The following is a 54,175-nucleotide window of genomic DNA, read 5'->3' as shown; positions in this document are numbered from 1 at the left end:
TAAAGGTAAAAATTATTAAATTATTCGAAGAAAATAAGGAAAGATACGGTTATAGAAGGATTCATTCACTACTGAGAAAAGATAATATCATTGTATCTGAAAAAATAGTAAGACAAATCATGAAAGATAATAATCTAGTAGTAAAAGTCAGAAAACACAAGAAGTATAGCTCCTATCAAGGAGAAATAAGTGAAGCGGCAAGGAATATTATCAATAGAGATTTTCATTCAGAAAAGCCCAATGTAAAGGTGCTGACCGATATCACAGAATTCTCAATACCTGCAGGAAAAGTATATCTTTCACCAATAGTAGACTGTTTTGATGGAATGATACCAAGTTGGACAGTAAGTACCAACCCTAATGCAGATTTAGTTAATAGCATGTTGGATGATTATCATTCTAAGCTAAAAGAAGATGACAAACCAATAGTTCATAGCGATCGGGGGTGCCATTACCGATGGCCTGGATGGATTAATAGAATGAATAAGTATGGATATACCAGAAGCATGTCTAAGAAAGGCTGTTCACCGGATAATTCGGCATGTGAAGGATTCTTTGGCAGAATGAAGAATGAGATGTTTTATGGCAGAAATTTTGTTGGAGTCACAATTGAAACGTTTATAGAAATTATCAATGATTATATCATATGGTATAATACCAAAAGAATAAAGGCATCGTTGGGCTATTTGAGCCCTATGGAGTACAGGCAAAGTCTGGGACTGATTTGAAATAACAAGGTCCAAGAATTTGTCCGCACCCCCCTATGAAATTGAGCTATTATGGAATTTATTGAAACTATTATTGTATTGGCAATAGGTAAGAGTTTTTATTATTTATTAGGTGCGTTGCACAAAGAATTTATTAATCATCCTTATCAATGGCAAATGACATTTCTAGGTAAACCGATAAGAATTATTGTCATATTACTATTGATATTTCTCCTCATCTTTATTACAAAGAAACTCATTGATTATTCATCAAAGAATCAAAGAATTAATAAAGCTTTTGCCATGCCTATGTTAGTAGGTATGACAAATCTTTATTTACTAAGTGTGTTATCTGATCAATCTATTGATATAAAATCATGGCCAGTTCATAAGATGATATCGAGATTAATGCCAACCTTCTTTCTTCTTCTTGCCATTTCCATAACATGTATCATCATCGATTATCATGTAATGAAGATAACAAGGGACAGTAGAAAGCAAGAAGAACAGAGCAATCAAACACAAAATAGAAATATCATTAAAATATTACCGCTAGTTCATATATTCATTGGGTTGTGGCCACTCTATTATTTGAGTTACATGCTTTACTTAGAATTAACTAATAGAGATTTCGGCTTAAGAATAATATATCTATCACAATCTTCTAGAATAGCGCTTCTTGTAGTATTGATGGTATTCTATGCATGGATATTTATTCGCTATTTGATGAGCTTGAAACAAAATAAAAATACTCTCTTCAACAAATCACTCTTAGCTTTCGCAGCTTATTGTTTAGCTCTTGTTGCCTTTAGAGATTCAATATTTAATACGGATATTTCATGGAATGCGATAAAAGTCATTAATTATATTGTGATTGCTTTAGTACAATTGATATCATGCTTGGTTTTTTCCTACCATCTTTGTGATATTATTCCATATGTGAAAAGTAAGTGGAAAGCTTGATGATAGAAATGATATTTAGAATAAAAAACTGTGGATCAGTATGTATATGATTCCACAGTTTTATTCGTTTTCTCTATTTTTTTAGAGATATCTTTTAACTAAGCTGTTCAATAATTTCATCAAGAGAGAATCCAAAAAGGAAGCCTAAGTGAAAATAATCATTTAAAGCATTTTCTAGATCAATAGGCTTAAAGGAATTCTTTAAGACAACGATGTCTTCATCAATCTTTAGGAGTAAGTCCACTAAGTCATCACGATCAGGTATTTCCTCATACTTCTTGATTTCATCAATACGCATATCATATGCGACACTCATCAGCATTGTCATCCCGCTTGTATAGGCATCAAGGAGCTCATTGCGATGAATTGTAGTATTTTCATCCCAGAATGTGTAGATATGGGCAATTTCACCAAGCTCACTTACACTCTGTAAAAAAGCTAATAGCTTCTTCTTAATTCTTACAACATCCAAGACTTTATTCTTGCTTTTTGCAAGTTCACGATTGACAACTAACTGATATAACTTTGCGACCTCATTCATACTTTCACCTTCTTTATATATAATCTTCGCCAATTTCCTGGCAATAGAATTGGTTGCTTGTAAGCTCTTTAAGTTGTTCTAGAAAGGCAGGATCTTTGATATAAAGTGTGTAATGAGCTTTGTCATCATAGGTTGTGTCGATAAGCTTAACATCCATCATCCTCATCAAGTATTCTGCTTTCTTGGTAAAGTGGTAATCTAAGGCAATCTGGTATTTCTTGACAAGCGTCTTCTCCACAATTTCAGCTTCATCAAGAGCTTGTGCAACAGCATTGCTGTAGGCTCTTGTCAGCCCACCAGCACCTAATTTAATGCCCCCAAAGTATCTTGTCACAATGACAATGATATTGCTCAATTCCTGACGCTCCAGGACATTAAGCATTGGTAGGCCTGCTGTCCCGCTCGGCTCACCGTCATCATCGGCCTTGATACTACTACCAACAATATAGGCAATGCAGTTATGCGTTGCATCATCAGTACGATATTTTTCAATGAGCTTGTTGATTTGAGAGGGGTCATTACAAGGAATTAATGTTGTGATAAATTGTGATTTCTTGATGACTAATGTTGATTGGGTTATGTTTTTTACTGATTTCATACCTTTTCTCCTAATATTTATTATAAAACATGTCTTGGATTTGTCAAAATATAGCAAATGCTTTATAATAAAGCGGTGTAATAGGAGTGAAAAATTATGAGTAAAATAGCCATTTTCACAGATAGCGGATGTCAGATTGAAATAAAGGGTGATCACCCAGGTATTTATGTAGCACCATTATGCATCACAATGCATGATCGTGCCTATTTAGACCAGTATGAAATTAATAGTATAGACGTTTTTAAGGAAATGGATCGTGTTGACCAGATTGTCAAGACTTCCCAACCACCTCTTGGTTCAATGATTGAAGTATTAACCCAAATCAAGAAAGATGGTTACGATGAAGTTGTTGGCGTATCGATTGCGACAGGTCTATCGTCAACAATGACAAGCATGCAGATTGCGGCTGATAATGTGGATATCCCCATTACCCTTGTCGATTCCCATGCCACAGCAAGAATCCAGAAAGAACTTGTACTTACAGCCCGTAAGTTAGCTGATTTAGGCAAGACAAGTAGTGAAATCAAAGCTATTCTTGATGATATGGTCAAAGATTCAAGAACAATCATCATGGTTCCAAATCTTGATCATTTAAAAAAAGGTGGCCGTATCACACCTGCTGTAGCTTTGTTGGCGGGTTTATTAAAAGTTGTCCCAGTCATGGAATTAAATCATGATTTAGGGGGCAAGATTGATACTCTTGGTAAAGTACGTACAGTTAAGAAAGCTATCAAGACATTGGCTGATCGCATGATTGAGCTAGGTGTTAATAGTAAAGATTATGTTTTTGCGATTGAACATGTCCTAGCCGAAGAATCAGCTAACAGCCTTAAAGCCTATCTTGAAGAAAAGATTGGACCTGCTGATATCCTGGTAAGAGAACTTCCTGCTGTGGTTGGTGCTCATATGGGTATTGGTGGTGTTGGTGTACAGTTTATAAAGAAATATCCATTCGCATAAGATCTAGCACATTGTGCTAGATTTTTTGTTGAAAAGACTGAAAAAATTCATAAATTGCGATATAATCCCTATATAGGGATTATATCGATGCTTTTGTCAGCAGACTTTCCTTAAATCTATTAGAATAGAGATAGAAAAGGAGAGATGAAATATGTTGGACAATTACTTAGATTTAATGAATATTACAGTGGAGGATATGCAATCTTATTTTATTGAGATTGATCCTGCCAATCAGGTGAAACTGGTCTCTTGTTTTAATATCAAGAAGTTTAAGAATATGATTTATGAACAATATGATTATTATTTACAGCTTGGTATTCATCATTTATATGAAGTGCATGATTATGAGTTAATGGAAAAAGAACTTGTGATGATGAATTATTTTTTCCATGATGCTCCAGCCTTTGTTTCAGTTAAGAAAGCTATGAAGAAACTTGTTTTGGTATTAAAGAATCCTATTTCTATGTATCGTCTTTTAAGACATATCATGAATCTCGACAAGCGTAGTCTTATTAGCCTGCTTTATGTTAAAGGTTATATTAGTTTGGAAAATGCGGCTTATTTTAGTATTGTAGAGAATGAAATCGAAGATGCTTATGCTTATTTAAGTCGCTTGGATCATGAACCAAGTGAAGCATTACTTGCCCTTTATGCTTCTTATGACTTACTTGGTGCGATGCGCTTAACATATCATAGAACAAACAAGAAACCTCTTTCTTATGCTTATGCTTAGGAGGTAAAGATATGGGTGAAAAGATGGCTTTGATTTTACAATTACTTTTGACAAGTCGAAAAATTGGTATTAAGAACGAAGAAATTGTGAATTACTTGAAAGAACATGGGTTAAAAAGCCATCGTAAGGAAGTAGGGGAGCTTGTTCATGATATGAATGACTTCTTTACTCTCTTTCTTGGTTATCCATTAATACATGGTAAACCCAAAAGGGGTTATGTTATTGAGAATGAATATTACGAAGATGGTGAATTACAGCTTCTTGTCGATGCCATTCTTTTCAACAAAGATGCTTCAGCCAAAGAAAAAGAAGCTTTGCTTAAAAAGCTTCTTAGCTTCTCATCCATCTATCAGAAAGAACGTCTTTCCATGATGCCCTTACTAAAAACAGAACAGCCCTTTTCACTCATCCTTAACCTCACCACCATCCTCCATGCCATTGATGAACATAAGAATATTACCTTTAATTACATTGATTATGCCATCTCAAATTACCATCCTGTAGAAATCACATCAAAGAATGGTAATGGTAAGACTAAGGAAGACTATAATGTCTCTCCTTATCGTATTTATCTCGATAATAACCATTATTATCTTATAGGTTACTTCTCTAAACGTAAAACTAACCTATCCATGTATCGTATTGACCGTATGCGTTATGTAAGAAGAATAGGAGGGGTATATGTCGATATTCAAGATCAATATGACCTTGCTGGCTTTATTACAAAGAGATTCCATATGTTTGCGAGTGGGGAAGAAGTGCAGCTGACTTTCAGTTTTAAAGGGGTGCTTTTAAGAGAGGTTGTATCGCGTTTTGGCCATACAATCGCTGTCAAGAAACTCAAAGAAGACTGGTATCAGGCATCAGTTGATCATGTCTTAATGAATGATGGACTTAAAATGTGGTTCTTGATGCAGGGAGCTAATGTTCATGTCGATGAGCCAATAACGCTTAAAGAAGAAATTGAACAGGACTTAAAGAAAGCTTTATCACTTTATCAGAAGTAGGACTCATCTACTTCTTTTTTTATAAGAAAAAAGATAGCGCATATGATATGACCCCTGTCAAGTAGACAGAGAAAATATCCAAAATAACTACCAAGCAAGGTCAATTAGATTTGGCCTTGTTTTTTATTGTTGTGCTTGCGCCTGGTGTTTTGCTTTGCTCTTCTCAATCCTTTCCCAGAATCGTTCTATTCTTCTGTTTGGTGCAATTGGATACTGTTCCGGTGTATTTGCAGTCAGTGCTTCCTGTCTTACCTGGTACGCAGTCTTCCCATGAAAACGTTTCTGTGGATATCTGTAGATATAATATTCATATGTCCGGTAAATGATCTCTGCAGCTTCCTCATACGTATGTGCCTTGCCAAACAGAACCTTGGCCATATCCTTGATGAACCCCTGAAAGGATTCTACTGGCCCGTTATCGATACAGTGGCCAACCCGTGACATGGATTGTGTCAGTCCGTCATTCTCAAGCATCCTGGAAAATATCTTGCGTGTGTACTGAAATCCTCTGTCGCTGTGCAGGAGCGGAGTGGCGCCTTGATTCAAGGTGATGGCCATGAAGTATGTATCATGGACCAGCTTGGTATCGTTTCTTCTGCTGACGACAACGCCAACCGGATATCGATCATACAGGTCAAGGATCGTGCTGACATATAATTTATCACCAGCGTATTTCAGTTCGGTTATGTCGGTACCCCATTTCAGATTCGGTGCTTCGGCATTGAAATCCCGGTCCAGTAAGTTATCCTTCGTTTCCTGTGGAGTTGATTTCCTGTACGTAGAATGACGCTGGTCAATACGGAAATGAGATTCTATGCCATTGATGGCCATGATGCGATAGATACGCTTGCGATTATACTTCACATCGCTGTTATTATTGAGCGCATAGGTCATGTTCTGATAGCCAAACAGGCTGTTGTTTTCATCGGCAATGGCCTGTATGAGGGGAAGTATCCTTGCATCTTCTATGTCCACTCTGGATGGCTTGCGATGGATCCATTTATAATAGGATGCCCTGGATATGCCAGCCAGCTGACACAGATACTGTATGGAACATTGTTCGTCACTGCTCGTTTCCTGAACGGATTGATAGATCTGTATCTTCACCCTATGCCGCAATGCTGGCTGGGCAATCTTCGGTACATTCTCTATCGCCCCCTCCCTAATTCGCTGAGTTTTTTTAAGAACTTGACCTCTATTTCTTTTCGTCTCAGTTCTTCCTTCAGTCGTTTGTTTTCTCTCTCCAGCTTTTCATTATCAGTAAGGTCTTCCTCTGCCTTGCGATGTCCGCGATTGTCATTCAGGCCATCTGTTCCCTGCCTGTCATATTTGCGTACCCATGAATAGACCTGGGAATAGCTGCAGCCATATTTTGCGGCTGTTTCTTTATAATTGCGACCATGATTGATGCAGTACTGAACGATCTCCATTCGTTCTTTTTTCGTTGTTTTCTTTCTTTCTGCCATATAGACCTCCTGATGGGGACAATAATCCCTCTGCTCTATATGGTTATTATACCGCTTGATCCATTGATCGATGACTGTTTTACTGGAAATATTGTATTTTGTTGCCAGTTCGTACGGTGACAGCCCATTCTGTACATAATCCTGAACGACCATATCTTTGAATTCCTTTGAGTAAGATGAATTTCTTTCTTTAGGCTTGAGAGCTTCTTGCCCATTGGCTTTATAGAGACTCGCCCATTGACGTATTCTGTTGTCACCATATTTCCCCATACCTAATTCAAAGGCAATATCAGCTGCTGATTTCTTTCCTGATAGATAATCCTGTGCAGCCTTCAGTTTCAGTTCAAATGTATATTTTGCTTTTCTTCCCATAATAACCCCCCCTGAAAGCAGGGCAGTACATTTTGTGTATTTGTACTGTCTACCTTTAGGGGATCGTATCAATAGCGCTATCTTAAAAGCTTATTTCTTTGTAATGAAGCCTTTGGCTTTAAGAAGTTCGGCACAAAGCACGCCTCCGCCTGCAGCACCACGGATTGTGTTATGTGAAAGGCCGACAAACTTCCAGTCATAAACCTTATCTTCTCTCAAACGACCAACAGATACACCGAAGCCATTTTCATAGTTGACATCCAATGTGACTTGAGGACGATTATCTTCTTCAAGATACTGGATGAACTGTTTTGGAGCGTTTGGTAACTGTAGTCTCTGTGGTTCACCAGAGAATGAAGTCATGGCATCAATTAACTGTTGTTTTGTAGGATTTTTTTTGAATTTCACAAAGACAGCAGCTGTATGACCATAAAGGACAGGTACACGGATACACTGTGATGTGATTGTGATTGTATCTTCGCCTAAAGGAACAATAGCTTTCTTTTCATCATCAACATGACCCCATACACGTAATGGTTCTCTTTCACTCTTTTCTTCTTCGCCACCAATGTAAGGAATAATATTACCAACCATTTCTGGCCATTCTTTAAAGTTCTTACCAGCACCAGAAATAGCCTGATAAGTTGTTACAACTACTTCATAAGGTTCAAATTCCTTCCAAGCTGTTAAGACTGGTGTATAAGACTGAATCGAACAGTTTGGCTTTACGGCAATGAAACCACGCTTAGTGCCAAGTCTTTCTTTCTGATATTTGATGACATCTGTTGCTTCTGGATTGATTTCAGGGATAATCATTGGTACATCAGGTGTCCAGCGATGCGCTGAGTTATTGGAAACAACAGGTGTTTCTGTCTTAGCATAGGCTTCTTCAATAGCCTTAATCTCATCTTTGCTCATATCAACAGCGGAGAAGACAAAATCCACATGACTTGCGACTTCTTCCACTTCATTAACATTATGCACAACAAGATTCTTAACGCTTTCAGGAATAGGAGTATCCATCTTCCAACGACTGCCAACAGCTTCTTCATATGTCTTACCAGCAGAACGTGGTGAAGCAGCAACTGTTGTTACTTCAAACCATGGATGATTCTCCAATAAAGCTATAAAACGCTGGCCAACCATACCAGTTGCACCAAGAATACCAACTCTTAATTTATCACTCATAATATTAATCCTCCTCATTATTCTCTATGAATGCTTCATGTAATAATACTTGTGCATCATTGACATCATTACGATCAATATAGCAGCTAATATTAATTTCTGAGCAGCTTGCCATTTCTACATGAATGTTATTGTTTTCTAATGTATTATAGACTTTTTCAAACATACCTTGACGATTGCGAATACCAAGACCAACAACAGCCACTTTCCCTATATTACCACGGACAATGGTACGTTTAGGCTGTAATTCTTGTTTCATATTATTGATGACAGCAAGAACAGTATCAATATCTTCTTGTTGGGTAATGATGGAGATATCCATATGTCCTCCACCGGTTAGTGCTTGATTATAGACATTGACATTAACGCCTGCTTCACTAATTTTCTTAAACAAATTTCCGGCAACATTATTCTTAATTTCCACACCCACTAAAGTAAAACGTGCTTCATTCTGAGTGCCTGTAATGCCGCTAATTGCGAATTTATTGATATCTTTCATATCTTCTTCTCCTACCACATAAGTCCCTTTGCCATGACGAAATGATGAACAACAATGAATCTTAATGCCTGTCTTTGCCGCAAGCACGACACAACGGTGATTAAGTACTTTTGCTCCATTGTTGGAAAGCTCCAGCATTTCTTCATAGCTCACCATATCTAAGCGCATAGCTCTTGGTACAATACGTGGATCAGCTGTATAGATACCATCGACATCACTGTAGATTTCGACTTCACTTGCGCCAATGGCTGCTCCAATAGCTACCGCTGATAAATCAGAACCACCACGACCAAGCGTCGTAATGACATGTTCTTTGTTGTGGCCTTGGAAGCCAGGAGCAATGACAATATCAGCCTCTTCAAGTTTCTTCAAGATGGCTTCACCCTCAGCTGCTTCAATGGAAGCACATGTGAAAGAGTCATCAGTCATAATACCTAATTCTTCATTTGAAACAGAAGCAACACGGTATCCTAGTGAAGCAAGTTCACTCTTAATAACGAGTGTTGCTAGTGTTTCACCGATACTTGAAAGACGATCAATTTCTTCGTCATTCAAATATTTCTTTCTAACAACTGATAAAAGGGTATCAGTTGCATAAGGGTCATCATAGCGACCCATGGCACTTACAACAACAACTGCCTTGTTTTTAGCATTAACCACATCAATGATGTTATCATACATCATTGAACGTGTTTCTCTGTTACGTGTTGAAGTACCACCATATTTTTGAACAATAATACGCATATTCTATCTCACTTTAAACAAATGATATTCCTGATTACCTAGTTTGTTTAATAGTTCATCTTTTTCATAGGCTCTTGTGATATAGATATGATCATTACCAAGAGTAAGATACTGATCATAATCAACATCAATAGGTTTATTTGTGCGGATATAATAGCTGCTATAAGTAATAGGATAGATTTCATCGGTATGTTCATAATGATATGTCCATTTCTTATCATCATGACATTTGATAATATCACTTACAACCGCACTTGCTGTAACATAGCGACCTGCACCCTTGCCATAGAATAAGACATTTTCTAGGTAATCTGAGGTAATTTCCACTACATTATAGGCCTCCATGACATTTCCGACAATATCATTTATAGGAACAAGGGTAGGAGCAACATCTAGACCATAGCCCTTTTCTAGTTTTTTTGCCTGAGCAATAAGCTTGATACGATAGCCAAGCTTCTTGGCATAGTCCATATCTTTCTTTGTGACATTACGAATACCTTCAAGCTGAATCTTGTCGAAGTCAAAGAAGATATGGAAGGCATTCATAGCTAGTAACTTAATCTTATGGGCGGCATCATAGCCATCTAAGTCAAGAGATGCATCGGCTTCCACAAAGCCCTGATCATCAGCAATTGTGAGTGCTTCATTAAAATCAAGATTTTCTTTTTCCATTAATGTCAGAATGAAGTTTGTTGTCCCATTCAGGATACCTTCAATCTTATAGATGTTATTTGCGATTAAAGATTCTTTAGCTGGCACAACAACAGGAATACCACCACCAACAGCTGCTTCATAATACAAATTCACATTGTTTTCTGTAGCACATTTGAAGAGTTCTTCACCATCATGAGCTAATAAAGCTTTATTGGCTGTAACGACATGTTTGCCTTTCTTTAAGGCTTCAAGAATAATCTTCTTAGCTATCGTGACCCCACCAATCAATTCCACAACAACATCAACTTCTTCATCATTAATGATATCATTGAAATCTCTGGTATAAATAATGCCCTCAGGCAAATCAACATCTTCAAGAGAACAGCCATATTTCACTTTAACTTCTTCACCAATCTCTTTTTCAAGACGTGCTTTTTCTTTGACAAGAATATCAACAGTACCAAAACCCACAGTACCAAGGCCCACAACGCCAATAATCATAAGTTATCCTCCTCTAATACAAAAAGAAGCCAGTTTTACCATTGTCTTTTTCAATCAATTGCATAAACTTGCTTCTCCCTTCTTTCAATATTTTTATCACCTTAACAAACATACTCTTAAAAGTCAATTTTTAACACACATATTTATGAATAAATAAAATGTTAATATATTAATTTAGAGATTCACTACTTTTCTAAGAGATACTTTAGAGATTCTCCGACACTATCAACAATATAGTCAGCTTCCTTCTTTAAATCACTAGGCCCATAATCAAAAGTAAAGCTAATCCCACCTGCTTTAAGTAAGGGAATGTCATTGAAGCTATCCCCAATGGCTCCAACTTCATGGTGAGGTGTTTGAAAGTAATTTTCTATAAATTTCAATCCCTTGCCCTTAGAACATCCATTCGCACAAATATCGACATGTTCATTATTCTGGAAAGCACTCATATGATCACAATATTGTTCATTGATCGTATCAGCACATGCTTTCGCTTCAGCTAGCTGTCCTTTTGGAAAGTGAAAACTCATTCCCATAATAAAGTCATCATCAATACTATCAAGTGACTTAAGAACTCTTTGGTGTGGGTGAAAGATTTTTGGAATCTTCTTATAATAATAGAACAGCATCTTTTCATTATGAATAATCGATACATCCACATGGACCTTGCTTATCACTTCACGGGCTAATGCAAGAGGGATCTTCTTCATCATCAGCACTTCTTTGTTTTGATCATAAATCGCTCCACCACTATTACAAATATAGAAATCATATTTGATTTTACCTAATGTTGGTGCCACAATCCCAAGTAATGGTCTCCCTGTACAGACACCAAATTTACCACCTGCTTCTTGGAAGGCTTTAATAGCTTTGAGGTCATCTTTTTTAAAATGCCCTTTAAAATATAATGTATTGTCAAAATCACTTGCAAGAATCACAACATTACCTCCATCACTATTATAGAATATCATAAATTCTCTATTATGAAAGTGGACGAACAAGAGAAAAAACAATAAAATATAAGACAAAGGGAGGATAACGAGATGCTGAGTCAGGCTATTTTAGAGAAGTTGCTGGCATATAGTGATGAAGAGATTGATGCCCTAAATGGTAAAGTGAATATTGATCGCAGTATTTATCTTGATGAAGAAACGATTGATGCAAGAAAGATTCTTGATGAGGGGGCACTGATTGGGGTGAGGAAGCATACCCGTTTTATGTCCTATCCAGCCCATAAACATAATTATATTGAGTTGATGTATGTTTATAGTGGGACGATGACAACAACGATAGATGATCATGATATTCATTTAAAGACTGGTCAGCTTCTTCTTGTCAATCAAGCGATTGAACATTCCATTGCTCCAAGTGGGGAAAATGATATTATCTTTAACTTTATTATTAAACAGGAAATGCTTTCTTTTTTATCAAGTGTCATGGGGAGTGAATATAAGCTGAATGATTTTATCTTTCATTCACTCTATTCGACAGAGAATATTGGGGAATATCTGATTTTTGATTTAGAGAAGAATGACTTGGTGACTTCCTATGTAGAAGCTATTATTACCCATCTCTATGAACCTACCCTCAACAACAAGATTGAACTGAAGTTATTAATGGGGCTATTGATGAGTGAACTGATGAATCATCCTGAAGCCATTCAGTCCTATACAAAAAGTACTTATGATAAAGTTTTACTGAGTACAATCTATAAATATATCACGCTGAATTACAATAATGCCTCACTTAGTGAACTGAGTGAAATGGTGCATATGAAAGACTATCAGCTCTCTAAATTCATTAAGAAAATGACAGGTACAACATTTATTCAGCTATTAAAAGATATGCGTTTCAAAAAAGCTATTGAACTTCTTGAATATTCATCGTATTCCATTGAGAGAATTATTAACGAAGTGGGTTATGAAAATGAATCTTATTTCTATAAGACATTTAAGAAGCAATATCATATGACACCAATGGCCTATAAGAAAAAGCAGGAGGTTAAACATGAATCGTTATAAAGTCGCTGTATTTGATTTAGATGGCACACTTTTCAACAACCAAAGTCAAGTTTCTCCAAAAAATCTTCATGCCTTAAAATGTCTTAAAGAGACGGGTATGCTTTTGGGGATTGCGAGTGGGCGAGATTATGCTCATATTGCATCAAACTACCAAAAGCTTGCCTCATTGATGGATTTTGTCGTTGAAGAGAATGGCACCCATTTTATTGATCTCCATACTAATAAGGAAACACTAACGAGTGAGCCAGTTGACAGCAATCAGTTTGTTCATTTCTATCAGAAACTCAGCACTATACCTACGGCAGCCTTCTTCAATGAAGCAGGCAAGCCTTATGGAATTGGTGATCAGGCTGTTCTTGATTTCTTTATGGCAGAGGCTCATGCCACAGAAGTAAATAAAATCTCTTTAAGTCAATTGACTCAACATGTTTTTCATAAGATTGTTGTAGCACACTATTTAAAAGATAGCACACAACTCAATCAGCTTGTTTCTCGCTATCTACCTCACAATCTTTCGGCCACCAAGTCTGTCAATTTTCTGTTTGAAATACAGGATGCAAAGACGACAAAAAGCAGTGGTATTCAAGCTTATATTAAGACGCAAGGAATAAATATGCGTGAAGTTGTTGCTTTTGGTGATGGTGATAATGATTTATCGATGATCAAGGATGCGGGGTTAGGCGTTGCTATGAAGAATGCGATGAAAGATGTGAAGAATGTTGCGGATATGATGACTGAAGAGGAAGCTAATGATGATGGTGTCGCAAAGTTTATCGAAAAGTACTTTTTTCATGCATGATTTTCATGCATTTTTTTCTTTTTTGAAAAAATAGTGATGAAATCGTGATAAAATAGCGATAGAAGGGTGTTATATGATGAACTATATTTAGGATTAATGCAAACTATACTTTTTTGGTATAATCTAAAAAATGGCGTTATATAAGGCTTTTTTAGCTCTTCAAGAACTTGAATTTTGATTATGTGAAGAGTAACATATATTCGATATTGATAGGAGTGATAACATGGATAAACTGATACAAGATATCATTAATTTTGACCATGAATGTGCAGCATCAGTAGAAGATGCCAAACATCAGCGTGCTCTTAGTTCTACAAATATGAACGCACGTAAGAAAGAAGTCTATGATCAATTCATAAATGAATATCAGAAGACACTTGATGAAAAGAAGAAAGAACTGAAAGCTTCTATTGAAGCAACAAAGAAAGAAAATGATGAACACTATAGACAGCAGTTAAGTTCACTTTCTTCCTATTTTGAAGCCCATAAAGATGAATGGATTGCCAAAATGGTTGCCGCTTGTAAGGAGTAAGAATGACATTTGCTTCTAATGCGATTCTTGCGAAAGCAAGATCGATGTATGGAGGACATCTTACTTCATCGGATTATGAGGCTTTATTGTCTTTAAAGTCTGTTAGTGAAGTTGTGAATTATCTCAAAAACAATACTGACTATAGTAGTATTCTTGGAGATATTCGCGAAAATGATGTCCATCGTGGACAGCTTGAAGCACTCTTGAGTGAAGAGTCATTCATGCGTATTTCAAGACTGGCACGCTATGGTGTAGGTAAAGAAAGAGATTTCTATATGTTGAATATTATGGGGCGAGAAGTGAATATTCTTCTCCATGTCCTTAGATTAATCAACGCTAATCGTTTAGAAGATCTCAAAGTCATCCTACCATCCTACTTGAAAGGTTATACGACATTTGATATCAATGGGCTATTAAATGTACATAACATTGATGACCTGATGAAATTAATCGCAAAGACAGATTATGCCAAGGTCATTGCATCTTGCTTGCCTGAAAGAGGTAAGAGAATCAACGTAAACAAGATCGAACTCGAATTAAAGCGAGCATACTATGATCATTATGAAGAAACTGTAAAGTCATTGTATAAAGGGAAAACACAACAAGAATTATTAAAGATGCTTGAAACAAGTGTTGAATTAGACAATATCACAAAGATCTATCGTTTAAAGAAATACTTTAATGCATCACCTGTCGAAATTACAGAACTCTTGCTTCTTGATCATACAAGAATCTCTAAGCGCATGATGAAAGAACTCATTAATGCCAAGGATGCAGATGATATGCTTGCGAAGTTATCAACATCAGCCTATAGGATTGATGTTGGTGATCATGATTATGTCTATATTGAATACTATACACAGCGTATTGAATATAACCTTGCTAAGAAATATATGATGTTTTCAACAAGTGCACCACTTGTCTTCATGACTTATGTCATTGTACATAATATTGAAATTGAAAACCTCAAACATATTGTGGAAGGGGTAAGATATAATCAAGATGCAGATAGTATTCGAAAACTAATCATTCAATAAAAGGGAGGGAATATTGAAGCATGGCTATTGCGAAACTGAAATTACTTGAAATCGAATTCCCTGTCGAAAATGTTGATGTTATATTGGATAAGCTTGTTGATTCAACAACATTTCATCCAGAACTTGCCAGCAAGTTTGCGGATGGCGTAAGAGACATCACGGTAATGAATGTCGATAACCCTTATGGAGATATCGCACATCGTATCGAAGATGCCTGTAAGAACCATCATCTTGAACTTGATGAAGGGCATGTTGGTGAAATTGATGTTGAAAAAGAAGTACAATTTCTTAATGATTTTGTGAAGAAGTTTGATGACTTCGATGAAACAAAACGTCAACTCTTAGAAATGATGGATGAAAATGCGGCCGTTAAGAAAGAAATCAGCCACATGGTGAATTCCGGCATTAACTTCGACTATTTGTTCGATTCACACTATCTACAAATTAGAATTGGCCATATGCCAAGTTCATCACTGACAAAACTTGAATATTATGAAAATCAGGAATTCCTGTATAAGGTCTTTGAAGAAGATACTCAGGAATGTTATATCATGTATATTACAACCCGTAATAAGGCTCCTGAAATTGATAATATTTTCTCAACATTGTTCTTCAAACGTGTGCGTATTCCAGAATTCGTCCATGGCTCAGTTGAAGATGCGATTGTGAAACTGGATGAAGAAACCAATACTGCCACAGCCTATCTTGAAGATCTGAAAGCAAGAAGGGCAAACTTTATTGAAGAAAACAAAGCTCATCTTTCTGAACTCTATAGTTCAGCACGTGAACTTAACCGCATTACGGAAGCTAAGAAATATGTTGTTGTCTTTGGCAAGAGTGCTGCTATTTATGGCTTTGCGACTGTTAAAGATGCCAATGTGATTAAAGAAGAATATGAAAAGATGGACCGTGTGCGTGTTGATTTAACACCACCAATGAGTGACTATCGACTCAAACCACCAACTAAACTTGTCAACCACTGGTTTGCGAAACCATTTGGTATGTTTGTGGAGATGTATGGTGTTCCTAATTATACGGATATGGATCCGACAAACTTTGTGGCCCTGACTTACTGTATTCTTTTTGGCATCATGTTTGGTGATGTTGGCCAGGGGGCAATGTTGATACTCTTTGGCTATTTGATGAGTAAATTCAAAGGCTTCAGACTTGGTGAAGTGGGGGTAAGAATTGGGATATTCTCCATTATTATGGGTATTATCTTTGGTTCAGTCTTTGGGAATGAAACGATGATTAAACCATTCTTCGTTCCTCTTAAAGCTTCCAATACCATGACTTTGCTGGCAACAGCTGTTGCGATTGGGGCTGTCCTCATCATTATTACTATTAGCTTTAATACTTATATGAATGGTAAGAAGAAGAACTGGGGAGAATTCCTTTTCTCACAAAATGGTCTTGCCGGCCTGGTATTCTATTTGGCTGTCATTGCCTTGATTATTAATATGTTTGCTAACTTACATTTACCATTAGGTCGTCCATTTGTGGTCTTCTTCGTTGTTGTACCAATATTATTGATGTTCTTAAAGGAACCACTGACAAGAAAGCTTGGTGGTTATCCTATGTTCCCAGATGGATTTGGGGCATTCTTTACAGAAGGATTCTTTGAACTCTTTGATGTCCTTCTTACATTTATTACCAATACAGTATCTTATCTTCGTGTGGGTGGCTTCGTATTGTCCCATGCAGGCATGATGCTCGTTGTTTATACATTAGCTGGTATGGTTGGTGGCTTTGGCTACTGGATTGTTCTTGTGCTAGGCAATATCTTTGTCATGGTGCTTGAAGGTATGATCGTTGGTATTCAGGTTCTACGATTAGAATTCTATGAAATGTTCTCACGTTACTATGAAGGTGGCGGAAGACCATTTGAAAGTATGAAAGAGGCTTTAGATAAAGCCAAATAAAAAGGAAAAAGAGGAGAAAAAAACATGTTAACATTTATTTTACCTGCAATCGTTGTTATTGCATTATCATTACCATTAATCAAGGTGTTCAAAGGAGAAGCAAGTGTCAATAGTGCGAAGAAGAGACTTGGCTTACATATCTCAGGTGTTGTTGGTGCTGCTGCTTTAGTCTTATTTTTAGGTGTTGCGAATGCACCTGTATTCGCTGCTGGTTCAGCAATCACTGGTACAATCGCTCAAGGTCTTGGTTTCTTAGCTGCTGCTTTAGCAACTGGTATGTCAGCTCTTGGTGCTGGTATTGCCGTTGCTGCTGCTGCTCCTGCTGCTATTGGTGCATTCTCTGAAAATGCTGAAAACTTCGGTCGTTCATTGATCTTCGTTGCCTTAGGTGAAGGTGTTGCCATCTATGGTCTATTAATCTCTATCTTGATTATCAACCAGTTATAAGAGGGGATCAAATTGAAGTTCTATTTAATCAGTGATAACATCGATACCTTAACAGGTATGCGATTAGTTGGTATAGAAGGACAAGTTGTCCATACAAGACATGATTTCCTGAATTTGTTGAAAGAGAAAATGCAGGAAAAAGATATTGCCATCATTCTTGTGACAACCAAACTGATTGAATTGGCACCCGATGTTATCTCTGAAATCAAATTGAAACAGCCTAAACCGCTTATTACAGAAATTCCTGACCGTCATGGCGAAAGCAAGATTGGTGAAGCTATTGATGGTTATGTATCTGAAGCGATTGGTGTAAAACTATAGGAGATGTGAAATGCAGGATATAGAAAGAATCTTCGCTGACATGAAGAAAGAAATTGCTGAAGAATCTAAAGAAGAAGTCAATGAAATCTTAGCAGATGTCAAGAAGTCTGAAGATGATGCTTTAGTCACAATGCAGCAAGAAGCAAAGAAGAATGCTGATTTACGTTTAAAACAAGAACTTGAAGAAATGCATTCCGAAGCTGCCACAGAAATTTCTCAGGTGAATAGCGAAAGAATGAAAAAGCTGATTGAAAAGCGTGATGAATATGTCAATACAATCTTTACAGCTGTAGAAGATCAACTTCATGCTTTTGTAGGATCAGATGAATATGTGACTTATTTAGAAAAGAAAGCTAAGCAGGCAAGTGAAGCACAGTTTGAACAAGCTGTGATGTATGTACGCGAGGCTGATCTTAAGTTAGCTGATCAATTAGTCAAAGCTTATGGCAAACAGATTGAAGTCAAAGCATCAGAGCGTATTCAATTAGGTGGTTTGATTGTTGAAGACCAGCTTTCTGCTTTAGTTGTTAATGAAACATTGGATGAAGCTTTAAAAGCTCAGCGTGAATGGTTTAATAAAAATTCTGGACTTGTCATTAAGTAGAAGGGGGTATTAAATGAATAATCAAGATGTTATCTATTCAATTAACGGACCCGTTGTCAAGGTCAGAAATACAAAATCATTTTCAATGATGGAAATGGTTTATGTAGGTAAGAAGAAGCTGATGGGGGAAGTTATTTCTGTCAGCCGTGATGAAACAACAATCCAGGTTTATGAAGAGACAAGTATGCTTCAGCCTGGAGAACCTGTTGAAGGAACGGGTGAACCTATTTCCTTAACATTAGGTCCTGGTATCTTAAAGAATATCTATGACGGTATTGAGAGACCATTACAGGCTATTAGAGAAAGCAGTGGGGCTTTTATTCCTACTGGTAGTGCTGTTGATCCTTTGGATGTTAAGAAGTTATGGGATGTGACTTTAACAGTAAAGCCTGGTGATCATCTTGTTGGTGGGGATGTCTATGCGACTGTTCCTGAAACAGGATTGATTACCCATAAGTTAATGGTACCTCCTTATATGAAAGGTACTGTTAAATCAGTTAAAGAAAATGGTATGTATCATGTTCATGATACTGTTGTTGTTCTTGAAACTGAAGATGGTGACAAAGAATTAACACTTTGTCAGAAATGGCCAATTAAGACAAGCCGTCCTGTCAACAAGAGATTGCCTATCTCCATGCCACTTGTCACTGGTCAGCGTGTTCTTGATACCCTTTTCCCGATTGCTAAAGGTGGTGCGGCAGCCATCCCTGGTGGATTTGGTACTGGTAAGACAATGACTCAGCACCAGATTGCTAAATGGTGTGATGCCGATATCATTGTTTATATTGGTTGTGGTGAACGTGGTAATGAAATGACGCAGGTTCTTGAAGAATTCCAGGAACTGATTGACCCTAAGAGTGGTCATCCATTAGTTGACCGTACTGTGCTTATTGCCAATACATCTAATATGCCAGTTGCGGCCCGTGAAGCATCTATTTATACAGGTGTAACACTTGCTGAATATTATCGTGATATGGGCTATCATGTCGCTATCATGGCTGACTCAACTTCACGTTGGGCAGAAGCATTACGTGAAATCTCTGGTCGTCTAGAAGAAATGCCTGCTGAAGAAGGTTTCCCAGCTTACCTACCATCACGTCTAGCGCAGTTCTATGAACGTGCTGGTTATGTTGAAAACCTCAATGGTACAAATGGTTCCGTAACGATTATCGGTGCCGTTTCACCACAGGGTGGCGATTTCTCTGAACCAGTTACACAGAATACAAAACGTTTCGTACGTACATTCTGGGCTCTTGATAAAGCTCTTGCTTATGCGCGTCACTATTTTGCCATCAACTGGACTCAGAGTTATTCAGAATATATTCCTGATGTCGAAAGATGGTATGCGAAGAATGTCGATCCTGAATTCATGCGTGATCGTCAGGAATTACAAAAAATTCTTGCTGAAGAAGCAAGATTAATGGAAATTGTCCAGTTAATGGGTTCTGATGTCTTACCAGATGATCAGAAGTTGATGATTGAAATTGCGAGAGTTGTCCGTGTTGGCTATCTTCAGCAGAATGCCTTCCATAAGGATGATACCTTCGTTCCTCTTGAAAAACAGTTCAAGATGATGGAAGTTATTCTTTACCTTTATAAGAAAGCCAAGGAAGTTGTTGATGAAGGTAAGCCAATTCGTGAAGTTGTTGAAACAGGTATCTTTGATGAAGTTACTAAGATGAAATATGATGTGCCAAATGATAATTTAGCACTCTTTGATAACTACTATACAAAGATCGACAAGATCTGTGCATCAATTGAATAGGAGGAATAATATGGCTTTACAGTATATCGGATTAGATGATATTAATGGCTCATTAGTCGTATTGGATCATGTCAAAGATGCACATTACGATGAAATGGTCGAACTACAGTTAGAAAATGGCTCTACAAGATCTGGACGTATTGTTCAAGTTGAAGGGGAAAGAGTTGTTATTCAGGTATTTGAAGGTACAAATGCCCTTTCACTTAAGAATACAAGAACAAGACTTCTAGGCCATCCAATGGAATTACCAGTGTCAATGGAAATGCTTGGAAGAGTATTTTCTGGTGCCGGTAAGCCAATTGACGGCATGGGCGAAATCTATGCCGAAGAAAGCAAGGATATCAATGGTCAGCCATTGAATCCGGTTGCCCGTGTTTATCCAAGAAACTACATTAATACAGGGATCTCTTCAATTGATGCCTTAATGACATTAATTCGTGGTCAGAAATTACCAATCTTCTCAGGCTCAGGTTTACCACATAACCAGTTAGCAGTACAGATTGTCAAACAGGCACAGATTGCCGATAAGAATCAGGGATTTGCGGTTGTCTTTGCGGCTATGGGTGTCACTAACGATGTGGCTAACTATTTTAGAAAATCATTTGAAGAAGCTGGTATTATGGATCATGTTGTTATGTTCTTAAATCTCGCAAATGATCCAATTATCGAACGTATCTTAACACCACGTTGTGCCTTAACAGCAGCAGAATATCTTGCTTTTGAAAAGAATTATCATGTTCTTGTTATTTATACGGATGTGACTTCTTATTGTGAAGCTATTCGTGAATTCTCATCTTCTAAGGGTGAAATTCCTTCACGTAAAGGTTACCCAGGTTACCTTTATTCTGATTTAGCTTCACTTTATGAAAGAGCTGGTATTTCAGCTGATGCCAAGGGTTCAGTAACTCAGATTCCAATTCTGACAATGCCTAATAATGATATTACTCACCCAGTACCTGACTTAACAGGCTATATTACTGAGGGTCAGATTTCATTATCACCAGAACTCAATCAGAAAGGTATTTTCCCACCTGTTGATGTTCTTCCATCTCTTTCCCGTTTGATGAAGGATGGTATTGGTGAAGGCTATACAAGAAAAGACCATCAGGATGTTGCCAACCAGTTATTTGCGGCTTATGCCCATGTTCAGGAAGTGCGTTCACTTACTTCCGTCATTGGTGAAGATGAATTAAGTGCAACAGATAAGAAGTTCATGGAATTTGGTCGTTTATTCGAAGAATATTTCCTTAATCAGGGATTTGAAGCCAACCGTAGTATTGAAGAAACATTGGATCTAGGCTGGAATCTCCTTTCAGTATTACCAAGAAATGCCTTAGACCGTGTTGATGACAAAGTTCTTGATCAGTTCTATGATCATGATAAGGCTGTTCGTAGCTTTAATTTACAAGAAGACGGTGTCATCAAAGAACTACAGGAAGCAGTTAAATAATGGCACAAAATGTAACACCTACAAAATCCAATTTAATGGCAACCCAGAAATCTCTAGCGCTTGCCAAGATGGGTTATAATCTTCTTGATAAGAAGAGAAATGTATTGATTAAGGAAATGATGGGATTACTAGATGATGTTAAACTGATCCGTGATCAGATTACGGATAAATATAATCTTGCCTATCATGCTCTTCAGGAAGCGAATATTTCACTTGGTATTATTTCTGATATTGTTGAAGATGTACCAGTGGATTATGGTATTCATGTCAAATATCGTTCGGTTATGGGTGTGGAATTGCCTCGTATTGAATATGAGGAAAGTAAATTGAATTTAGGCTATGGATTTGAGCAGGCCAACTCTAAAGTAGACTATGCATATAAATGTTTTCGTGATGTCAAAGAATTGACAGTAAAGCTAGCAGAAATTGAAAACTCAGTTTATCGTCTCGCAAATGCCATTCGTCAGACGTCTACAAGATCCAATGCCTTAAAGAATATTTCTATTCCTCAATTTGAAAAGACCGTTAAGATGATTTCTGAATCGCTTGAAGAAAAGGAAAGAGAAAGTTTCTCAGTACAAAAAGTCATCAAATCACAGAAGGAAAGAGCACAATAGCTCTTTCTTTTTTATCTAGAGCTTTGATATTCAAATAGAACATGTTAGGGTGCTTAGGGAAGACATTATGAATATCAAAGAATATCTTTATCGCTGGATTGTCGTATTACTAGGACTTATTGGCTTAGAGGCCTTATTTCCAAGTGACTTCTATCATTTTCGCTTTTATATTTATTTATCGAATTTTGTAGTCATGTACTTTTATGGCTATCTTGTCATAAATAATAAGCCTTTATGGAACTTCGAACTTCGCATCATGACAGGTGTGACCGTTGCCATCACATTGAACTTTGTGATCGATAATCTTTTATTGTTGCCACAACAGACAACACATCAAATCTTTCAAATAAGAAATCTTGTTATGCATGAAATTGTGCCTTTAATGGTCATTCTTGACTAGATAATCTTTGATGGCAAGACATATTATCGTCATCGTGATCCATTGATCTGGGCAATTTTTCCAATGGTTTATTGTATCGCAAGTGTCTTTGCCGGACTTATGAATTGTTCCATTCCTCATGAAAAGCCTCACCATTTCCTTATTTCTTCTTGAATGTCAGTCAAAATGGTTGGATGAGTCTGATTACATATGTTGGTATCATCACTATATATTATGCGTTTTGTTAAGATGAAATAAGAATCAGCCTTAGTGCTGATTTTTTTGGTTGAGGAAAGAAGAGAGCTTGTCTATAAGCGTAAAGAAATGTACAATAAACCATAAGGTGATAGAATGGATATTTATTATGAAGACCATGGCCAAGGCTTTCCAATATTGCTTTTACATGGCAATCAAGAAAATCGAAAAATCTATAATCGATTGATTAGTGATCTTGAAGATCACTATCGTCTCATTGCGATTGATACAAGATATCATGGCAAATCGATCAAGAGTGGAGAAGTGAGCTTGCATCAATTTGCCTTAGATGTCAAAAGTGTAGCTGATGAACTTCATTTAGAAGCTTATGATGTCATTGGCTTTAGTGATGGAGCTAATATTGCTTTAACACTCGCAAGCATGGATAAACGCATGAAGAGTATGATCTTGCTTTCACCCAATAGCACACCAAAAGGAATCAAAGCGATTTATCGTATTGGGATGATTTTACAACTTATCCTTTTACCTATTTTCATGATCTATAATCAAAAGGCAAGACGCATGTTTAAGCTGACAAAGTTTATGTTGAATGAACCACATTTTGACTATGACTATCTTCATAGCTTAAAGATACCTGCGTTACTTATGTCAGGAGAAAATGACATGATTAAAGCAAGTGATATCACATTCATTGGGGAAAGTCTGCCTTATTGTGTTAGTCATGTGATGGAGAATTCTTCACATTTTCTACTTGAAGATGCTTATCAAAATGTATTAAAAGAAATCAGGGGGTTCCTATATGCAAGTCATCAAAACTAATCATCCAGTTGTTCAAGTCAAAGATGTTATTTTAGGCGAAGGCATGCCAAAAATCTGTTTACCGGTAGTGGGGAAAACAGAAGAAGAAATCCTAAAAACAGTTGAATATTATGAAAGTCTTTCTCACTGGGACATACTTGAAGTACGTTTTGATTATTATGAAGGACTTGTTTTCGGGGATTCCGTTGAACTATTAGGGAAAATAAGACATGAGACAACACGGCCAATTCTTGCAACTATTCGCACTAAGCAAGAAGGTGGGGAAGTTGATCTTGATGATGATCATTATTCATTAGCCCTAACATCCATTATTACTAGCCATGCAGCCGACCTAGTCGATATTGAAGCTAGTCATAGTCATGGTGTCGTCTTAAGTCTTTGTGATTTATGTGAGGAACATGATGTCATTTCTGTCGTTTCATCCCATAACTTCGAAGAAACACCAAGCAATGATGATATGCGTGAAATGCTTTCGACAATGCATGTCTTAGGTGGAGATATCTTAAAGCTTGCCGTGATGCCACGTGACCGTATTGATGTGATGCGTTTGATGAAAGTAACGACAGAAATGAGCCAGCGAATCAACCGTCCCCTCATCACGATGAGCATGGGTGACTTAGGTAAAATATCCCGTATTTCCGGGGAAATAACAGGATCCGTGATGACATTTGGAACAGCTGGCAAAGCGAGTGCACCAGGACAAATTGCGCTAGAAGAACTTTATCAGTTCTTAAAGGAGCTCCATTGTGATTGATATGCAGAAGGCGAGAATCGCCTTTAAAGACTATGTCGGACATTATGATGTTCATGTTGATGAAATTAGGCTCAAGATTGTTCATACTTATGAAGTTATGAAATTAACAGATTATATTTGTGAAAAGCGAAATGTCACTGGTGAGGATAAAGCTCTTGGTGAACTGATTGCCTTATTGCATGATATTGGACGTTTTGAACAATTTGTTCGCTATGGCAGTTATATCGACTATAAGACCATCGACCACGCTCAGCTAGGTAGTGATATTCTTTTTAAAGATGGGCTTATTCGCACATTTGTGGAAGATGTTCAATATGATGATATTATTCGTCATGCCATCGAACAGCACAATAAATTTAAAGTCAGTACATCCTATGATAATCGAACAATGTTTTATATTCAGTTAATACGTGATACGGATAAACTCGATAACTTCAGAGTCAAAGAGACAGAGAAAGTGGAAACATTATTACATGCTCCTCTTGATACCATTCTACAGGAAGATATTACAGATAAAGTTTATGATGACTTTATGCATCATCATCTCATCTATGGTCCTGATCGTCAGAGTCATATTGATATGTGGGTTTCCCTTGTTGCCTTTATTTATGATTTTAACTTTCCTGAAAGCAAGCAATATATCTTAGAGAATGATTATATCAATCGTTCATTCAACAGACTTACTCCTGCAAGAGAAGAAGTGCGCCGGAAATATGAAACATTAAGACAGGAAGCATTACGTTATATTCATGAGTAAAACACGAACAATGAGTTTTCTTGCCATGCTTTCAGCCATGGCGATTGTTTTCAATATGATAGAAAATATGCTTGCATTGCCATTAGGTATACGTATTGGCATGGCAAATATTATCGCTCTGATTGTCGTACATATTTATGGTGTGAAAGAAATGCTTTTTGTGAATATGTTGAGAGTGGTAGCTTCAGGATTGCTTTCTGGCATAATTCTCAGTTATCCCTGGTGGATGAGTGTTGGAGGCGTGACTTTATCAAGTCTTATGTTGATGATGCTTTATAAACATAGTTCCTTCATTTTTACAGGGGTCATGTGTGCCATCGCTCATAGTACAGGGCAAATTCTTGTCCTTTCATTCTTCTTAACATCATCAGCCTTTATGCCTTATCTAGGCATTATGATCATCATGTCCATCATTACTGGTGTCCTAACTGGTAAGGTCAGTGAAATTGCGACAAAAAGACTGAAGCGAGGTATTCATCATGCATCCTGATCTATCTAAGCTTACAAATAAAGAATTAGAAGCTTATCAATTTCTCAATACCCATCAGCAACAAGTCAGCTATATGTCCTTAAGAGATATCGCCAATCAAACACATATCTCTACAGCCACTATCCTAAGATTAATCACTAAATTAGGCTATAATAGCTTTCAGGAATATAAATTCTCTTTAAAACAAGAATCTACAGTTGATCTTTCTTATGATTTAAGTGAAATCATCAATGCTCTTAGGCATCTAGAAGATGATTATTATGAAGAGAAGCTCTATGAGATAGCAGGATTATTGAAAGAGTCGAAAGCAGTCATCTTTCATGGGATTGGTGGATCGGCATCCATAGCAGCCTATGGAGCAAGAAAACTAGCTGAAGCTGGTCTCTTTGCCTTTTCATCTAGTGATCCTTTCTTTCTCAATTCTTCCATGCTCAAACAAAGAGCTGATATCTTTCTATCAATAAGTGGCAATACAAAGGAAATTCTAGATCTCGCAACACTTGTTTCCAAGGATAAAGATAATGGACAATTCTCTATTGCCATTACGGCAAATTTATCGAGTGAAATTGCCAAGCTATGTGACTGGACAATTGCCTATCCACTCACAATCAAACGAGATCAACAATTTATCAGTACTTCCCAGCTTGTCACTGTTGCGATTATCGAAAAGCTTACATATATCATTAAAACACTATTCTAAGTCTTCAAAGATATCTTTGAAGGCTTTTTCAAATTGTCTTTCATAAATCCTTTTGATATAGTGGATTTAGGATGATTTTCAATAACAATTTATCTTGATAACAGGAGGAATTTCGTTATGTTTATTCGTGTATTCTGGCTGGTCAATACTGCTATCTGGAATGTTGTGACTGTGGCGAGAATCTATACGCAGACATTTACTTATGATGCTGTGAATATCTTCTTTGCCATACTAGGACCATTTGCCTTGATCTATCAAATAAAAGTATTTTATCAGAAGATTAAGGAATAATGCATTGTTCATTCAACATGTTACAAACTGTTACAAAAATGTCATCTTTTTAAAGAAAATGATAGCGTTTAAGGAAGGACTGATGCTCTTCCTTTTTCTTCGTATAAGAATACAATGGAATTGTCGATAAAAAGAAAACGTTTTCAAAGAAAGAAGAAGGAAATTATTTATGGAAAAGATGCAGAACTTTATGGAAAAGTATTTTGTTCCGCTTGCCGGAGCAATTAACTCACAGCGCCATGTAGCAGCTGTACGTGATGCCTTCACATTGTCATTTCCATTGACAATGGCAGGTTCAATGGTTTTATTAATCAATTATGTCTTTCTTGATCCAACAGGATTTATTGCTTCGCTCTTACATTTGGACAAACTTATTCCTAATCTAGCAAGTTATCAGAAAGTATTAGCTTCAGTTATTAATGGTACGACAAATATCCTTGCCTTGATTATAGCATTCTTAGTTGCTTATGAACTTGGTAAGAATATGAAGGGTGATGCAGTATTATGTGGTATTACTTCATTATCTGTTTATTTCATTCTCTATCCTGCTGCTAAGAACTTTGTAGGTAAAGCGGGTACAGGTCTTACAACGACATATTTTGGTGCTCAGGGTTTATTCGTTGCGATTATCTTTGGCTTGATTACTGCTGAACTCCTAACACGTTTAGGCCGTAATGACAAGTTAAGAATCAAGATGCCAGAAATGGTCCCACCTGCAGTTTCCCAGTCATTTAACTTATTAATCCCAATCATGATTGTCTTAGCTGTAATGGCTATCTTAAACTTTATTTTCTCAAAGCTTACAACTGATGGTATTCAGGTTATCATCTACTCTACAATTCAAGCTCCACTTACTTCTCTTGGCTCATCAATGGGGACAATTATTGTCTTTGTCATTGTTCAGCAGCTCTTATGGGTACTTGGTATTCATGGACCTAATACACTTTCAGCTTTACGTTCAGTCATCTGGACAGAACAGGGCAATGCGAACTTAGCTTATGTTGCTCAGCATGGATCTGCCTGGGGTGCACCTTTCCCAATTAACTGGGGTTCAATCAATGATGCTTTTGGTAATGGTGGTGGATCTGGTGCAACACTTGGTCTTATTATTGCTATCTTCATTGTTGGTAGAAAGAATAAATCACAATATGAAATTGCCAAGATGTCGTTCATGCCTGGACTATTTAATATCAATGAACCAATTATATTTGGTTTACCAATTGTTATGAACCCAATGTATGTTATTCCATTTATTCTTGCCCCACTTGTATGTGATTTAATTGGCTATTTCTTTGTCGTAACGAAGATTATTCCACCGGTTGCTTATTCCGTTGCATGGACAACACCAGAAATCTTGACACCTTTCTTAGGCTCAGGAGCCACTAATCTTATGTCATTAATTGTTGGGGTGATTTGTTTAGTTGTTTCAACACTCATCTATTTACCATTCGTTGTGGCTAGTACAAGAGCAGCTATCAAGCAGGAGCAGGAAAATGCGTAGTGACTTTCTATGGGGTGGCGCTGTTGCAGCCCATCAGGTCGAAGGGGCTTGGAATGTTGGAGGAAAGGGGCCAAATGTCTCTGACATGATGACAGCTGGTAATGTGAATACCAAGCGTATCATTACGGAAACACTTTTACCTGATGCCTATTATCCCAACCATGAAGCCATCGACTTCTATCATCACTATAAAGAGGACATTGCTTTATTTAAAGAAATGGGATTCAAATGCTTTCGCACTTCTATCTCATGGGCAAGAATCTTCCCCCATGGTGATGAAGAAGTGCCTAATGAAGAAGGTTTGAAGTTCTATGATGATTTATTTGATGAACTGCTTGCCAACAATATTCAGCCTGTCATTACCCTATCCCACTTTGAAATGCCTTATGGCATTGTCAAAGACTATGGCGGATGGCGTAGTCGCCAATTCATCACATTCTTTACACGCTTTGCGAAAGTATGCTTTGAAAGATATCATAAAAAAGTTAAGTATTGGATGACCTTCAACGAGATTAATAATCAGGCAAATTATAAATCAGAGGGTTCTGTCTTTACTAATTCAGGTATTATCTTTCAAGAAGGTGAAGACAAGGAAGAAGTAGTCTATCAGGCATCACATTATGAACTTGTTGCTTCTGCAATGGCGGTTAAGATGGCTCATGAAATTGATCCAAGCTTACAGGTTGGCTGTATGATGGCAATGACACCTATTTATCCTTATTCATGTAATCCTGATGATATGTTGAAGGCAGTTGGTGCGAATCATAAACGCTTCTGGTATCTTGACGTCCAGGTTAGAGGTTATTATCCTGGGTATATGAAGACATTCTTTAAGCGCAAAAACTTCCATCTTGATATCACTGAGGATGATATTGTGGCATTAAGAGAAGGTTGTGTTGATTATATTGGCTTTAGTTATTATATGTCTTTTGTGACTAAGGGAGATGGTGATGTCTATCTTGATTATGATGAATCACGTGATTTATGTAAGAACCCTTATTTGCAGGAGACAAAATGGGGCTGGCCAATTGATCCAAAGGGACTAAGATATACATTGAACTATTTATATGATCGTTATCAGTTACCAATGTTTATTGTGGAAAATGGCTTTGGGGCAAATGATATATTAGAAAATCATACTGTTCATGATCAAAATCGTATTGATTACTTAAGTGCACATATTCAAGAAATGAAGAAAGCTTGCGATATCGATGGTGTGGACCTTCTTGGCTATACTGTCTGGGGCTGTATTGACTGCGTCAGTTTCTCAACGGGAGAAATGAAGAAAAGATATGGCATGATTTATGTGGATAAAAATAATGATGGTAGTGGTAGCTTGAAGCGTTACAAGAAGGACTCATTCTACTGGTATCAGAAAGTCATTAAGACGAATGGTGAAGAAATTTAAATAAGGAGTTATACAATGAAGAAGATTTTCAATAAGAAAGCTAATCCTACATCACTTATCAAGCGTGTTATAGCCTATGGTATTGACTGGTATTTAGGAGCAGCACTGGCATCCCTTCCTTTAATGGTGATTTATTATACGATGCATGATCATATCAAAGTCATCCCTAATCAAATAGCACTCTTTGAATATCCAGTGAATATCATTGTGGCGTTACTTTGTTTTATTGTGATCTTCTTCTATTATGTCTTCATTCCTTATAAGTATGATGGACAGACATTGGGAAAAAAGCTTATGAAACTTAAAATAGTCAATGAGGACTATAGTGCATTATCAAAGAAGACACTAGTGATAAGACAAGTGGTCATGATGATGCTTGTTGAAGGAAGCATCTATGCCTCAACAGCGACTTTCCACCAGCTCTTACGTCTTTTATCAGGAGCAACTTTCACTAAGATCTATACGATTGTAGGTCTTATACTTACAATTCTTTCCGTTGTTCTTTTGGTCTTGACGAAGTCCCATCAGTCTTTGCATGATCTTGTCTGTCATACTCTTGTTGTTGATATTTCATCAAGAGAATATAAAAATCAGCTCATTCAATTACAAAAAGAGAAAAAACGTATGAAAAACTGTATTTCTTGTTAAAATGGACCTAGTAGGTCCATTTTAATAAAGAGGAGTAAAGTGAATGGATAATATTAAATACTTAAGTCATTTAGAGCTTGAAATCTATCATTATGTCATATCTCATAAAGAGACAATCACATCAATGAAGATGAAAGATTTATCAGCCATTCTCCATGTCTCTCCAGCGATGATTTCAAGAGTCGCTAAGAAACTAGGGTATGCCGGGTTTGCAGAGTGGAAGATTGCCTTAAAGATTGACAACAATGAATATGTCAAACCCAATGAATCCAATCTCAACTACATCATGGACTTCTTTCAACATGTCAATGATGGCGAGTTTGATGAAAATGTGAGAGAAGCAGGGAAAATGGTTGCTAAGGCGGATACGGTCTTGTTTTATGGACTGGGTATTTCTGATGGTATTGCCAAGGCCGGGGCTATGCTTTTTAATCGTCATGGCAAGAATGCAATTCATGTTGAAGATTTTTCGAGTCGTATTGATGTCTTTCATCAAGATGATGTCGCTATTGTGCTGACTGTTTCTGGTGAGACACCGGAAATGATTCAAGTGATTACATTGTTGAAAGAGAGACATATCCCGACAATCACTATTACTAATCTAGCCACTTCCTTAGCGGCAAGAAGTAGTGATAAGGCATTATGCTATTATATGCCAAGTGTTCGTGATCAATATTTCTTTTCCAATGCGACACAGGTGCCTGTGATTTATTATCTAGAAGCTATTGCGAATGAGCTTAAACAATATGGAATTGATTAAAGTGGAGGAAAGTTATGAAGAAGTATGTAGTATGTGATATTGGTGGAAGTAGTATCAAGTATGGTTTAATGGATGCAGAGCGGCATTTTATTGATAAAGGGAAAATTGCTACACCAAAAAGCTTAGGTGAGCTTTATCAGACGTTGACATCCATCTATCAACATTATGATGATGTTGCTGGAGTGGCTATTTCGATGCCTGGTGCCATTGATCCAGAAAGAGGTTATACTTATACATCTGGTGCCTTAGGCTATTACAACAACACTGAATTCGTGAAAGAATTAAGTGCCTATATTCCTGTTCCTATTACAATTGGTAATGATGCAAAATGTGCTGCCAATGCTGAAGTAGGTTATGGAGCTTTGAAGGATGTTGATGATGCCTATGTGATTGTTCTTGGTACAGGTATTGGTGGTTGTCTTGTCATGAATCATAAAGTCGTACCTGGTAAGCATTTTGCTTCTGGTGAAGTCAGCGGTCTCTTGACCGATTATCATCATCCAAAAAATGTGAAAGATGTATGGGCAACACGTTGTGGAATTCAAGGATTGCTGGAACATGTACAAGAAGCACTTGGTGAAGAGATTCAGCTTTCTGGTATTGAAATCTTTGAACGTGCAAATCATGGTGATGAAAAAGTCATTGCTGGAATTGATGCTTTTGCTAGGGAAGTCGCTATTCAGATTATCAACATCAATACGATTGTGGATTTAGAGCGTGTGGCAATTGGTGGTGGCATTTCTGTTCAGCCTTTATTACTTCAACTCATTCAAAAGAATTATGATGATATTTATCATTATTATCAACAATATGCTTTCCCTTGGGCGAAGGTAGAAATTGTGAATTGTCAATTTAATAATGATGCGAATCTTATTGGTGCTTTATATCAGCATCTCATCTCCGAATAATCTTGAAAGTGCAGGATAAGTGTTTTGAGACCTTTTTGAGACAACTTTGAGACTCTCAGGAGGTCTTTTTACGTTATCATGTACTTGGGTGGTAGAAATGAAATGTCCTCGTTGTGGGAATCAGGACCCACGCTACTTTGCACAAATGCATGGACGTATCTATTGTCGTAAATGCATTCAGTTTAACCGGGTATTCATTGATGAACAACAAAGGGAGGATGTCCATATTTCAGGAATGCAAGCTTCCTATTCACTCAAGTTTACCTTATCGAAAAGACAGCAGGAAATCTCTGATGCGCTTGTGGCAAATTATGAACGCAAGGTTAATACGCTTGTTATGGCGGTTTGTGGTTCGGGCAAAACAGAAATGACTTATCAAGTCATATGCCATGTTATTAACTCTGGTCAACGCGTATGTTTTGCCTTACCACGCAAAGCCCTTGTGGAAGAACTTTATGAACGTATGTTGAAAGCTATTCATGGTATTACAATTGGTTGTCTTTATGGCGGAAAGAAAATAAATGAAGAAGCCCCTCTTATTATATGTACAGCCCACCAGCTCTATCGCTATGTTGACAAACCTTTTGGCTTACTGCTTATGGATGAAGCAGATGCTTTTCCTTTTTATGGTGATGAAGTACTCAATGCCATCTTTGACAGATGTTATTGTCGCTGTTTTATCAAGATGAGTGCAACACTGATCTCAAGTGATATTCATGACGAAGATGTCTTGGTTATGAATCGCCGTTATCATCAACATGATCTCCCTTTACCGGTGATTAAACGATGCCCCAAACAATGTGATTGGCTGCTAATGAAACAAATTGTACAGCGATTTATTCATCAAGGTAAAGTGGTCTTGATCTATGTGCCACGCATTGAAGATCTTCCCTATTATCAGCATAAACTAAAGCATGTCAGAAGTGCGACCGTTTCATCTTCTACCCCACATATAAATCAATATATCGATCAGCTGAGAAATCATCAGCTTGATGTCATCATTACTACAACAATTCTTGAAAGAGGGATCACTGTTGATGATGTGCAGGTGATTGTTATGAAAGCCTCCCATCCAATCTTTGATGAACGTACGCTTATGCAGATCGAAGGAAGGGTGGGGCGTTCAATGGAACATTATCAGGGGGAAGTGATCTTTATTGCAGAAACAATCAGTCAGGAGATGAAAAAATGCATATCCACAATCCATTATCTCAACAACCTCTCTGTCTCATCTGTCACCAACCAGTAAGAAAAGAGCCTAGTCTCTTCACTCTAGTTTATGATACCCCCCTATGTACATCCTGTTTATCACAGTTTGAGACGATCCATTATGTCGGTCTTTTCCATGACGTAAAAATAACGATTCTTTATCGTTATAATGCCTTCTTTCAAACACTGTTATTTCGCTATAAGGGGCAATATGATTACGAGCTAAGAAACGCTTTTACTGTCAATTTTCATCATTTTCTCTCCCAATATTTTCATAACCATGTCGTTGTCGTTGCACCAAGTGATGATATTGCCAACCAAAAGAGAGGCTTTATACCTACTGCGGGTATAGCCTCTTCTTTTTCTTCTGATATCTTTACCGGTCTCTATAAAAAAGCCCCCTTTAAACAAGCTGAACAAAGCTTTGAAGGACGTCAGAAGATTAAAGATATCATTGATATTAAGAATGGTGATGTTTTAAGAAAGAAGAAGGTATTGCTTTTTGATGATGTCATTACATCAGGATCAACACTTGAAAAATGTCTTGAGCTGATTTGTCTTTATCATCCTACTTCAATAGAAATTCTTGTTCTTGCGACACGTTCCTTTCATTTAGAAAAAAACTTTTGATTTACGTAAAAAAATAAAGAAAAGCTTGAATATTGGCGAATATTTGATATTCTTTCGTAGTATATAAGTTTGTTCTTTAAGATAGCTTATGTTATAATGATTGTGTTTTTGCAAATGGGAGGTTAACTATGCCTAAAAAGAAAGCTGAAATAAAGAAACAGTATAAAAAGAAAATCGCAAAAGAAGGTGCTGAACATCAAGAATTGAACCAGCAGGCAGATATCGTCGATCTTGGCGATAACCGTGGTGATGATATTGTTGTTGAGACATTTGATGATATTAAGACAAAGGCTAAACCATTGCCTTTTTCTACAAAACCACAGGATGAACATCCTGGATTCTTTGGAAAAGTCAAATATGCTTTTTCACAGGATCGTTTAATTGTCAGAAAATTAGCTAAGCAGGCTGATGAAATTCTTGCTATGGAAGATCAGGTCGCTGCATTATCGGATGAAGAACTTGCTGCTCAGACAACATTCTTCAAGGAACGTTTAGCAAAAGGTGAAACATTGGATGATATTCTTGTAGAAGCTTTTGCCGTTGTTCGTGAAGCAACATACCGTGTGCTTGGCTTAAAAGCATTTAAAGTTCAGTTAATGGGTGGTATTGCTTTACACAATGGTGATATCGCAGAAATGAAGACTGGTGAAGGTAAAACATTAACAGGTATCTTCCCTGTTTACTTAAATGCCCTTGAAGGCAAAGGGGTTCATGTCATTACTGTCAATGAATACTTAAGTGAACGTGACTGTACACAGAATGGTAAGGTATTCCGTTTCTTAGGACTAACAACAGGTCTTAATAAGCGTGAACTTGATGCTGATGATAAGCGTAAACAGCATGCCTGTGATGTCACTTATACAACAAATGCTGAACTTGGCTTCGATTACTTACGTGATAACATGGTGACAAGCTATGAAGAAAAAGTCTTAAGACCATTACATTATGCTTTAGTCGACGAAGTTGACTCAATCTTGATTGATGAATCAAGAACACCATTGATTATTTCTGGTGGAAAGATGCATACAGCTAGTATGTATGTTTCTGCAGATCATTTCGCAAAGAGCTTAAAGAATGAAGAAGACTATGAAGTAGATGTCGAAAGCAAGACTGTTACCCTTACAAATGAAGGTATCAATAAAGCTGAAAAAGCGTTTAAGGTTGAAAACCTTTATGATCCAAAGAATACAGCTTTAGTACATTATATTAATCAGGCATTAAAAGCGAACTATACAATGACAAAGGATGTCGAATACATGGTAGCAACTGATGATGGTACGCATGATATTCGTAATGCTCAGATCATGATCATTGATCAGTTCACTGGTCGTGTAATGCCAGGTCGTGCTTATTCTGATGGTTTACATCAGGCTATTGAGGCAAAGGAAGGTGTTCCAATCAAGGAGGAAACTGTAACCCTTGCCACAATTACTTATCAGAACTTCTTCCGTTTATTCGATAAGCTTGCAGGTATGACTGGTACAGCTAAGACTGAGGAAGAAGAATTCCGCTTAATCTACAACATGCGTGTTGTTGAAATTCCAACAAACAAGCCAGTTATCAGAGAAGATATGCCTGACCGTGTATATGCTTCAAAGAGTGCTAAATATAAAGCTATTGTTGAAGAAGTAAAGAAACGTCATGCTTATGGTCAGCCAATCTTGCTTGGTACAGTTGCCGTAGAAACTTCTGAAGTCTTAAGTAATTTATTAAGAAAAGAAGGCATTAAACATAATGTCCTGAATGCGAAAAACCATGCCAAAGAAGCTCAGATTATCGCTAATGCCGGGGTTATGGGTGCAGTAACAATCGCAACAAACATGGCTGGTCGTGGTACCGATATTAAACTAGGTGCGGGCGTACCTGAAATTGGTGGTTTAATGGTTATTGGTAGTGAAAGACATGAATCACGCCGTATTGATAACCAGTTGCGTGGACGTTCTGGCCGTCAGGGTGATCCAGGCTGCTCAGTTTTCTATGTTTCATTTGAAGATGAATTGATGCAGCGTTTTGCGAATGAACGTGTTAAGGCCTTCACTGATTCCTTCCTTGGTGATGATGTCATTGAATCTAAGATGGTGTCTCGTTCGATTGAATCAGCACAGAAGCGTGTAGAAGGACAGAACTTTGATATTCGTAAACAGCTTCTTGAATATGATGATATTATGCGTCAGCAGCGTGAAATCATGTACAAGGAACGTGATGATATTATGTTATCTAAGGATTTAACAGAAATCATCAAAGGTATGTTTAAGACAGCTATTGAAGAAGATATTAAGAATTACACAGATGATTCTGGCAAGAAACCAGTTGTTGATGTAAAGAATTTAGTGAATCATGTGGCTAAGAATTATATGCTTTTATCAACAATTGAACCTTCAAATATCGAAGCTGTTGAACATGAACCAGAAAAGGTTGTCAATGCCTTAAGTGAAATCTGTTCTATTCAGTATGAAAACAGATTCAATAAAGACTTACCTGATGAAATCAAGCTTGATTATGAACGCCGTGTTCTTCTTGGTGTTATTGATCATACTTGGATTAACCACATCGATGCAATGAGTAAGTTAAGAAATGGTATTTACTTAAGAGCCTATGCCCAGCGTGATCCACTTCAGGAATATACTGAAGAAGGGTTCTATATGTTTGAAGAGATGACTAAATCTATTTCTCAAGATATCTCTAAGACGATTGTACATATGGGTATCCGTCCAGGTACAGAAGCAGAAATGAACATTCCACAGATCAAGGTAGAGCTTGAATTTAAATAATGGAATTATATGAAATTAGAAGCGGGCTTGAAAAAGCTCGCTCTTTATTGAATGAATTGTTTGTTTCTGCAAATATAGAAATATTAAAAAGAGAAATAGAAGGCTTAACAGTTAAAAGTGAAGCACCTGATTTCTGGGATGACCAGAAACGTGCAACCAAAATCTACAGCAAGATGAATGATATGAAAGCTATCGTAGATGGTTATGAAGCGTTGAAGAATAGCTTTGATGAATTAGAAGAAGTCTATGATTATGTCAAGGATACGGATGATGCTGATTTTAGAGAATCACTGGAAAGTGATTATATGGCTTTTGAGAAGCATCTTGATGAGTATGAAAAAACACTTCTTTTTGATGAAGAATATGATCATAACAATGCCCTCTTGGATATCCATCCTGGAGCTGGAGGAACGGAGTCGCAGGACTGGGCGCAAATGCTGATGCGTATGTATATGCGTTATGGTGAAAAGAAGGGCTGGAAGATTGAAGTTGTTGACTATCTTGCAGGTGAAGAAGCGGGAATTAAGAGCGTAACGCTGCGCTTTAGTGGCAAGAATGCCTATGGCCTCTTGAAGAGTGAGAAAGGTGTTCACCGTCTTGTTCGTATTTCACCATTTGATTCTTCAAAAAGACGTCATACATCCTTTGCTTCAGTCGATGTTATGCCAGAGATTGATGATGATATTGAAGTCAATATCAATCCTAATGATTTACGCATTGATACTTATCGTGCAAGTGGGGCTGGCGGACAGCATATCAATAAGACGGATTCTGCTGTTCGTATTACCCATATTCCTACCAATACTGTAGTTACTTGTCAGTCACAACGCAGTCAGCTGCAAAACAAGGAAGAAGCAATGCGCATGTTGAAAAGCCGTTTGTATCTCTTGATGCAAGAGGCACATGCCAAGGAACTATCAGAAATTCAGGGTGAAAAGAAAGCTATTGAATGGGGTTCACAGATTCGTTCCTATGTTCTTCATCCCTATTCCCTTGTCAAAGATAATCGCTCGGGTTATGAATCCCATGATCCCCAAGCGATTCTTGATGGCAATCTTGATGATATGATTTATGCTTATTTAAAGGCTTATGTGAAAAAAAGAGGCGAAGAGAATGTATAATCAGTTCAGCCAGAATCGTATACTGCGATTAATCATGCATGCCATCATTGTGTTAACTGGTAATTTTCTTCTTGCGATTGGTGTACAAAGTTTTGCAGTACCAGCTAAGATCATTGTTGGTGGAGCATCAGGTATGTCCATTGTCATCGGACATTTTATTCCAGTATCACTTTCTTACAGCGTTCTGGTTATTAATATTGTGGCATTAGTTCTTGGCTTGATTTTTCTAGGCAAACGCTTTATTGTGGGCACGATTGTGTCCACCTTTGCCTTCCCATTGTTTTTGGAATTTGTCGCAAAGACACCTGGCTTAAACAATCTGACCAATGATCGTCTTTTGGCTGCAATATTTGCGGGAGGATTACAGGGTATCGGTGTTGGAATCGTCTTTCGTATTGGTTATTCAACAGGTGGCTTGGATATACCTCCTCTTATTATTAATAAGTTTACAAGTATTCCAGTCGGAACGGTTGTTTATTTAGTGGATATTGTGATTTTGTTGGCGCAAATTCCTTTTGTGAATATGGAAGGTATTCTATATGGTATTATCAATGCGATTATTTCTGGGTACTGTATAGATAAAACTATGATGATTGGTGAAAGTAATATTCAGGTAACCATTATTTCTACTAAGCCAGAAGAGCTTGTTGATATGATTTTTAAAGAGATTGATCGTGGGGCAACCTATCTGAATATTACAACAGGCTATTTTAAAAAGGAAACAAAAGCTGTAATGGTTGTCTGCTCAAGAAGACAGGTGACAAAATTACAAGAACGCATCCAGCAGATTGATCCTAATGCCTTTGTCATTACGAATGAAGTCCATTCTGTAAAGGGAAGAGGCTTTACATTACCAAGTATAGATTTATAAAAAAATGAGACAGGCTTACTTGTCTGTCTCATTTAAATGGTATTTAATAGAATTATAGAAAAGTTCAATATGCCCACAATGAGGACAAACAGCAGCTTCAACAGGTGCTTCATGTTTGACAAAGTTCTCATCACGTCTAACGATATATAAATCATTAAGGAAATTAGCCTTATTGATGAGATAGGCATCTTCATGCATTTCTTTGTGACATATTGGACATATTCGCATGGTAAAACACTCCTTTGTTTTTTATCATAACATAAATGATAAATGGAAAGAAGTTGAAATATGAATTTTGGTGAACTATGTGAAATTGAAAAAAAGTGATACATATTATTGTATTGTGATATAATGCTTGAGGGAGTGTGAAAGAAATGATTAAACTTGAAAATGTAACGAAAGTTTACAAAACTGGCGTTCGAGCATTAAATGACGTCAGCCTAGATATAGCTCCTGGAGAATTTGTTTACGTCATTGGACCTACTGGTGCTGGTAAGTCCACTTTCATTAAATTGCTTTATCGTGAAGAAGTTGCCACAAGTGGTAAAGTCTTTGTAGATGGACAGGATGTGAAAAAGATAAAGAACTGGAAAGTTCCTTATTTTAGAAGAAAGATTGGTGTCGTTTTCCAGAACTATCGTCTATTACCTAAAAAGACAGTATTTGAAAATATTGCCTTTGCCTTGGAAGTCACGGATACACCAAAGGTAGAAATCCGTAAGAAAGTGAGAAGAGTCTTGGAACTTGTTGGGCTAGAAGACAAAGCCAATGCTTTCCCACATGAATTGTCAGGTGGGCAGCAGCAGCGTGTTGCGATCGCAAGAGCTATTGTCAATAATCCAAAAGTGCTTATTGCCGATGAACCAACAGGTAACCTCGATCCTGATACTTCAAAAGAAATTATTGAATTACTAGAAAAAATTAATGAGGTTAATCAAACAACTGTTCTTGTTGTAACCCATGACCGTGATATCGTTCAAAAGTATAAGAAACGTACGATTAGAATTGAAGATGGTTGTATTAAAACTGATACAAGTTTAGGAGGTTATAACATATGATGATATTACGTGGGATTAAAAACTTCCCTAAACATTGTAAAACAGCGCTTGTTTCCATATGGCGTAATGGTGTGATGTCTTTTTCATCCATCTTTGCCGTAACAATTACGTTGTTATTGATTGCTGTTGTTATGACAATTGCCTTAAATGTCAATAAGATTACTGTGAATATTGAAAATAGCTTAACTATCTATGTCAAAGTAGACAGAGCAGCGACCGAGGAACAATCTAAAGCGATTGAGCCTCAGCTTAAAGCTTTGAAGGGTGTTAAGAGTGTTAAATTCTCTTCAAAAGATCAGGAATTAAATAAATTAATTGCATCACAGGATAAAAACAACAAGAAATTATTCGAAAACTACCGTAATGATAACCCATTAGGTGATGCTTACACTGTTGAAGTCAAGAATGTAAAAAATCTTGATTCAGTGGCTAAGAAGATTGAACATATTCAATATGTCAATGAAGTAACATATGGTGGTTCTTCTACTAATAAACTTGTTAAAATTCTTGAAAATATTCGTAATGGTGGTGCTATCTTCGTTGTAGCATTGATTGTTGTTGTACTCTTTATGATTGCGAATACAATCAAGATGGCAATTACAGCAAGGTCAACAGAAATTGCCATTATGAGAATGGTTGGTGCATCTAACTGGTATATCCGTATTCCATTCATGCTTGAAGGGGCCTTCATTGGACTCTTTGGGGCGATCATTCCAATTATTGCCTTACGTTATGGCTATACATTTGCCTATGAGCAGTTGACGCAGATGATGGGGGCAGGGCTTGTTGCCTTTGTATCGCCATTCCCATTTGTCTATAAGCTTAGTGGTATTCTCTTGTTGCTAGGAGCTGGGGTCGGTCTTATTGGGGCCTTCTTCTCAGTAAGAAAGTTCTTAAAATTATAAAAAGAGGTGAGAATGATGCGTTATTCAAAAAAAGAAATCTTCAGTATTCCTAATATTCTCAGCTATATTAGACTCGCATTGATTCCAATCTTCGTACATGTCTATCTCAATGTTGAGAGTGCATTATTCCACCTTGTTTCTACTTGTATTCTTGCCTTTGCTTCAATTAGTGATTTTCTTGATGGGAAGATTGCCCGTACATTCAATATGGTTACGGATTTAGGCAAGATTCTTGATCCTATTGCGGATAAAATCTATCAATTCACATTAGCAGCAGTCCTGATGTATCATTATCCTTTAATGGGAATCGTGATTGCTATCATGGCTATTGAAGATGCGATGCTCTTGTTTTTTGGCTACTATGTCTATGCAAGATATCAGCGTCATATTCCTCAAGCTAAAATGCCAGGTAAGATTGCGAGTGCTGTCTACTTTGTCTTCACCATCTTCTTAGCGGCCTTTGATTTAAGCCATTCGCTTATTTCTACGATGATGATTGCTGTTATGACACTTCTTATGGCTTATGCTTGTATGAGCTATAGCTTAGAACTCTTTCATTATTATAGAGAAGGAAGGGCACTGAGAAATGGCGAGTCGTGATGTCAAAGAGCATGTCTATTTAGAAGCACTTGAAGATGCGATAACGAATGTGGAGATGATTGAAAATCATCTTGAACGACTGTCCGATGAGAATAAGGTTGTCGCTATGCATATTTTAAGAAAAGATCGTATTAAAACGATTCTTTCTCTTGAATTAGCTTTATCAACATATTGTATTCTACTTAGAAAGATGCAGGAAAATCATTTTATTACTTATCCTGATGCGATTAGAGTGGATATTAATTCGATTATTCATTCCAATCGTTTTGAATACTATGATGATGAAATTATTGTTTATTCGGCAAGAGGAAGAGAAGATGTGGATTTGGATCATCTCTTGGATTTTGGACGATCTATTCTTCAATCTATGAATCAACAAGATTAAGGTATGAACTCTAGTAACAAAATATGTACTAGAGGCATACCTTTTTTGTTAGGTTTATTTCTTTTTTAGCGTGTGTGTTGTTTTTAAAAGGTAATAATGTTAAAATTTCAATGTTTAGAAAGGGAGAAAAATAACTATGAAAAAAAGACCTATCGTTTTATGTATCTTAGACGGTTATGGATTAACTGATCGTGTTGACGGCAATGCTGTAAAGCTTGCGAACACTCCAAATTTAGATGACTTAATGTCAATGTATCCAACAACAACAATCCAGGCATCTGGTAATGCTGTTGGGTTACCAGAAGGACAGATGGGTAACTCAGAAGTTGGCCATATGAATATCGGTGCTGGTAGAGTTGTTTATCAGTCTTTGACATTAATTAATAAGGCTGTAAGTGATGGTGAATTCAATAAGAATGAAGAATTCTTAGCTGCAATTGACCATGCTAAGAAGCATAATAGTAAATTACATATCTTGGGCTTACTTTCATCAGGTGGTGTTCATTCATCAAATGAACATATCTATGCTTTATTGAAACTTGCTAAAGCTCAGGGTGTGGAAAATGTTTATGTACATGCCTTCCTTGATGGTCGTGATGTTGCTCCTGATTCAGGTAAAGATTTCATTGCAGAATTAGAAGAACAGATCAAGAAGATTGGTGTAGGTTCAATTGCTACTATCTCTGGTAGATATTATGCAATGGACCGTGATAAGAGATTTGATCGTGTTGATCTTGCTTATACAGCAATGGTTGATCATGCTGGTAAATCATTCACTGATCCAGTACAGTTTGTAAGAGATTCTTACAAGGAAGATGTATTTGATGAATTCGTAGTACCAGGCTATAACAGCACTGTTGATGGAACAATTGCTAATGATGATGCAGTCATCTTCGCTAACTTCCGTCCAGACAGAGCTATCCAGATGGCTACATTAATTACTAATCCAGAATTCTATGCTGATAAGGGTTATACACCTGCTACAAAGCTATCTAATGTATACTTTGTATCAATGATGAAATATGCTGATAGCGTTAAGGGTCATATAGCCTTCAAGCCACAGATTTTAAGCAATACATTAGGTGATTACTTAGCAGAAAGAGGCTTAAAGCAGTTAAGAATTGCAGAAACTGAAAAATATGCCCATGTAACATTCTTCTTCGATGGTGGTGTTGATAAGGAAATCGAAGGAGCTAAGCGTGACTTAATCGCTTCACCAAAGGTTGCTACATATGACTTACAGCCAGAAATGTCTGCATATCTTGTTAAAGATAAATTAATCGAAGAATTAGATTCTGGTGAATTTGATGTTGTTGTTGTAAACTTCGCTAACTGTGACATGGTTGGTCATACAGGCATCATTCCTGCTGCTATTAGCGCTGTTGAAACTGTTGATGAAGTTGTTGGTGAAGTTTATGAAAAGGTATTAGAAATGGGCGGTACAATGTTAATTACTGCTGACCATGGTAATGCTGAAAGAGAACTTGATGAAGAAGGTAACCCATTCACAGCTCATACAACTAATCCAGTTCCATTAATTGTCACAAATTCACATATCGCATTAAAAGAAGGCGGCAAGTTAGGTGACTTAGCACCAACAATCTTGACATTATTAGGACAGCCAATCCCTGAAGAAATGACAGGTAATGTCTTAATTGAAAATGATCCAGAAAGTCTTCAGTAAGATTTCAAGCTTAGGGAAACCTAGGCTTTTTTTGTACAAGATTTTAAATATGTTGTAAAAAAATTAGACTTTGGTAACATTGAAATAGAGAGGTGATTTAGATGGGAAGGAATCTTGACTTAGTTTCATGAATGTTTTTAGTAACGTATGAAATTATTAAGAAGAAATGGAAAGAATCACATGAAGCTATCATAGCTCATTGATGAATAGAGAAAGATAGGAACATTGTATGAAAAGACTATTTGTATGCATATTAACGATATTGCTCTTTACTGGATGTACAACGTCAAACAAGAAAGCTGAGAATAAAGCAAAACCAACCTTTAGTGAGACATATGATAAAAATAAAGTTTACCTTCATCAAGATACACTCTATACATTCACACGTTCAGAAGTGACAGACTATCTGTATTTCAAACTAAGAATCAATATACCTGCTTTTTCAAAGGAACATGGCATCGATATCTATAATCAACCTGATCTAAAGAATATGAAATATGATTTCTATTATGATGATCAACTCATTAAGAGTGGTACCTATCAACAAAAATTTCAACCAACCGATAAAAAGGCTGCTATAGAAGTATTTGGGACATATCTACAAGTCAAAAAGACAGATCAAAATCATATTAAACAATATAAAACAGTACTTCATTTTAAGGAAAAAGATGTGACTCTTATTGATGCGAATAAGTCCATGGATAGGAAAAAATAGTTTTTTTTTAGCTTAGGGAAACCTAGGCTTTTTTCTTTGTCTTTCAAGAGACATATGTTAGAATAGGAGGCATAAAAGGAGGGGTTATATGAAAAAGATTTTTCTTATGATTCTATCAGCATTGCTTCTAGCAGGCTGTGCGTCAAACACAAAGACAACACGTGTGCAAGTAAAAGGAATCGAAGAAGTCAATTATGATAAACTCATGAGCTTGATGAAAGAAGATAAACAATTTATTCTTTATATCGGTCGACCAGACTGTGGTGATTGCCAGCAGTTCGAACCATTGCTCAAAGATTACTTAAACAAGCATAAAAATGAAGGTGTTTATTATATTAACACCAAGACATACCGGGCAAAGGCCAAGGCAGAAAATGCACAAAAGAAGGATATCGCCTTTTATGAAAATCTTCAGAAGAAACTAAAGTTTAACTGGACACCAACATTAGAAGTCATTACGAATGGCAAGGTTGGTAAGCAGTATATGTATCTTAATGAAGACTATTATGAAATCAAGGATCGTGCAAAACAAATAGAAAAGAGAAAAGCCTTTGAACAAGAATTTAGAGACTTTATGAAAGATTATTACAAGGAGGGATAGTATGAAATGTCCACGTTGTCATCATGACGTGCGTCAAGAAGACCATTTTTGCCCCTATTGTGGCTATGATCTAAAAAATCGTGCCAAGGTTACACCGTTTCAATATCCACTCCTTCCACTTTTACTCATTGTTTTCTTAGTAGTTGTATTGCCAATAGCATCATCAATTTATTCAACAGTCAATATTTTACATGATGACCTTCAAGATGCAGCCACATTCACAATTAAGCCTGTTGAAGAAAATGAGACAAGAGGGAAGCTCTATAGCTTTGATTCTATTGCCTCTTTTCAAAAGAATGTCGGTAATGCGGATGATTTTCTTGAACCCATCAACAACTACACCACAACACTTAATAAACAATATGCAACAAAGTTTACTGCCCAGGCTAGCTTTGTCATTTATTCCGATTATGATGTGCGCATTAATCTTGTTGAAAAAGCACACTTATCTGATACCGAACTTCTTACTATCAATCGTATCTATGATCGAAAGCAAGAAGATGAACAGACAATTTCTTATACAAAAAGTCATCTCTCTCATTTTGATGAATTGACATTAGGCAATGAACGTGAAAGGATCAGCACATTTATGCCGGTTCAAACATATGATGCCTTAGTGACAAAAATGTTGAAACAGAAAGATGTCTTTGAAGAAAAGAAAGATAGGATTGGTCATTATGGTATTGGTGCTTATCTGAAAAATGCTTCCCTGGTCATCTATCAAGATGGTGACTATTATAAAAGCACTTTGCGCATAACAACCAATGGTGATCACTCTCTTAAAAGATAGGAAAACCTATCTTTTTTTCTTACATGAACATTATTTTTATGTTATAGTCCTATCAATGCGGTAAAATTGGCAACTTACATTTTGGTATGAACAACACGTAAATAATAGAAGAGGAGTATTGAAATGCCAAAAACGAAATTCCAAAATATTGTCTTTGCTTTAATGATGACTTTTATTATGGTTTATGCCATAATTTGTTACAACATTGCATTGAACATTGGTGGGATGACAAATGAAGTCTTTGTGATGGCTTTAGGTGAATTGAAGCTGATGTGGCCGATTGCCTTTGTTTTAGAAGTCTTTGTCTTAGAAAGAGCTGTCATTTATTTATTTGAAAGAATTATTGATGATCATATGCCTTTATTATGGGTGATCCTTATTCGTTCAAGTTTAACTGTATGTCTGATGTGTCCAACAATGAGCTTTGTTGCCACATTATTGTTTAAAGATTATGGGCAGACTGGATTACTAGGTACTTGGTTACAGGTTTCAGCCCTTAATTTCCCAATGGCCCTTGCCTGGCAGATTTTCTTTGGGGGACCTTTAGTAAGATGGATTTTCCGTTTAATTTTTGAAAGAAAATCGAATGTTGTATTAGAATGTGAATAGGCATGATGAAGAAGTCTTTGTGGCTTCTTTTTTTGTAAAAGTTGTTTGGCATAAGTGTATACAATGTATATAATAAGGGAAAAGAGATAGGGAGGTGCTGATGTGATTCTCTTTACCGATTTAGATGGTACTTTACTTGAAAATGGTAAAGTCAAGACACAAAAAGATATTGATGCCTTACATAAATTTCAAGATGCTGGAGGCATTGTGGCAATCTGCACGGGAAGAAGCAAATTTGAAGTCGTTCCGGCAATTGAACAAGGACTGCCATATAATTATATGATTCTTAATAATGGTGGGGAAATCTATGATGGGGAAAAAGCTATTATTGAACATCGTATAAGTCAAAAAGCAGGTGTAGAAATTCTGGATATGCTTGTGCAAGAGAAGCATTTATATAGCTATTTTGCGAATGATGATGAGCAGCTGTCCTATTATCAAGGCAAGTGTGCCTACTTCCCTTCCCACAAACCAACAGATCTAGATTTCATCGATGAATATCATCGTTCTCATGGTTTTACCATTCTTTGTACACATCAGGATACTGATGATTTCTCTATTACACAGAAATATATGGATATCATTAATGAAAACTATCGGGATGAAGCTATTGCCCATCGTAATGAAATCTTCCTCGATATCGTACCAGCCCATTGTTCTAAAGGAACAGGCATTAAAGATCTTGTGCATTATTTAGGTGATAAGCATCGGACTTTTGGCATTGGTGATTCTTACAACGATCTATCAATGATTGAGATGTGTGATGTTGGTGCAACATTTCATTTTAGTGATCTAAGTATTAAAGAAAAAGCGCAAAAAAGCTATAGCTACGTTTATGAATTTATTGATGATATCTTAGGAGGGTATTATGAGCTGGAGAGATAATTTAAGACAGGTTGAACCCTATGTAGCTGGGGAACAGCCTAAGATGAAGAATTTAATTAAACTGAATACAAATGAAAATCCCTATGATCCAGGAGAAAAGGTAAGAGAGGCTATTCAAATGTTTGATGCCAATCGCTTAAGACTTTATCCTAATGCCGATGCAGAGAATTTAAGACATGCATTAGCTCGTTATCATCATTTAGACGATGAACAGGTCTTTATTGGTAATGGCAGTGATGAAGTACTGGCATTGACATTCTTGACATGTTTTAATGGCGAAAAGCCAATTCTCTTCCCTGATATTACTTATTCTTTCTATCCTGTTTATTGTGAGTTGTATCAAATTCATTATCATAAAGTTCCTTTATGTGATGATTTCACAATCAATAAAGAAGACTATTATGGCGATAATGGGGGAGTGATCTTCCCTAATCCTAATGCGCCTACTGGCTTGTTGTTGAGTGTTGATGATATTAAAGATATCTTGGATCATAATAGAGATGTTGTGGTTGTTGTTGATGAAGCTTATATTGATTTTGGGGGACAGAGCTGTCTTGGTTTATTGAAGGATTATGAGAATTTACTGATTGTGAAGACATTCTCTAAATTCAGAAGTTTAGCTGGCAGTCGTCTTGGTGCGGCATATGGCAACAAGGAACTGATTTCTCATCTCTATGATGTCAAGAATTCCTTCAACTCTTATCCTATTGATGCCCTCAATCAGGCTATTGGTGAAGCGAGTGTAGCCGATAGTGCCTATATCGAAGAGAATGCGAAGAAAGTCATGGCCACACGTACACGCATTATGGCCGAACTTAGAGAGCTAGGCTTTATTATTCCTGAAAGCTATGCCAACTTTATTTTTATTTCTCATCCTAGAGTGAAAGCGGCATATATTTTTAAAGAACTGCGTAAGAAAGGGATTATTGTACGTTATTTCAATGCGGATCGTATTCAAAACTATTTACGTGTATCAATTGGTACGGATGAACAGATGGATGCTTTTATGACAGGTGTCAAAGAAATTCTTTCAAGATAGGGCAACCTATCTTTTTTCTTTGTAATATGTACACTTATAATTGGAAAATGATGAAAGAGATGGTATAATGTGTTGACTAAAAGGAGGCTTCGCTATGGAAAAGAGTACAAATATTCATAAAACTGATGTTGTCCTTGTCACTGGTATGTCAGGCGCTGGGAAAACACAGGCCATGGCTGTATTTGAAAATATGCAATATTATTGCATTGATAATTATCCTGTTGATTTATTGGAAGCTTTTGGTGACTATCTGAGACATTCACCTTATCAGAGAATTGCAATGGCAGTTTCGCTCAATGATGCTATGCAGGCAATCCGTGTGCTTGATAACTTAGACTGGATTAATCTCTATATTGTCTTCTTAGATTGTGCTGATGGTAAGCTTATTCATCGCTATAAGCAGACAAGACGCTCACATCCTCTTATTATCCGTAATAAGGCAAGTTCTCTGACGGAAGCGATTGAGCTTGAACGCAAGATTTTTGAACAGATTTCATCAAGTGCCAATAGAATCATTGATACCACACTTTTAAAGCCAACAACGCTCCAACAAGTACTTGAATCCTCATTCAATGATTCTGCCCAGGAAGTCTTTAGAGTAAGCTTTGTATCCTTCGGATACAAATATGGTATTCCTAAGGATGCTGATATTGTTCTTGATGTACGTTTCTTGCCTAATCCCTTCTATGTTGAAGAATTAAGACATAAGACAGGCAATGACAAAGAAGTCTATGACTATGTCATGGAAAAGCCAGAAACACAGGAATTCATTAAAAAAACAACCACTTATTATAATTACTTATTAAAAGAATATGAAAAAGAAGGTAAAATGCAGGTTATTGTAGGGATTGGATGTACAGGAGGACAGCATCGTTCTGTCACTTTGACCAATTATCTCTATGATTACTATTCACAATTCTACCAGGTTTATAAATGGCACCGTGATGCCGATCATTAGAAAGGAGTTTTTTCATGCTCTCTTTTTCAAGAAAAGTCAAAGAAGAAATTGTCTTTAATGACTTTGATATTCCTTGTTCAAAAGCTTTGTTGACAGCATTGATCAAGGTTACTGGAACATTGCATTTAGGCAATGGCATGAGCTTAACGATACGTACAGAAAATGCCAAGGTCGCAAGTTTTGTCCATAAGCTCCTCAAAGAGCTTTATCATCCAAGTATTGAATTCATGGTTTCACGCAAGATGAAACTCGCCAAAAACAATATTTATGTCTTACGTGTCTCAAAAGCGAAAGTCATACTAGATGATCTCCATCTCATGGATGGTCTTGGTTTTCCGGAAGTGCCAAGCGATGCGATTATCAATACGCCCGATACAAAGCGTGCCTATCTTGCTGGTATGTTTCTTGCTTCAGGCTCTGTCAACAACCCTGATACATCAAACTATCATCTTGAAATGAGTGCTGATAGCGAACAACAGGCCTACTATATTCAGCAGCTAATGAATGAGTATGAACTGAATGCAAAAGTTATTAAAAGACGTAGTAAATATGTCATTTATCTCAAGTCAGCGGAGAAGATTGGTGACTTCTTAAGAGCTATTGGAGCAAGTAATTCTGTCATGGAATTTGAAACAACCCGCATTGATCGTTCCATGGCTAATACTGTCAATCGATGGAACAATTGTGATATTGCCAATGAGATGAAAGCGATGAGTGCAAGTCAGAAACAAATTGATGATATTGCTTATGTCATTGATAAGGCAGGTATTGAGATTCTGGATTCAAAAACACAGATTGTCGCTAAAATCCGTCTTGCCAATCCTGAACTGACACTAAGTGAATTAACGGATGTCTATTTTGATGAAACAGGGCAGACAATTAGTAAATCCGGTCTTCATCATCGTTTTAAGAAAATAAGTGATGAAGCCGAACGATTAAGACAATTGGAGTCATGATTATGGAAAAAAGTATTACGATTGAAGAAAGATTTGGGATGCGCATAAGAGAATTGCGTAATCTCCAGCATATGTCTCAAGAAGAGCTCGCCTTTCGCTGCCAGCTTTCTAAGAACTATGTATCAGATGTAGAAAGAGGCCGACGCAATGTCAGTCTTAAAGCGATTGAGAAGTTTGCCCATGGGCTTAATGTCAATCTTGTTGAACTTTTTAGATACTAGGAGGATATTATGGATATTTTGGTATTGTTTGCGGTTGTGATTATTATACTTGCTATTTTAGGATTGTTCTTTCGCATATTTATTGTCATTTGGCCAGTTGTTCTTGTGGCTGCTATTATTTATGCGATTGTCAATGCGTTGAGAAAAGACAAGAAGGATGATGAGACAATGAATACATCACAAGATGATCCTGATGTGATTGATGTGGATTATAAGGTGGTTGATGAGAAGAAAGAAGGTGACAAGTAATGCAATGTCCTAGATGTCATTATGAGCTAGACGAGAATGCCAACTTCTGTCCTCATTGTGGAATGAAGATTATTCGCTGTCCTGAATGCCATGCACCGAATCTAGAAGAAGCGAACTTTTGTCAGCATTGTGGCCACAAGCTTAAAGAAGAAGTTCCTCAGTATCAGTCACCTTATCATTACCAGCCAGTTAAAGATCTCTATGAAGGGGAAGTTGTTGGCCAGGAAGAGGTCAACAATGAAATCATTGATGATCCCCATATTGATCATACAATTCACTGGAAGAAGGTCATCATTGCCTTTCTTGTCATGATTCTTGCCTGGGGCGCTAGTTATTACTATCTCGCTACTTCACCTAAAATTGCCCTAGCCAATGAAGATGGTGTGACCATTGCGGCGACATTTAAAGCAAACAAGATGAGTGAAGCAGAGAGACTGTCCAATCTTGCAGGTAGTGGCTTGATGGCAAAAAGCGGGAAATATGTCTATATGACAGATGATGCAGGTTATTTGATTCGGGTTGATGAGAATTTCAAGCATCCTAAAGAAATAACAACAGAAGCTGTGAATTATATTAATGTTGTGGGGAATTATCTGTATTATACGAATGCTTCACATATGATCTGTTCATATAACTTGAAGACACAAGAAAAAAGAATCATTGTCAAAGATAATAGTTACTATGTTGTAGCTACCAAAGATGTCATCTACTATCAAAATGATAGTGACCAGGAATCTTTATATGCCTATGATATTGCTTCAGGTGTATCAAAGAAACTTGTCAATGATCATGTCTATTGTATTAATCCTGTGGGTGATCTCATCTACTTTACAACAAAGACAGCTATATGTGCTTATGATACAAAATCAGGACAGATTGCCTTGATAAAACAGACCCGTGCTCATACGCTTGTCTACAATAAAGAATGTCTTTATTATGTGGATGATAATGGCAGTTTGATTGTCCTTGACTTAAAGAAGAAGACAAGCGATACGATTGCTTCAGGACTTATGGGCAGTGCCCTTATTAATGATCAATATGCTTATAGCTATGTTGGTGGTAAGGGGATTGTGAGAATATCTTTAAAAGATAAGAAACAGGAATATGTCTATAAAGGTATGATTGCAGGATACTATGACTATAGTCTTATTGACAATAATTTGATTGTGAAAGAAAATGGCCATTGGGTCTCTGTTAATACGACAAATCATAAAAAAGGACGTTTATTTAAATAGGGGAAAATTATGAAAATTGAGGAAATTGTCAAGGCGACAAAGGGACAGTTATTGTCTGGAAATGAAAATGATGAAGTGACTGGATTGACGCAAGATACACGTCATGTCGAACCAGGTTATCTTTATATTCCATTAGTGGGCAAGCGTGATGGCCATGACTTTATTGGACAGGCTTTTGAAAAAGGAGCAATCGCTTCACTGACTGATCATCCCATTGATGATTTAAAGCATAATCTCATCTTAGTTAAAGATACCCATCAAGCTATGGGTGATATTGCCCGTTATATCAGAAAAAAATCACAGGCATTGGTTGTTGGGGTAACTGGATCTGTTGGTAAAACAAGTACGAAAGATATGATTGCTTCCGTCGTAGCACAAAGTTATACAACTCTCAAGACTCAGGGTAACTTTAATAATGATATTGGTGTTCCGCTCACAATCTTCAACTATCGCCAAGAAGAAGCAATGGTGATTGAAATGGGCATGAATCATTTAGGTGAGATTGATTATCTGACCCATATTGCCTTGCCTGATGTGGCTGTTATTACCAATGTCGGAACAGCTCATATTGGGGAAGTGGGTTCAAGAGAAAACATTCTTAAGGCTAAAATGGAAATTACGCATGGGCTCAAGAAAGGTGGCCGTTTAATCGTCAATGGCGATAATGACATGTTGGCGACTGTTCATAGCACTGATGACTATGAAGTCTATAAAGTAGGCATTGATAGTGAAGTTGATTTAAAGGCCTACGATCTTGTTTTGAATGAAAGTAGTTCAAAATTTAAAGTGGATATTGATGGCCGAAGTGAAACATTTATTGTCAATGAACCAGGTAAGCATTTTATTTACAATGCCCTAAGTGCGATAGCGGTCGGCTTAAGTCTCCATATTCCTGTGGAAAAAATTAAGACGGGTATTGCGACTTTTGAACTGACAAAAAATCGTGCTGATATGTTTGTTTTAAAAGGTGGTATTAAAGTCTTTGATGGGACCTATAATGCCAACTTAGATTCGATGAAAGCCAGTATCGATGTACTTGCCCAATATCATGGCAGAAAGATTGCTGTTTTAGCTGATATGCTTGAACTAGGGGACTATGAAGAAAAGCTTCATCGCGAAGTTGGGCAGTATTGCTGTGACAAGCATGTGGATGTTGTTTTGACTGTCGGCAGGGCAGCAGCCTATATCAGTGATGTCTGTAAGACAAATGGTATTGACACAAAGCACTTTGAGGATAATAATGCTCTCGTACAATATTTATTGCCAAACTTGCAGAAGGGTGATGTCATTCTTGTCAAGGGCAGCAATGGTATGAAGCTTAAAGAAGTTATTGGTGCACTTAAGGAGAAAGAAGCATGAAATTATTATTAATATGTGGTGGTCAGTCGACAGAACATAGTATCTCAAGAATGTCTTGTACTAATATTCGTAAATCTATTAAAGATGAAATAAGCGTTGAAGTTATGGGAATTACGAAGGAAGGTTCTTGGTACAAGCTAGCTGATGAAGTACGTGATTATGCCAGTGAGAATTGGTTGGAAGGGGCAACAGAGATCAAAGATAATTTTGCCTATTTGAAATCATTTGATGTTGTCTTCCCAGCTTTACATGGTCTTTATGGCGAAGATGGGACAATTCAGGGTATTCTAGAAATGTGCAACGTGCCTTATGTTGGTTGTCGCGTTATTGATTCAGCTGCCGCAATGGATAAGGTTGTTGCGAAAAAGCTATTTAATGCTGCCAACATTAAACAAGTTCCATCTCTCTATGCGTTTAAGCGTTATGATGGAGAATTTGTCATCATCAATGATGATACAAGCGAAGATCGCGAGATTGTCGAAAGAGTGAAACATGATCTTGGCTTACCAGTCTTTATTAAAGCGAGCCGTTCTGGTTCATCAGTAGGCTGTTATAAAGTCACACGTGAAGAAGACATTCTCCCACGTTTACAAGAAGCTGGTCAGTATGACCGTAAAGTCTTAATTGAAAAAGCTATCAATGCGACAGAATTAGAATGTGCCGTACTGGGTAATGATGATCTTATTGTATCAAGAGTGGGTCAGATTCTTCCTCATGGGGAATTCTATACATTTGAAAGTAAATATGAAGATAAACAGTCGGCAACTTGCATTCCAGCTCGCGTTGATCAGAGTGTTCAGGATTATATCCGTAAAATGGCGCCAATTGCCTTCAAGGCTGTTGATGGCCATGGCTTAGCTCGCTGCGATTTCTTCTTAGATAATGATACAGGTGAAGTTTATCTCAATGAAATCAATACTTTACCAGGCTTTACTAATATTTCTATGTATCCAATGTTGATGGCAGATGCAGGTATTCCTACAACTGAACTTGTTGATCGTCTGATTCAATTGGCATTAGAACGCTAAAGGTTTCCTTTCTGGAAATCTTTTTTTGATGACGAAATTTATGAAAATAAGAATCTTTGAGGCAAAAAAGAGAAAACATACGAAAAAATAGGCTCTTCATTAACATCTGTGGGTAAAAATTGCATGTTTTGACTGTCATATCATTTGCTTGATGAATGCTTTTTGTCCCTTGGCATGAGGATAATTCCTGTTAGGAAGGGGAATCTTAATGTCTGAA

At 37.0% G+C, this 54,175-nt stretch carries 60 protein-coding genes; 51 read left to right on the top strand and 9 right to left on the bottom strand.

The window, feature by feature from the left end; translation table 11 throughout:
* Positions 1–728 (top strand): IS3 family transposase (locus tag FYJ79_RS07585; RefSeq protein WP_154516317.1); only part of this gene is annotated, 728 nt, incomplete at its 5' end.
* A 51-nt stretch (positions 729–779) separates the two neighbouring features.
* Positions 780–1,670: a hypothetical protein gene (locus FYJ79_RS07580; RefSeq protein WP_154516314.1), complete on the top strand. Its 891-nt coding sequence runs from the start codon at positions 780–782 to the stop codon at positions 1,668–1,670.
* A 94-nt stretch (positions 1,671–1,764) separates the two neighbouring features.
* On the opposite strand, the gene FYJ79_RS07575 is transcribed toward FYJ79_RS07580, so the two are convergent.
* Entirely contained in the window at positions 1,765–2,211 is a 447-nt protein-coding gene (locus tag FYJ79_RS07575; RefSeq protein ID WP_154516311.1) for a dUTP diphosphatase, read from the bottom strand.
* 13 nt (positions 2,212–2,224) lie between these two features.
* Positions 2,225–2,809, bottom strand: coding sequence for an IMPACT family protein (locus FYJ79_RS07570; RefSeq protein WP_154516308.1), 585 nt, complete (start codon positions 2,807–2,809; stop codon positions 2,225–2,227).
* Between the two features lie 96 nt (positions 2,810–2,905).
* Between FYJ79_RS07570 and FYJ79_RS07565 the strand changes: the two genes are divergently transcribed.
* The 3 genes from FYJ79_RS07565 to FYJ79_RS07555 all read left to right on the top strand — a co-directional run bounded on the left by FYJ79_RS07565 (position 2,906) and on the right by FYJ79_RS07555 (position 5,509).
* Positions 2,906–3,769 (top strand): DegV family protein, encoded by an 864-nt coding sequence (locus FYJ79_RS07565; RefSeq protein ID WP_154516305.1) that lies wholly within the window; start codon positions 2,906–2,908, stop codon positions 3,767–3,769.
* Positions 3,770–3,920: 151 nt separating this feature from the next.
* A complete protein-coding gene (locus FYJ79_RS07560; RefSeq protein ID WP_154516302.1) occupies positions 3,921–4,502 on the top strand; it encodes a hypothetical protein in 582 nt (193 codons plus the stop codon).
* Between the two features lie 11 nt (positions 4,503–4,513).
* The gene (locus tag FYJ79_RS07555; RefSeq protein WP_154516299.1) at positions 4,514–5,509 is read left to right on the top strand and encodes a helix-turn-helix transcriptional regulator; all 996 of its coding nucleotides are present in this window, start codon (positions 4,514–4,516) and stop codon (positions 5,507–5,509) included.
* Positions 5,510–5,632: 123 nt separating this feature from the next.
* Here FYJ79_RS07555 and FYJ79_RS07550 read toward each other — a convergent pair whose 3' ends face one another.
* From FYJ79_RS07550 to FYJ79_RS07525, 6 genes are all read right to left on the bottom strand, one after another.
* Positions 5,633–6,661: an IS3 family transposase gene (locus FYJ79_RS07550; protein WP_326803575.1), complete on the bottom strand. Its 1,029-nt coding sequence runs from the start codon at positions 6,659–6,661 to the stop codon at positions 5,633–5,635.
* Positions 6,658–7,347: a helix-turn-helix domain-containing protein gene (locus tag FYJ79_RS07545; RefSeq protein WP_154516296.1), complete on the bottom strand. Its 690-nt coding sequence runs from the start codon at positions 7,345–7,347 to the stop codon at positions 6,658–6,660. Before FYJ79_RS07545 ends, FYJ79_RS07550 begins: the two co-directional genes overlap by 4 nt.
* Before the next feature lie 90 nt (positions 7,348–7,437).
* Positions 7,438–8,535, bottom strand: a complete 1,098-nt coding sequence (gene asd, locus FYJ79_RS07540) for an aspartate-semialdehyde dehydrogenase (protein ID WP_154516293.1) — start codon at positions 8,533–8,535, stop codon at positions 7,438–7,440.
* A 4-nt stretch (positions 8,536–8,539) separates the two neighbouring features.
* Positions 8,540–9,778, bottom strand: coding sequence for an aspartate kinase (locus FYJ79_RS07535; RefSeq protein WP_154516290.1), 1,239 nt, complete (start codon positions 9,776–9,778; stop codon positions 8,540–8,542).
* Between the two features lie 3 nt (positions 9,779–9,781).
* Positions 9,782–10,933, bottom strand: coding sequence for a homoserine dehydrogenase (locus FYJ79_RS07530; protein ID WP_154516287.1), 1,152 nt, complete (start codon positions 10,931–10,933; stop codon positions 9,782–9,784).
* A 185-nt stretch (positions 10,934–11,118) separates the two neighbouring features.
* Positions 11,119–11,871 carry an HAD-IIB family hydrolase gene (locus FYJ79_RS07525; RefSeq protein ID WP_195837037.1) on the bottom strand — a complete coding sequence of 251 codons (753 nt, stop codon included), beginning with the start codon at positions 11,869–11,871 and terminating at the stop codon, positions 11,119–11,121.
* Positions 11,872–11,976: 105 nt separating this feature from the next.
* On the opposite strand from FYJ79_RS07525, the gene FYJ79_RS07520 reads away from it, so the two are divergent.
* The 28 genes from FYJ79_RS07520 (at position 11,977) to FYJ79_RS07385 (ending at position 38,681) form a co-directional block, all read left to right on the top strand.
* Positions 11,977–12,954: an AraC family transcriptional regulator gene (locus FYJ79_RS07520; RefSeq protein ID WP_154516282.1), complete on the top strand. Its 978-nt coding sequence runs from the start codon at positions 11,977–11,979 to the stop codon at positions 12,952–12,954.
* Positions 12,941–13,753, top strand: a complete 813-nt coding sequence (locus FYJ79_RS07515; protein WP_154516279.1) for an HAD family hydrolase — start codon at positions 12,941–12,943, stop codon at positions 13,751–13,753. The genes FYJ79_RS07520 and FYJ79_RS07515 overlap by 14 nt, the downstream gene beginning before the upstream one ends.
* 223 nt (positions 13,754–13,976) lie before the next feature.
* On the top strand, positions 13,977–14,285 hold the full coding sequence (locus FYJ79_RS07510) for a hypothetical protein (protein WP_154516276.1): 309 nt from the start codon (positions 13,977–13,979) through the stop codon (positions 14,283–14,285).
* A gap of 2 nt (positions 14,286–14,287) precedes the next feature.
* Positions 14,288–15,322, top strand: a complete 1,035-nt coding sequence (locus FYJ79_RS07505) for a V0D/AC39 family V-type ATPase subunit (RefSeq protein WP_154516273.1) — start codon at positions 14,288–14,290, stop codon at positions 15,320–15,322.
* A 20-nt stretch (positions 15,323–15,342) separates the two neighbouring features.
* Positions 15,343–17,244, top strand: a complete 1,902-nt coding sequence (locus FYJ79_RS07500) for a V-type ATP synthase subunit I (RefSeq protein ID WP_154516270.1) — start codon at positions 15,343–15,345, stop codon at positions 17,242–17,244.
* A gap of 24 nt (positions 17,245–17,268) precedes the next feature.
* On the top strand, positions 17,269–17,691 hold the full coding sequence (locus FYJ79_RS07495; protein ID WP_154516267.1) for an ATP synthase subunit C: 423 nt from the start codon (positions 17,269–17,271) through the stop codon (positions 17,689–17,691).
* A gap of 12 nt (positions 17,692–17,703) precedes the next feature.
* Positions 17,704–18,012, top strand: coding sequence for a V-type ATP synthase subunit F (locus tag FYJ79_RS07490; protein WP_033162305.1), 309 nt, complete (start codon positions 17,704–17,706; stop codon positions 18,010–18,012).
* A gap of 10 nt (positions 18,013–18,022) precedes the next feature.
* Positions 18,023–18,616 (top strand): V-type ATP synthase subunit E, encoded by a 594-nt coding sequence (locus FYJ79_RS07485; protein WP_154516242.1) that lies wholly within the window; start codon positions 18,023–18,025, stop codon positions 18,614–18,616.
* 13 nt (positions 18,617–18,629) lie between these two features.
* Positions 18,630–20,381: a V-type ATP synthase subunit A gene (locus FYJ79_RS07480; RefSeq protein ID WP_154516239.1), complete on the top strand. Its 1,752-nt coding sequence runs from the start codon at positions 18,630–18,632 to the stop codon at positions 20,379–20,381.
* A 10-nt stretch (positions 20,382–20,391) separates the two neighbouring features.
* Positions 20,392–21,831 carry a V-type ATP synthase subunit B gene (locus FYJ79_RS07475; RefSeq protein ID WP_154516236.1) on the top strand — a complete coding sequence of 480 codons (1,440 nt, stop codon included), beginning with the start codon at positions 20,392–20,394 and terminating at the stop codon, positions 21,829–21,831.
* On the top strand, positions 21,831–22,448 hold the full coding sequence (locus tag FYJ79_RS07470) for a V-type ATP synthase subunit D (protein WP_154516233.1): 618 nt from the start codon (positions 21,831–21,833) through the stop codon (positions 22,446–22,448). The genes FYJ79_RS07475 and FYJ79_RS07470 overlap by 1 nt, the downstream gene beginning before the upstream one ends.
* Before the next feature lie 67 nt (positions 22,449–22,515).
* Positions 22,516–22,848, top strand: a complete 333-nt coding sequence (locus FYJ79_RS07465) for a hypothetical protein (RefSeq protein ID WP_154516230.1) — start codon at positions 22,516–22,518, stop codon at positions 22,846–22,848.
* Positions 22,849–23,178: 330 nt separating this feature from the next.
* A complete protein-coding gene (locus FYJ79_RS07460; RefSeq protein WP_154516227.1) occupies positions 23,179–23,862 on the top strand; it encodes an alpha/beta fold hydrolase in 684 nt (227 codons plus the stop codon).
* On the top strand, positions 23,843–24,616 hold the full coding sequence (gene aroD, locus FYJ79_RS07455; RefSeq protein WP_154516224.1) for a type I 3-dehydroquinate dehydratase: 774 nt from the start codon (positions 23,843–23,845) through the stop codon (positions 24,614–24,616). Before FYJ79_RS07460 ends, aroD begins: the two co-directional genes overlap by 20 nt.
* Before the next feature lies 1 nt (position 24,617).
* Complete coding sequence (locus FYJ79_RS07450) at positions 24,618–25,373, top strand: HD domain-containing protein (protein WP_154516320.1); 756 nt, start codon at positions 24,618–24,620, stop codon at positions 25,371–25,373.
* Positions 25,366–25,863, top strand: coding sequence for a Gx transporter family protein (locus FYJ79_RS07445; protein ID WP_154516221.1), 498 nt, complete (start codon positions 25,366–25,368; stop codon positions 25,861–25,863). Before FYJ79_RS07450 ends, FYJ79_RS07445 begins: the two co-directional genes overlap by 8 nt.
* The gene (locus tag FYJ79_RS07440; RefSeq protein ID WP_154516218.1) at positions 25,853–26,563 is read left to right on the top strand and encodes a MurR/RpiR family transcriptional regulator; all 711 of its coding nucleotides are present in this window, start codon (positions 25,853–25,855) and stop codon (positions 26,561–26,563) included. The genes FYJ79_RS07445 and FYJ79_RS07440 overlap by 11 nt, the downstream gene beginning before the upstream one ends.
* Before the next feature lie 117 nt (positions 26,564–26,680).
* Positions 26,681–26,854: a hypothetical protein gene (locus tag FYJ79_RS07435; protein ID WP_154516215.1), complete on the top strand. Its 174-nt coding sequence runs from the start codon at positions 26,681–26,683 to the stop codon at positions 26,852–26,854.
* 169 nt (positions 26,855–27,023) lie between these two features.
* Positions 27,024–28,355, top strand: coding sequence for a PTS sugar transporter subunit IIC (locus tag FYJ79_RS07430; RefSeq protein WP_154516212.1), 1,332 nt, complete (start codon positions 27,024–27,026; stop codon positions 28,353–28,355).
* On the top strand, positions 28,348–29,763 hold the full coding sequence (locus FYJ79_RS07425; protein WP_154516209.1) for a 6-phospho-beta-glucosidase: 1,416 nt from the start codon (positions 28,348–28,350) through the stop codon (positions 29,761–29,763). Before FYJ79_RS07430 ends, FYJ79_RS07425 begins: the two co-directional genes overlap by 8 nt.
* 15 nt (positions 29,764–29,778) lie before the next feature.
* Positions 29,779–30,411, top strand: coding sequence for an RDD family protein (locus tag FYJ79_RS07420; protein WP_154516206.1), 633 nt, complete (start codon positions 29,779–29,781; stop codon positions 30,409–30,411).
* A gap of 43 nt (positions 30,412–30,454) precedes the next feature.
* Complete coding sequence (locus FYJ79_RS07415) at positions 30,455–31,171, top strand: MurR/RpiR family transcriptional regulator (protein WP_154516203.1); 717 nt, start codon at positions 30,455–30,457, stop codon at positions 31,169–31,171.
* 14 nt (positions 31,172–31,185) lie between these two features.
* Positions 31,186–32,079 (top strand): ROK family protein, encoded by an 894-nt coding sequence (locus FYJ79_RS07410; protein ID WP_154516200.1) that lies wholly within the window; start codon positions 31,186–31,188, stop codon positions 32,077–32,079.
* A 97-nt stretch (positions 32,080–32,176) separates the two neighbouring features.
* Entirely contained in the window at positions 32,177–33,328 is a 1,152-nt protein-coding gene (locus FYJ79_RS07405; RefSeq protein ID WP_154516197.1) for a DEAD/DEAH box helicase, read from the top strand.
* Positions 33,268–33,918 (top strand): ComF family protein, encoded by a 651-nt coding sequence (locus FYJ79_RS07400; protein WP_154516194.1) that lies wholly within the window; start codon positions 33,268–33,270, stop codon positions 33,916–33,918. The genes FYJ79_RS07405 and FYJ79_RS07400 overlap by 61 nt, the downstream gene beginning before the upstream one ends.
* Before the next feature lie 128 nt (positions 33,919–34,046).
* The gene (gene secA, locus FYJ79_RS07395; RefSeq protein ID WP_154516191.1) at positions 34,047–36,689 is read left to right on the top strand and encodes a preprotein translocase subunit SecA; all 2,643 of its coding nucleotides are present in this window, start codon (positions 34,047–34,049) and stop codon (positions 36,687–36,689) included.
* Positions 36,689–37,810 (top strand): peptide chain release factor 2, encoded by a 1,122-nt coding sequence (gene prfB, locus FYJ79_RS07390; RefSeq protein ID WP_154516188.1) that lies wholly within the window; start codon positions 36,689–36,691, stop codon positions 37,808–37,810. The genes secA and prfB overlap by 1 nt, the downstream gene beginning before the upstream one ends.
* Complete coding sequence (locus FYJ79_RS07385; RefSeq protein WP_154516185.1) at positions 37,803–38,681, top strand: YitT family protein; 879 nt, start codon at positions 37,803–37,805, stop codon at positions 38,679–38,681. Before prfB ends, FYJ79_RS07385 begins: the two co-directional genes overlap by 8 nt.
* Positions 38,682–38,696: 15 nt before the next feature.
* Here the strand turns inward: FYJ79_RS07385 and FYJ79_RS07380 are convergent, their stop codons facing one another.
* Complete coding sequence (locus FYJ79_RS07380; RefSeq protein ID WP_195837036.1) at positions 38,697–38,909, bottom strand: hypothetical protein; 213 nt, start codon at positions 38,907–38,909, stop codon at positions 38,697–38,699.
* A gap of 146 nt (positions 38,910–39,055) precedes the next feature.
* On the opposite strand from FYJ79_RS07380, the gene ftsE reads away from it, so the two are divergent.
* The 18 genes from ftsE (at position 39,056) to FYJ79_RS07290 (ending at position 53,958) form a co-directional block, all read left to right on the top strand.
* Positions 39,056–39,739, top strand: coding sequence for a cell division ATP-binding protein FtsE (gene ftsE / locus FYJ79_RS07375; protein WP_154516179.1), 684 nt, complete (start codon positions 39,056–39,058; stop codon positions 39,737–39,739).
* Positions 39,736–40,644 (top strand): permease-like cell division protein FtsX, encoded by a 909-nt coding sequence (ftsX, locus tag FYJ79_RS07370; RefSeq protein ID WP_154516176.1) that lies wholly within the window; start codon positions 39,736–39,738, stop codon positions 40,642–40,644. The genes ftsE and ftsX overlap by 4 nt, the downstream gene beginning before the upstream one ends.
* A gap of 12 nt (positions 40,645–40,656) precedes the next feature.
* Positions 40,657–41,244 carry a CDP-alcohol phosphatidyltransferase family protein gene (locus tag FYJ79_RS07365; RefSeq protein ID WP_154516173.1) on the top strand — a complete coding sequence of 196 codons (588 nt, stop codon included), beginning with the start codon at positions 40,657–40,659 and terminating at the stop codon, positions 41,242–41,244.
* Complete coding sequence (locus FYJ79_RS07360; protein ID WP_154516170.1) at positions 41,231–41,629, top strand: hypothetical protein; 399 nt, start codon at positions 41,231–41,233, stop codon at positions 41,627–41,629. The genes FYJ79_RS07365 and FYJ79_RS07360 overlap by 14 nt, the downstream gene beginning before the upstream one ends.
* Before the next feature lie 136 nt (positions 41,630–41,765).
* A complete protein-coding gene (gpmI, locus tag FYJ79_RS07355) occupies positions 41,766–43,313 on the top strand; it encodes a 2,3-bisphosphoglycerate-independent phosphoglycerate mutase (RefSeq protein WP_154516167.1) in 1,548 nt (515 codons plus the stop codon).
* A gap of 229 nt (positions 43,314–43,542) precedes the next feature.
* On the top strand, positions 43,543–44,028 hold the full coding sequence (locus tag FYJ79_RS07350) for a hypothetical protein (RefSeq protein WP_154516164.1): 486 nt from the start codon (positions 43,543–43,545) through the stop codon (positions 44,026–44,028).
* Between the two features lie 88 nt (positions 44,029–44,116).
* The gene (locus FYJ79_RS07345) at positions 44,117–44,629 is read left to right on the top strand and encodes a thioredoxin family protein (protein WP_154516161.1); all 513 of its coding nucleotides are present in this window, start codon (positions 44,117–44,119) and stop codon (positions 44,627–44,629) included.
* A 1-nt stretch (position 44,630) separates the two neighbouring features.
* The gene (locus tag FYJ79_RS07340; RefSeq protein WP_154516158.1) at positions 44,631–45,419 is read left to right on the top strand and encodes a zinc ribbon domain-containing protein; all 789 of its coding nucleotides are present in this window, start codon (positions 44,631–44,633) and stop codon (positions 45,417–45,419) included.
* A 123-nt stretch (positions 45,420–45,542) separates the two neighbouring features.
* Positions 45,543–46,028 (top strand): DUF2798 domain-containing protein, encoded by a 486-nt coding sequence (locus tag FYJ79_RS07335; protein ID WP_154516155.1) that lies wholly within the window; start codon positions 45,543–45,545, stop codon positions 46,026–46,028.
* Positions 46,029–46,130: 102 nt separating this feature from the next.
* Entirely contained in the window at positions 46,131–46,913 is a 783-nt protein-coding gene (locus FYJ79_RS07330; protein ID WP_321042382.1) for an HAD-IIB family hydrolase, read from the top strand.
* On the top strand, positions 46,897–47,952 hold the full coding sequence (gene hisC, locus FYJ79_RS07325; RefSeq protein WP_154516152.1) for a histidinol-phosphate transaminase: 1,056 nt from the start codon (positions 46,897–46,899) through the stop codon (positions 47,950–47,952). Before FYJ79_RS07330 ends, hisC begins: the two co-directional genes overlap by 17 nt.
* Before the next feature lie 94 nt (positions 47,953–48,046).
* Positions 48,047–48,910, top strand: a complete 864-nt coding sequence (gene rapZ, locus FYJ79_RS07320; RefSeq protein WP_154516149.1) for an RNase adapter RapZ — start codon at positions 48,047–48,049, stop codon at positions 48,908–48,910.
* Between the two features lie 14 nt (positions 48,911–48,924).
* Complete coding sequence (whiA, locus tag FYJ79_RS07315) at positions 48,925–49,866, top strand: DNA-binding protein WhiA (protein WP_154516146.1); 942 nt, start codon at positions 48,925–48,927, stop codon at positions 49,864–49,866.
* A 2-nt stretch (positions 49,867–49,868) separates the two neighbouring features.
* Complete coding sequence (locus FYJ79_RS07310; protein WP_154516143.1) at positions 49,869–50,087, top strand: helix-turn-helix domain-containing protein; 219 nt, start codon at positions 49,869–49,871, stop codon at positions 50,085–50,087.
* Between the two features lie 9 nt (positions 50,088–50,096).
* Positions 50,097–50,336, top strand: coding sequence for a hypothetical protein (locus FYJ79_RS07305; RefSeq protein ID WP_154516140.1), 240 nt, complete (start codon positions 50,097–50,099; stop codon positions 50,334–50,336).
* A complete protein-coding gene (locus FYJ79_RS07300; RefSeq protein WP_154516137.1) occupies positions 50,336–51,571 on the top strand; it encodes a DUF5050 domain-containing protein in 1,236 nt (411 codons plus the stop codon). Before FYJ79_RS07305 ends, FYJ79_RS07300 begins: the two co-directional genes overlap by 1 nt.
* A gap of 9 nt (positions 51,572–51,580) precedes the next feature.
* Positions 51,581–52,930: a UDP-N-acetylmuramoyl-tripeptide--D-alanyl-D-alanine ligase gene (locus FYJ79_RS07295; RefSeq protein WP_154516134.1), complete on the top strand. Its 1,350-nt coding sequence runs from the start codon at positions 51,581–51,583 to the stop codon at positions 52,928–52,930.
* Entirely contained in the window at positions 52,927–53,958 is a 1,032-nt protein-coding gene (locus FYJ79_RS07290; RefSeq protein WP_154516131.1) for a D-alanine--D-alanine ligase family protein, read from the top strand. Before FYJ79_RS07295 ends, FYJ79_RS07290 begins: the two co-directional genes overlap by 4 nt.
* Positions 53,959–54,175 lie beyond the last annotated feature (217 nt).

Origin of the sequence: Sharpea porci, from assembly GCF_009695655.1 — a bacterium.
GTDB classification, from domain to species: domain Bacteria; phylum Bacillota_I; class Bacilli_A; order Erysipelotrichales; family Coprobacillaceae; genus Sharpea; species Sharpea porci.
Note: the sequence above shows the minus strand (reverse complement) of the source record. Positions and strands in the feature narration are given on the sequence as shown.

Coding starts and splice junctions, on each gene's coding strand:
- FYJ79_RS07580 (WP_154516314.1), top strand. CDS start 780: ATGGAATTTATTGAAACTATTATTGTATTGGCAATAGGTAAGAGTTTT.
- FYJ79_RS07575 (WP_154516311.1), bottom strand. CDS start 2,211: ATGAATGAGGTCGCAAAGTTATATCAGTTAGTTGTCAATCGTGAACTT.
- FYJ79_RS07570 (WP_154516308.1), bottom strand. CDS start 2,809: ATGAAATCAGTAAAAAACATAACCCAATCAACATTAGTCATCAAGAAA.
- FYJ79_RS07565 (WP_154516305.1), top strand. CDS start 2,906: ATGAGTAAAATAGCCATTTTCACAGATAGCGGATGTCAGATTGAAATA.
- FYJ79_RS07560 (WP_154516302.1), top strand. CDS start 3,921: ATGTTGGACAATTACTTAGATTTAATGAATATTACAGTGGAGGATATG.
- FYJ79_RS07555 (WP_154516299.1), top strand. CDS start 4,514: ATGGGTGAAAAGATGGCTTTGATTTTACAATTACTTTTGACAAGTCGA.
- FYJ79_RS07545 (WP_154516296.1), bottom strand. CDS start 7,347: ATGGGAAGAAAAGCAAAATATACATTTGAACTGAAACTGAAGGCTGCA.
- asd (WP_154516293.1), bottom strand. CDS start 8,535: ATGAGTGATAAATTAAGAGTTGGTATTCTTGGTGCAACTGGTATGGTT.
- FYJ79_RS07535 (WP_154516290.1), bottom strand. CDS start 9,778: ATGCGTATTATTGTTCAAAAATATGGTGGTACTTCAACACGTAACAGA.
- FYJ79_RS07530 (WP_154516287.1), bottom strand. CDS start 10,933: ATGATTATTGGCGTTGTGGGCCTTGGTACTGTGGGTTTTGGTACTGTT.
- FYJ79_RS07520 (WP_154516282.1), top strand. CDS start 11,977: ATGCTGAGTCAGGCTATTTTAGAGAAGTTGCTGGCATATAGTGATGAA.
- FYJ79_RS07515 (WP_154516279.1), top strand. CDS start 12,941: ATGAATCGTTATAAAGTCGCTGTATTTGATTTAGATGGCACACTTTTC.
- FYJ79_RS07510 (WP_154516276.1), top strand. CDS start 13,977: ATGGATAAACTGATACAAGATATCATTAATTTTGACCATGAATGTGCA.
- FYJ79_RS07505 (WP_154516273.1), top strand. CDS start 14,288: ATGACATTTGCTTCTAATGCGATTCTTGCGAAAGCAAGATCGATGTAT.
- FYJ79_RS07500 (WP_154516270.1), top strand. CDS start 15,343: ATGGCTATTGCGAAACTGAAATTACTTGAAATCGAATTCCCTGTCGAA.
- FYJ79_RS07495 (WP_154516267.1), top strand. CDS start 17,269: ATGTTAACATTTATTTTACCTGCAATCGTTGTTATTGCATTATCATTA.
- FYJ79_RS07485 (WP_154516242.1), top strand. CDS start 18,023: ATGCAGGATATAGAAAGAATCTTCGCTGACATGAAGAAAGAAATTGCT.
- FYJ79_RS07480 (WP_154516239.1), top strand. CDS start 18,630: ATGAATAATCAAGATGTTATCTATTCAATTAACGGACCCGTTGTCAAG.
- FYJ79_RS07475 (WP_154516236.1), top strand. CDS start 20,392: ATGGCTTTACAGTATATCGGATTAGATGATATTAATGGCTCATTAGTC.
- FYJ79_RS07470 (WP_154516233.1), top strand. CDS start 21,831: ATGGCACAAAATGTAACACCTACAAAATCCAATTTAATGGCAACCCAG.
- FYJ79_RS07465 (WP_154516230.1), top strand. CDS start 22,516: ATGAATATCAAAGAATATCTTTATCGCTGGATTGTCGTATTACTAGGA.
- FYJ79_RS07460 (WP_154516227.1), top strand. CDS start 23,179: ATGGATATTTATTATGAAGACCATGGCCAAGGCTTTCCAATATTGCTT.
- aroD (WP_154516224.1), top strand. CDS start 23,843: ATGCAAGTCATCAAAACTAATCATCCAGTTGTTCAAGTCAAAGATGTT.
- FYJ79_RS07450 (WP_154516320.1), top strand. CDS start 24,618: ATGCAGAAGGCGAGAATCGCCTTTAAAGACTATGTCGGACATTATGAT.
- FYJ79_RS07445 (WP_154516221.1), top strand. CDS start 25,366: ATGAGTAAAACACGAACAATGAGTTTTCTTGCCATGCTTTCAGCCATG.
- FYJ79_RS07440 (WP_154516218.1), top strand. CDS start 25,853: ATGCATCCTGATCTATCTAAGCTTACAAATAAAGAATTAGAAGCTTAT.
- FYJ79_RS07435 (WP_154516215.1), top strand. CDS start 26,681: ATGTTTATTCGTGTATTCTGGCTGGTCAATACTGCTATCTGGAATGTT.
- FYJ79_RS07430 (WP_154516212.1), top strand. CDS start 27,024: ATGGAAAAGATGCAGAACTTTATGGAAAAGTATTTTGTTCCGCTTGCC.
- FYJ79_RS07425 (WP_154516209.1), top strand. CDS start 28,348: ATGCGTAGTGACTTTCTATGGGGTGGCGCTGTTGCAGCCCATCAGGTC.
- FYJ79_RS07420 (WP_154516206.1), top strand. CDS start 29,779: ATGAAGAAGATTTTCAATAAGAAAGCTAATCCTACATCACTTATCAAG.
- FYJ79_RS07415 (WP_154516203.1), top strand. CDS start 30,455: ATGGATAATATTAAATACTTAAGTCATTTAGAGCTTGAAATCTATCAT.
- FYJ79_RS07410 (WP_154516200.1), top strand. CDS start 31,186: ATGAAGAAGTATGTAGTATGTGATATTGGTGGAAGTAGTATCAAGTAT.
- FYJ79_RS07405 (WP_154516197.1), top strand. CDS start 32,177: ATGAAATGTCCTCGTTGTGGGAATCAGGACCCACGCTACTTTGCACAA.
- FYJ79_RS07400 (WP_154516194.1), top strand. CDS start 33,268: ATGCATATCCACAATCCATTATCTCAACAACCTCTCTGTCTCATCTGT.
- secA (WP_154516191.1), top strand. CDS start 34,047: ATGCCTAAAAAGAAAGCTGAAATAAAGAAACAGTATAAAAAGAAAATC.
- prfB (WP_154516188.1), top strand. CDS start 36,689: ATGGAATTATATGAAATTAGAAGCGGGCTTGAAAAAGCTCGCTCTTTA.
- FYJ79_RS07385 (WP_154516185.1), top strand. CDS start 37,803: ATGTATAATCAGTTCAGCCAGAATCGTATACTGCGATTAATCATGCAT.
- FYJ79_RS07380 (WP_195837036.1), bottom strand. CDS start 38,909: ATGCGAATATGTCCAATATGTCACAAAGAAATGCATGAAGATGCCTAT.
- ftsE (WP_154516179.1), top strand. CDS start 39,056: ATGATTAAACTTGAAAATGTAACGAAAGTTTACAAAACTGGCGTTCGA.
- ftsX (WP_154516176.1), top strand. CDS start 39,736: ATGATGATATTACGTGGGATTAAAAACTTCCCTAAACATTGTAAAACA.
- FYJ79_RS07365 (WP_154516173.1), top strand. CDS start 40,657: ATGATGCGTTATTCAAAAAAAGAAATCTTCAGTATTCCTAATATTCTC.
- FYJ79_RS07360 (WP_154516170.1), top strand. CDS start 41,231: ATGGCGAGTCGTGATGTCAAAGAGCATGTCTATTTAGAAGCACTTGAA.
- gpmI (WP_154516167.1), top strand. CDS start 41,766: ATGAAAAAAAGACCTATCGTTTTATGTATCTTAGACGGTTATGGATTA.
- FYJ79_RS07350 (WP_154516164.1), top strand. CDS start 43,543: ATGAAAAGACTATTTGTATGCATATTAACGATATTGCTCTTTACTGGA.
- FYJ79_RS07345 (WP_154516161.1), top strand. CDS start 44,117: ATGAAAAAGATTTTTCTTATGATTCTATCAGCATTGCTTCTAGCAGGC.
- FYJ79_RS07340 (WP_154516158.1), top strand. CDS start 44,631: ATGAAATGTCCACGTTGTCATCATGACGTGCGTCAAGAAGACCATTTT.
- FYJ79_RS07335 (WP_154516155.1), top strand. CDS start 45,543: ATGCCAAAAACGAAATTCCAAAATATTGTCTTTGCTTTAATGATGACT.
- hisC (WP_154516152.1), top strand. CDS start 46,897: ATGAGCTGGAGAGATAATTTAAGACAGGTTGAACCCTATGTAGCTGGG.
- rapZ (WP_154516149.1), top strand. CDS start 48,047: ATGGAAAAGAGTACAAATATTCATAAAACTGATGTTGTCCTTGTCACT.
- whiA (WP_154516146.1), top strand. CDS start 48,925: ATGCTCTCTTTTTCAAGAAAAGTCAAAGAAGAAATTGTCTTTAATGAC.
- FYJ79_RS07310 (WP_154516143.1), top strand. CDS start 49,869: ATGGAAAAAAGTATTACGATTGAAGAAAGATTTGGGATGCGCATAAGA.
- FYJ79_RS07305 (WP_154516140.1), top strand. CDS start 50,097: ATGGATATTTTGGTATTGTTTGCGGTTGTGATTATTATACTTGCTATT.
- FYJ79_RS07300 (WP_154516137.1), top strand. CDS start 50,336: ATGCAATGTCCTAGATGTCATTATGAGCTAGACGAGAATGCCAACTTC.
- FYJ79_RS07295 (WP_154516134.1), top strand. CDS start 51,581: ATGAAAATTGAGGAAATTGTCAAGGCGACAAAGGGACAGTTATTGTCT.
- FYJ79_RS07290 (WP_154516131.1), top strand. CDS start 52,927: ATGAAATTATTATTAATATGTGGTGGTCAGTCGACAGAACATAGTATC.